This window comes from Bacteroidota bacterium (assembly GCA_018692315.1).
Classification (GTDB): Bacteria; Bacteroidota; Bacteroidia; order Bacteroidales; family JABHKC01; genus JABHKC01.
On sequence record JABHKC010000248.1, the window covers coordinates 1 to 57,671 of the forward strand.

General features: G+C 32.2%; 38 protein-coding genes and 1 tRNA gene (1 of these 39 running past the window's edge). 23 read left to right on the forward strand and 16 right to left on the reverse strand.

The window, feature by feature from the left end:
• The 6 genes from HN894_17950 to HN894_17975 all read left to right on the forward strand — a co-directional run.
• On the forward strand, positions 1-886 hold an 886-nt coding region (locus tag HN894_17950), incomplete at its 5' end, for a hypothetical protein (protein MBT7145210.1).
• A 59-nt stretch (positions 887-945) separates the two neighbouring features.
• Positions 946-1,842, forward strand: a complete 897-nt coding sequence (locus tag HN894_17955) for a PorP/SprF family type IX secretion system membrane protein (GenBank protein ID MBT7145211.1) — start codon at positions 946-948, stop codon at positions 1,840-1,842.
• A 19-nt stretch (positions 1,843-1,861) separates the two neighbouring features.
• The gene (locus HN894_17960) at positions 1,862-4,042 is read left to right on the forward strand and encodes an OmpA family protein (GenBank protein ID MBT7145212.1); all 2,181 of its coding nucleotides are present in this window, start codon (positions 1,862-1,864) and stop codon (positions 4,040-4,042) included.
• 206 nt (positions 4,043-4,248) lie between these two features.
• Positions 4,249-5,043: a thymidylate synthase gene (locus tag HN894_17965; GenBank protein MBT7145213.1), complete on the forward strand. Its 795-nt coding sequence runs from the start codon at positions 4,249-4,251 to the stop codon at positions 5,041-5,043.
• 61 nt (positions 5,044-5,104) lie between these two features.
• Positions 5,105-5,608, forward strand: coding sequence for a dihydrofolate reductase (locus HN894_17970; protein MBT7145214.1), 504 nt, complete (start codon positions 5,105-5,107; stop codon positions 5,606-5,608).
• Positions 5,609-5,688: 80 nt separating this feature from the next.
• Positions 5,689-8,190 carry a carboxypeptidase-like regulatory domain-containing protein gene (locus HN894_17975; protein MBT7145215.1) on the forward strand — a complete coding sequence of 834 codons (2,502 nt, stop codon included), beginning with the start codon at positions 5,689-5,691 and terminating at the stop codon, positions 8,188-8,190.
• 75 nt (positions 8,191-8,265) lie between these two features.
• On the opposite strand, the gene HN894_17980 is transcribed toward HN894_17975, so the two are convergent.
• The 4 genes from HN894_17980 to HN894_17995 form a co-directional block, all read right to left on the reverse strand.
• The gene (locus HN894_17980; protein ID MBT7145216.1) at positions 8,266-9,402 is read right to left on the reverse strand and encodes a methionine aminotransferase; all 1,137 of its coding nucleotides are present in this window, start codon (positions 9,400-9,402) and stop codon (positions 8,266-8,268) included.
• 137 nt (positions 9,403-9,539) lie between these two features.
• Positions 9,540-10,607 carry a hypothetical protein gene (locus HN894_17985; GenBank protein MBT7145217.1) on the reverse strand — a complete coding sequence of 356 codons (1,068 nt, stop codon included), beginning with the start codon at positions 10,605-10,607 and terminating at the stop codon, positions 9,540-9,542.
• Positions 10,597-12,039, reverse strand: a complete 1,443-nt coding sequence (locus tag HN894_17990) for an MBOAT family protein (protein MBT7145218.1) — start codon at positions 12,037-12,039, stop codon at positions 10,597-10,599. Before HN894_17990 ends, HN894_17985 begins: the two co-directional genes overlap by 11 nt.
• A gap of 4 nt (positions 12,040-12,043) precedes the next feature.
• Positions 12,044-12,313: a hypothetical protein gene (locus tag HN894_17995; protein MBT7145219.1), complete on the reverse strand. Its 270-nt coding sequence runs from the start codon at positions 12,311-12,313 to the stop codon at positions 12,044-12,046.
• Between the two features lie 338 nt (positions 12,314-12,651).
• On the opposite strand from HN894_17995, the gene HN894_18000 reads away from it, so the two are divergent.
• The 3 genes from HN894_18000 (at position 12,652) to rnc (ending at position 15,011) form a co-directional block, all read left to right on the forward strand.
• Positions 12,652-12,888 (forward strand): acyl carrier protein, encoded by a 237-nt coding sequence (locus HN894_18000; protein MBT7145220.1) that lies wholly within the window; start codon positions 12,652-12,654, stop codon positions 12,886-12,888.
• Between the two features lie 23 nt (positions 12,889-12,911).
• A complete protein-coding gene (gene fabF, locus HN894_18005; protein MBT7145221.1) occupies positions 12,912-14,165 on the forward strand; it encodes a beta-ketoacyl-ACP synthase II in 1,254 nt (417 codons plus the stop codon).
• Positions 14,166-14,273: 108 nt separating this feature from the next.
• Positions 14,274-15,011 (forward strand): ribonuclease III, encoded by a 738-nt coding sequence (gene rnc / locus HN894_18010; GenBank protein MBT7145222.1) that lies wholly within the window; start codon positions 14,274-14,276, stop codon positions 15,009-15,011.
• An 82-nt stretch (positions 15,012-15,093) separates the two neighbouring features.
• Here the strand turns inward: rnc and HN894_18015 are convergent, their stop codons facing one another.
• Together HN894_18015 and HN894_18020 are read right to left on the reverse strand one after the other, a co-directional pair.
• On the reverse strand, positions 15,094-16,731 hold the full coding sequence (locus tag HN894_18015) for a T9SS type B sorting domain-containing protein (protein ID MBT7145223.1): 1,638 nt from the start codon (positions 16,729-16,731) through the stop codon (positions 15,094-15,096).
• Positions 16,732-17,142: 411 nt separating this feature from the next.
• A complete protein-coding gene (locus HN894_18020; GenBank protein ID MBT7145224.1) occupies positions 17,143-18,429 on the reverse strand; it encodes an insulinase family protein in 1,287 nt (428 codons plus the stop codon).
• A gap of 81 nt (positions 18,430-18,510) precedes the next feature.
• Here HN894_18020 and HN894_18025 point away from each other — a divergent pair, with 81 nt between their 5' ends.
• Positions 18,511-20,961 (forward strand): hypothetical protein, encoded by a 2,451-nt coding sequence (locus tag HN894_18025; GenBank protein MBT7145225.1) that lies wholly within the window; start codon positions 18,511-18,513, stop codon positions 20,959-20,961.
• A gap of 43 nt (positions 20,962-21,004) precedes the next feature.
• Here HN894_18025 and HN894_18030 read toward each other — a convergent pair whose 3' ends face one another.
• On the reverse strand, positions 21,005-21,511 hold the full coding sequence (locus HN894_18030; GenBank protein MBT7145226.1) for a redoxin domain-containing protein: 507 nt from the start codon (positions 21,509-21,511) through the stop codon (positions 21,005-21,007).
• Positions 21,512-21,678: 167 nt separating this feature from the next.
• Complete coding sequence (gene trxA / locus HN894_18035; GenBank protein ID MBT7145227.1) at positions 21,679-22,053, reverse strand: thioredoxin; 375 nt, start codon at positions 22,051-22,053, stop codon at positions 21,679-21,681.
• Between the two features lie 153 nt (positions 22,054-22,206).
• On the opposite strand from trxA, the gene HN894_18040 reads away from it, so the two are divergent.
• Positions 22,207-23,619, forward strand: a complete 1,413-nt coding sequence (locus HN894_18040; protein ID MBT7145228.1) for an HD domain-containing protein — start codon at positions 22,207-22,209, stop codon at positions 23,617-23,619.
• Between the two features lie 378 nt (positions 23,620-23,997).
• Positions 23,998-24,978, forward strand: coding sequence for a DUF4837 family protein (locus HN894_18045; protein ID MBT7145229.1), 981 nt, complete (start codon positions 23,998-24,000; stop codon positions 24,976-24,978).
• A 30-nt stretch (positions 24,979-25,008) separates the two neighbouring features.
• On the opposite strand, the gene HN894_18050 is transcribed toward HN894_18045, so the two are convergent.
• Positions 25,009-27,567 (reverse strand): adenosylcobalamin-dependent ribonucleoside-diphosphate reductase, encoded by a 2,559-nt coding sequence (locus tag HN894_18050; protein ID MBT7145230.1) that lies wholly within the window; start codon positions 27,565-27,567, stop codon positions 25,009-25,011.
• A gap of 419 nt (positions 27,568-27,986) precedes the next feature.
• Here HN894_18050 and HN894_18055 point away from each other — a divergent pair, with 419 nt between their 5' ends.
• The 4 genes from HN894_18055 (at position 27,987) to HN894_18070 (ending at position 31,191) form a co-directional block, all read left to right on the forward strand.
• Complete coding sequence (locus HN894_18055) at positions 27,987-28,598, forward strand: riboflavin synthase (protein MBT7145231.1); 612 nt, start codon at positions 27,987-27,989, stop codon at positions 28,596-28,598.
• Between the two features lie 122 nt (positions 28,599-28,720).
• Positions 28,721-30,325 carry a S41 family peptidase gene (locus HN894_18060; protein ID MBT7145232.1) on the forward strand — a complete coding sequence of 535 codons (1,605 nt, stop codon included), beginning with the start codon at positions 28,721-28,723 and terminating at the stop codon, positions 30,323-30,325.
• Positions 30,326-30,374: 49 nt separating this feature from the next.
• Positions 30,375-31,004 carry a carbonic anhydrase gene (locus HN894_18065; GenBank protein MBT7145233.1) on the forward strand — a complete coding sequence of 210 codons (630 nt, stop codon included), beginning with the start codon at positions 30,375-30,377 and terminating at the stop codon, positions 31,002-31,004.
• Positions 31,005-31,107: 103 nt separating this feature from the next.
• Positions 31,108-31,191, forward strand: a tRNA-Leu gene (locus HN894_18070).
• Positions 31,192-31,787: 596 nt separating this feature from the next.
• Here HN894_18070 and HN894_18075 read toward each other — a convergent pair.
• From HN894_18075 to HN894_18095, 5 genes are all read right to left on the reverse strand, one after another.
• Positions 31,788-34,364 (reverse strand): carboxypeptidase regulatory-like domain-containing protein, encoded by a 2,577-nt coding sequence (locus HN894_18075; GenBank protein MBT7145234.1) that lies wholly within the window; start codon positions 34,362-34,364, stop codon positions 31,788-31,790.
• A 180-nt stretch (positions 34,365-34,544) separates the two neighbouring features.
• Positions 34,545-35,051 (reverse strand): TPM domain-containing protein, encoded by a 507-nt coding sequence (locus HN894_18080; protein ID MBT7145235.1) that lies wholly within the window; start codon positions 35,049-35,051, stop codon positions 34,545-34,547.
• An 82-nt stretch (positions 35,052-35,133) separates the two neighbouring features.
• Entirely contained in the window at positions 35,134-36,426 is a 1,293-nt protein-coding gene (locus HN894_18085) for a TolC family protein (GenBank protein ID MBT7145236.1), read from the reverse strand.
• 55 nt (positions 36,427-36,481) lie between these two features.
• The gene (locus HN894_18090) at positions 36,482-39,685 is read right to left on the reverse strand and encodes an efflux RND transporter permease subunit (GenBank protein MBT7145237.1); all 3,204 of its coding nucleotides are present in this window, start codon (positions 39,683-39,685) and stop codon (positions 36,482-36,484) included.
• A gap of 10 nt (positions 39,686-39,695) precedes the next feature.
• The gene (locus tag HN894_18095; GenBank protein ID MBT7145238.1) at positions 39,696-40,811 is read right to left on the reverse strand and encodes an efflux RND transporter periplasmic adaptor subunit; all 1,116 of its coding nucleotides are present in this window, start codon (positions 40,809-40,811) and stop codon (positions 39,696-39,698) included.
• Positions 40,812-41,049: 238 nt separating this feature from the next.
• Here HN894_18095 and HN894_18100 point away from each other — a divergent pair, with 238 nt between their 5' ends.
• From HN894_18100 to HN894_18125, 6 genes are all read left to right on the forward strand, one after another.
• Positions 41,050-42,087: a histidine kinase gene (locus HN894_18100; protein ID MBT7145239.1), complete on the forward strand. Its 1,038-nt coding sequence runs from the start codon at positions 41,050-41,052 to the stop codon at positions 42,085-42,087.
• Positions 42,062-42,790: a response regulator transcription factor gene (locus tag HN894_18105; GenBank protein MBT7145240.1), complete on the forward strand. Its 729-nt coding sequence runs from the start codon at positions 42,062-42,064 to the stop codon at positions 42,788-42,790. Before HN894_18100 ends, HN894_18105 begins: the two co-directional genes overlap by 26 nt.
• A 403-nt stretch (positions 42,791-43,193) precedes the next feature.
• A complete protein-coding gene (locus HN894_18110; GenBank protein MBT7145241.1) occupies positions 43,194-45,101 on the forward strand; it encodes a 1-deoxy-D-xylulose-5-phosphate synthase in 1,908 nt (635 codons plus the stop codon).
• Positions 45,102-45,257: 156 nt separating this feature from the next.
• Entirely contained in the window at positions 45,258-46,091 is an 834-nt protein-coding gene (gene modA, locus HN894_18115; protein ID MBT7145242.1) for a molybdate ABC transporter substrate-binding protein, read from the forward strand.
• 36 nt (positions 46,092-46,127) lie between these two features.
• On the forward strand, positions 46,128-49,250 hold the full coding sequence (locus HN894_18120) for a response regulator (GenBank protein MBT7145243.1): 3,123 nt from the start codon (positions 46,128-46,130) through the stop codon (positions 49,248-49,250).
• A 37-nt stretch (positions 49,251-49,287) separates the two neighbouring features.
• Positions 49,288-51,486: a response regulator gene (locus HN894_18125; GenBank protein ID MBT7145244.1), complete on the forward strand. Its 2,199-nt coding sequence runs from the start codon at positions 49,288-49,290 to the stop codon at positions 51,484-51,486.
• Positions 51,487-51,618: 132 nt separating this feature from the next.
• Here the strand turns inward: HN894_18125 and HN894_18130 are convergent, their stop codons facing one another.
• Both HN894_18130 and yidD read right to left on the reverse strand, forming a co-directional pair.
• Entirely contained in the window at positions 51,619-54,921 is a 3,303-nt protein-coding gene (locus HN894_18130; GenBank protein MBT7145245.1) for a hypothetical protein, read from the reverse strand.
• Positions 54,922-55,059: 138 nt separating this feature from the next.
• Positions 55,060-55,296: a membrane protein insertion efficiency factor YidD gene (gene yidD, locus HN894_18135; GenBank protein MBT7145246.1), complete on the reverse strand. Its 237-nt coding sequence runs from the start codon at positions 55,294-55,296 to the stop codon at positions 55,060-55,062.
• Between the two features lie 279 nt (positions 55,297-55,575).
• Between yidD and glgP the strand changes: the two genes are divergently transcribed.
• Positions 55,576-57,671 carry the start of an alpha-glucan family phosphorylase gene (gene glgP, locus HN894_18140; protein ID MBT7145247.1) on the forward strand. The gene runs 2,167 nt beyond the window's last position, so the window shows 2,096 of its 4,263 coding nt (coding positions 1-2,096); it begins with the start codon at positions 55,576-55,578; its stop codon lies beyond the right edge, outside the window.

A 57,671-nucleotide genomic window follows, 5' to 3' on the forward strand; every position in this document is an offset into this window, starting at 1 on the left:
AACCATTTTTGATCCGGAATTTGATTCATATTCCATTTCGTTTTTCCCTCCCCCAACACTTGGAATTATTGTAGCAAATTTAGTTTCTGTTGGCCTGGATTCTTGTTTTATTTATTATCCGGATTCCAATGCATTTGGACAAGATATAATAAATATAATTATTTGTGATACTACTGGATTATGTGATACAACAGTGATATATGTTGATATTTTAGCTATTAATGATAAACCAATAGCTCTGCCAATAGAAAAACAAACCGAAATGAATACGAAGCTAACTTTTTCTATAATGCCATACGTGATTGACGAAGAGGATATTAAAAATTTAAATATTACCTTAGGGGATGATTTAAGTTTAGTGTCATTAGGTACTTTTGGTACAGTTGATGAAAACCTTGATGTAACTTTTACCCCCGATTTGGATATGGTAGGACAAGTAAATATAACTTATTCTGCTTGCGATAACGATCCATTTGCACAAAAATGCGATAATAGTACTATTACAATTGACCTAGGATCTGGCGTAGATTTATTAACAATTCCAAATGGTATATCGCCAAACGGAGATGGATTGAATGACCTATTTGTAATAAAAAATTTAGTTGAAGATGGAGCAAACAATCCAAAGTATATAGATGGAATTTATGGCAATTATTTGACAATTTTTAATAGATGGGGAAATATTGTATATGAGTTAGAAAACTATCCTCCAGATTTAGATGTAAGCCAATATTGGGGAGGTCAATATATAGAAGCAAGCATTAAGGATAAAGCTAATAAAACAATAGTTCCTGAAGGAACATATTTTTATATAATTACGTTCTATACAGATGCAAATAAACAATCTAACAGAACAATAACAGGATATTTAATACTAAAATACTGATGCAAAAACAAATTCATATAAATTTTTTTACTAAATTTTCCATACTGATTAGCATTTGTTTGTTATTATTTTGTAGTAACGATTCAGTAGCACAAAATTTTTACCGCTATTCAAATCCCGAAGCAAATGAATTATCTATTAATCCTGCTTATACAGGAATTGGGAAAGGAACACTAATAAAATTTGTTAGTAGAAGACAATGGCTTAATATCGAAGGTGCACCTAAAAGTAGCATTTTTTCTTACGATACTCCTATGAAAAATAGTGGCTGGAGTGTTATGCTCATTAGTGATAATATATCAATTAAAAAAGACCTTGGAATATATGGAAGCTTTGCTCATCATTTGAAGTATAAGTTTACAAATATTTCATTCGGTGCACAATTGGGAGTATTAAACAAAAATGTTCAAATGTCTAATCTAACTTTATTAAGTGAGATTGATCCTACATTTAATAATGGTTTAGATGTAAATGCCTATGCCTTCAATGTTGGTGTAGGTTTACTCCTTCATAATGAATATTATCATTTAGGACTTTCTATACCTCGATTTTTGGGAAATGAATATCCAGGTATTGAAGATAATGGAATGTTTGCACTTTACATCAAAACTTTACACTACCATTTTACTGCTGGAGCAAAAATCAAGTATAAAGACAAATTTTCCATAAATCCTACACTTATCTACAGAAATATTCAAGGAACTCCAAAACATTGGTCTATGCTTACAAATGCCTATTTTAAAGGTGGTTTTAATCTTGGAATAGGAATACATTCGTTCGATTCATTTATTTTTATGGCTGGCTATACATATAAGAAAGTACTGAATATTAATGGAGCTTGGGATGTAACTTTTTCAAGGATAAGTCCAAGTTCTACTCCTTTTTCTTTTGAATTAGTATTAAGTTATTTAATAATTTCGAAACAAGAGCGTTTCGTTTCTCCAAGATATTTCTAATAAAAATTTTAAATAAAAAATGAAAATAATTAGATATATAATAATAGTACTTTTAATCATAAGCGGATCCTATTTTTCCTTCGGACAAAAAAGACAATTAAAAAAAGCAAACTATTTTTATAGCAATTATGAATATACAAAAGCTATAAAGTTCTACAAAGACTATGTTTCACAAAAGCACGACATAAAAGCTATTATCAATCTTGCAAATTGTTATAGGCTAACCGGCAATACTATTGAAGCAGAACGACTATACGATATAGTTGTCAAATCAAAAGAAGCTCTACCATTACACTTATTCTATTTTGCAGAAGTTTTAAAGAAAAATGAAAAATATATAGATGCGAAAAACAGATATCTTGAATATTATGCAGCAGTTCCTGAAGATAAAAATGTTAAAGAATTAATAAAATCATGCGAGATATTTGAAGAATATATTACTGACACAGCAATGTATAAAATATATAATCTGAACATAAATACACCACAGTCAGATTTTGCTCCAGCCTTTTATAACAAAGGTTTGGTTTATGTTTCGTCCAGACTTCAAGACAATCAATCAGAAAAAAACTATGGTTGGTTAGATGAACCATTCCTTGACATATTTTATTCAAAAAGTGGATTTAAGGATAAGTATAGAGAACCTGTTAGTTTGGCTATTGGTTCTGTAAATGCAAGATTTCATGAAGGTCCTGTTGCATTCACCAACAACGAAGAAACTATTTATTTTACAAGAAGCAGTTATATGAATGACAAAACACATTCGAGCATATCTGGTGAAAATACTCTAAACATTTATAAAGGATCCAAGAAGGACAACATTTGGACAGATATCCAAATATTTGAATTTAATAGCGATGAAAGCAATATTGGCCATCCTGCCTTATCAAAAGATGGCAAAAAAATATATTTTATATCAGATATGCCAGGCGGATTTGGCGGAACAGATATTTATGTGAGCCAAAAACTCGGTTTTATATGGACAAAACCTGTAAACCTTGGTAGCGAAATAAACACTGCTGGCAATGAGATGTTCCCATTTATTCATAATGAAGGTAGCTTATATTTTTCATCAGACGGTCATGGAGGATTAGGAGGATTAGATATTTTTGTTTCAAGTTTTAATGGATTTAAATGGGAGCCACCAAGAAACATGCGAACCCCATTTAATTCTTCGAAGGACGATTTTTCATACATTATAAACTCTGATAACAATGAAGGTTTTTTTGCATCTAACAGAGATGGAGGAAAGGGAGGAGATGATATTTACCATTTTATTAGAAATACCGATGCCTTAAATATTTTACGCGGAATTGTAGTTAATGCAGCCAATGGACAACCAATCAATGATGTAAAAGTTATATTGAAAGATTTTGTTACATCAGACAAATTAAATAAATCTGATGTAGATGGAAAGTTTAATTTTTTAATTGAACCGAATACCGATTATAAAATAATAGTTTCAAAGGATGGATATAATACAAAAACTGTTGTACACTATTCCGATGAAAACAAAAATATTAAAGAACCATTTTATCAAATTGAATTAGAGTCAGCTATTTGGCTAAACTTAGAAGGAAAAGTTTCTAATTATGAATCCAAAAAACCTATTGGACAAGTTACCATCCAATTAGAAAATAAAACTTATGGTATAACAAGCGAAATGGTAACAGGCAACGACGGCGAATTTGAATTTGGTTTAGACCCCGAATCACAATATGTAATAGTTCTACTTAAAGATGGCTATTTTACCGAACGAGAAAATCTTTCGACAATGGGAAAAATGGAATCAGAAATTTTCCGCTTCGATTTATTTCTCGGATTGCGACCCATTGACATGGAATCAACCATGGAGTTAAAGAATATATTTTATTCGCTGAATAGTTGGGAGTTAAATAGTAGCTCTAAAACAGAATGCGAAATACTTGTTGAATTATTAAGCAACAATCCAACTATATCTATAGAGCTCCAATCACACACTGATTCAAGAGGGAGCGATTCTTTTAATAAAGAACTATCTCAAAAAAGAGCCCAATCTGTAGTAGATTATGTAGTATCAAGAGGAATTGCAAGAAGCAGATTAGTACCAAAAGGTTATGGAGAAACTCGCTTAAGAAACCATTGTTCGAATGACATATTATGCCCTGATAAACTTCACCAACAAAACAGAAGAACAGAATTTGTAATAATTGGGCAATAATATTATTAAATCATTTTTTCATATTCTTAGAACTTTTGAAATAATAAGCTTATTTCAAAATTAAGATATCTTATTCATAAGTTTAATATCCAATATTTTCTGAGCACAATATCAGGCTTTTAGTGTCCAAAAATTAAATTGTACAAAACTAATATTTAGTTATAGTTTTGTACAAAAAATGAATATAATTTTTGATACAAATTTGAATGAAACAATATATAGATTTATTAAAGCATGTTTTAGACAAAGGAATAAATAAGGGAGACCGAACCGGTACAGGTACAAAAAGCGTTTTTGGATACCAAATGCGTTTTGATTTGCAAAAAGGCTTTCCACTTCTTACCACAAAAAAATTACACTTACGCTCTATTATTTACGAATTATTGTGGTTTTTTTCAGGAAATACAAATATTAAATATCTGAATGACAATAAAGTAAAAATTTGGAACGAGTGGGCAGATAATAATGGAGATTTAGGAAAAATTTATGGCTACCAGTGGCGTTCATGGTCTTGCCCCGAAAATAAACATATCGACCAAATTTCAAATTTGATTGAAGAACTTAAAAGTAATCCAAATTCAAGAAGACATATTGTGAGTGCCTGGAATGTAGGCGATTTGGATAATATGGCTTTACCTCCGTGTCATATCATTTTTCAATTTTATGTTGCCAACAATAAATTGTCGTGCCAACTCTATCAGCGAAGTGCCGATATTTTTTTAGGTGTTCCATTCAATGTAGCGTCTTATGCTATGCTCACTATGATGATTGCGCAAGTTTGCAACTACGAATTGGGCGAGTTTATTCATACTTTTGGCGATGCCCACATTTATCTCAATCATCTTGAACAAGCAAAGATGCAAATTTCAAGATCTCCACGACATCTACCTTCAATGAAAATAAACAAAAAGGTAAATAATATTTTTGAATTTAAATACGAAGATTTTAATTTAGAAAATTACGATCCTCATCCTCACATAAGAGCTGATATTTCAATTTGATTCGAAATGAGAAAACGTCAATTGAAACAACACAATTTTCAAAACTTCAAATTCCCAACTTATGAAAAATATATCAATTATAGTAGCTGCCGCAGAAAACAATGCAATTGGAAAAGACAATAAATTGCTATGTTATATTTTCGACGACTTGAAAAGATTCAAGCAATTAACCACAGGGCACAAAATTCTTATGGGAAAAAAAACCTATGAATCCTTACCAAAAGGTGCTCTGCCAAATCGTACGAACATTGTTATTACAGACTCTGCAAATGAAAAAATTGAAGGTTGCGTAATGGCATATTCCATTACAGAAGCCATTGAGCTTTGCGATGACACGAAAGAAAATTTTATTATCGGTGGTGGCTCAATATATTCTCAATTTATGGAACATGCCAATAAATTGTATATCACCAGAATCCATAAGTCCTTTGATGCAGATACTTTTTTCCCGGAAATAAATCATAATGATTGGAATCTTTGCTCGACAGAAAGCTATGAAGCAAGTGAAAAAAACGAATGCGATTATTCTTATCTCATTTATGAAAGAAAAAATAAGATGATATAATCTTTGCACGAATCTAAATATTTGCAAAAACTCAGGGAAGGTAAATCAAATTTTGATTGCTCAATTTCAAAATTTTAGACATGAAATATATCACAAATCTAAGTTGCCGTTTTAACCAAATTTCAATTCTGTTTTGCCTTATAATAATTCTAAGCATTTTCTCACTGCAGGGACAGACCGGAATATTAAAAGGAAAAATTACAAACCAAAACAAGGAAGTATTATCTTATGCCAGCGTTTTTATTAAGAAAATTGGTGTAGGTTCAGTTTCAAGTATTGATGGGAATTATGCAATAAAAATTCCGTATGGGGAAAACGAAATTGAGTTTAGTATTCTTGGCTATAAAAGGCAGCGCATTTTCATAGAAATTGAAAAAGATACAAGCATATTAAATATTTCATTAGATAAAGAAACTTATATTTTGCCAGAAATTGTTGTTGGACTTAATGAAGATCCAGCCTTTGAAATGATTCGGCAAGCTATAAAAGCTCGCGAAAAAAATTTATTAGCTAGTGGAACCTTCGAAGCCAATATCTACTCAAAAGGAATTTACAAACTCGAACATGTTTCAGACAGTGCATTAGGAAAAGCTCTATTCGACAGCACACATACAAAAGAAGAGGCACTTGGGATAATTTATCTTTCTGAGGCAGAATCGAAATTCAGTTTGAAATACCCAAATAAAATCAAAGAAGAAATTGTTTCCTCGAAAGTGAGTGGCGACAGCAAAGGCTTTAGTTTCAATTTCAGCTCGTTCATAAATATCAATTTGTACAGAAACTTGGTTGTAATACCATTCGACATGTCTTATCGAGGTTTTGTTTCGCCTATTTCAAGTAGTGCTATGATGTATTATCGCTATCGCTTGGTAGGTTCGTTTATCGATGGAGATTTTTTAGTACATAAAATTGAGTTACGCCCGAAACGCAAAATTGACAGAATATTTCATGGCTATTTTTATCTCGTAGAAGGATTGTGGTGTATTCATAGTGCCGACTTAATAATTACTGAAGATGCAGAAATTGATTTTATTGACAGTATAAGAATAAATCAGGAATTTCATGCAGCAAACGACAGCATGTGGGCACTTCAAACTCAAAACTACAATTTCGATTTTTCGTTCAATTTGTTTGGAATAGAAGCAGAATTTAATGGTCATTATTTGACAATTTTTAATGAATACAATTGGGAACCTAATTTTGGTAAGAATTTTTTCGACGACGAACTTTTGAAAATTGATTTTGAATCTAATAAAAAGGACTCTTCATATTGGGATAAAAACCGTCCTGTTCCGCTCAGCGAAGAAGAAATAGAAAATTACATTGAATTTGACAGTGTAGAGCAACGAATAAGTTCAAAAGAGTATCTGGATTCGATAGACATGAAAAACAATAAATTCAAAATTTGGAATTATTTAAGAAAAAAATATACATATCGAGATAGATATCATAAATGGAAATTAGCTATAGGAAGTCCAATTCAGGATGTTGCATTTAATACAGTTCAGGGAGTAAGGTTAAAAATCCCGTTAAATTTCAAACAGGAATTTGAGAAAGAAGAATTTTATAAGCATGATTTTGATTTTTCTTATGGATTCTCAAATAAATTGTTCGGTTTTAATAGCTTTTCGGAATATTTTTACGAACGAAACTCTTTTGCAAAATTGAAGCTAAATTTTGGAATTTCGCATATACAATTCGATAATTCGGAGCCTATTTCTCCAACTCTAAATGCTTTGTATTCTCTTTTTGCTGAACAAAATTTTATGAAACTTTACAGAAAGAAGTATATAAATATTGGCCACGAATCGGAGATAATTAATGGATTTTTCTTGTCGGGAAATATAGAATTTTCCGATAGAAAAGCTTTGGAAAATACAAACAGTTTTACATTTCGAAATGTGCCCGACCGAAGCTATACTCAAAATGCTCCATGGGAAGATGTTTATTTTGATGCCGATTTTATTAATCATCAAGCATTTCTAATAAATATTAGTGCAAATTATACAATTAAACAAAAATTTGCAAGCCTGCCTTACAAAACCCGCTTAGGATCACGCTTTCCGCCAATCGGAATTTCATACACAAAAGCTTTTTCAGGCTTTTTGGGTAGCGATGCTAATTTCGATTTTATAAAGATCTATTCCAACTATTCAAAAATGTTTGGATTGTTTGGGCAAAGTCGGATAAGAATTACATATGGAAAGTTCCTGAATAGTGAAAAATTATATTTCAGCGATTATTTTCACTTTAGAGGCAACAAAACCATTTTTCATATGGAAGGAAAAAACTCTTTCCATTTGCTTGATTATTATAAATATAGCACAAATAATGAATACATTGAAGCCCACTATCAACATCATTTCAATGGATTTATTATTAACAAAATTCCTTGGGTCAGAAAAAGTAAATTCAGGATGCTTGCGGGTGCTCATTATCTTTATGAAAACATTGATACACAATATTTAGAACTAAATATCGGTATCAAAAACATTTTCAAATTCGGGCGTATTGATTTTGTAGCTGCTTTTGAACACAACAAAATTCTTTCAACCGGAATTACACTTGGATTTGGAATGTAGATTATTATTATAAAAGCTACTGCAATTTATGCTTTAGTTGATTTTCGTGAAATCCTCAAATCCAGAAAAGAAAATTTATATTCGACAAAGTTTCTCAGCTGCTCTTTCCATTGTTTCGTTCGACTTGGCAAAGCAAAATCGTAAAACTTTATTATCAAGATTTTCGCGATAGAAAACCGATATCGGAATAGAGGCGATGCCTATTTCTTTGGTCAGTCTTTCGGCAAATTTAGTGTCTTTTTCGTCAGTGATGTCTTTATAACCAAGAAGTTGGAAATATGTGCCATTCGATGGAAGTATTTCAAATCTCGAATTTTTCAAAAGTTTAATAAAATAATCTCTTTTCTTTTGATAGAAATTATTCAATTCTAAATACTCATTCTTATTGTCGAGAAATTCGGCTATAGCAAGTTGTATTGGGGTATTTGCTGCAAAAACTACAAATTGATGAATTTTTCTGAATTCCTTCATCAATCTTTCAGGGGCTACACAATAACCTAATTTCCAGCCTGTTGTGTGAAATGTTTTTCCGAACGATGATATGGCAAGACTACGCTCTGCAAGTTTTGGATATTTCGTTATGCTCAAATGTTCAATATTATCGAAAATAATATGTTCGTAAACCTCGTCGCTTAAAATAATTATATTGCTCCCTTGAGTAATTTTCTGCAACATTTTCATGTCTTCATCAGAAACGACACTACCGGTAGGATTATGAGGAGAATTAATAATTATCATTCGAGTTCGTGAAGTTATCATTTTCTGAACTTCGTCCCAATCGATATGAAAATCGGGATATTTTAGCTGAACAAAAACCGGTTGCCCACCATTTAGTTTTATTGCTGGAACATAACTGTCATAAGCCGGTTCAAAAACAATTACTTCGTCTCCTTCATTGACAAAGGCTGTTATTGCAGTGAAAAGAGCCTGTGTAGCTCCGGCAGTTATTGTGATTTCATTTGCAGGATTATATTTTGCCTGATATAAAAATTCAGTTTTTTCAGCAATTTTTTCACGAAGCTTCATTACTCCTTCCATAGGTGCATACTGATTGAAACCATCTCTCATATATTTGTTTACCAGATGAATAAGTTCAGATGAACAATTAAAATCGGGAAACCCTTGTGAAAGATTTATCGCATTATAATCGTTTGCCATTTTTGACATTATAGCGAAAATGCTTGTTCCAACATTTGCAAGTTTGCTTGACATTTATTATTAGTTTAAAATTTGGTCGGCAAAAGTAGTAAATTTTCAATATCAAATTTAAAATTTATAAAATTATGGAGTTTGAAAATTTAAATATATATGAGATGAAATTCTGTAATAAATAACTGATTGTTTGGATATTAATCAGAATAGCTTCTCCTTCCACTTTTTATTCTATAAAATTTTTGAGCTAACAATTTTGAAAATTCCCTTGCGCCGGCATCGTTCAAATGAATGAAATCGAAGGAATTACTTATGTAATATAAGGAAGGATATTTTTCTGCTCTTGCCAATTCTATACGGTTGTCATTTTCTATTTGCATGAACAAAGGAAATAATTCAAGATATTCCTCATTTTGCAGTCGGGGGGGCAAAACAAATATCAATTGTATTCCTTGTTTGTCCGATTTTTTAATGAGCTGGTTGATCTTTTCCAGAAAAACAGGATTGTATTCAGTATCCAACTCAAATGTTTCGAAAAATCGCTTGTTTGTTTTTCTATTGACAAACATCTGGTCGGAGTTTTTTAGAAATTTTCTTCTAATTGTACTAAACCTGTTTTTCCCTTTGGCAAGTTTGTCATACGATTGATAGCCGTCGTTTTCAGCAAGGCTACTATCATATTCTTTTGAATAATACCTTATAATATCTTTCACAAAATCTATTGAGAAAAGCTTTTCGGCAAAACTTATTAAATGATTATTCAAAGCATTATCTTTCTCCGCTTCCGACAAACTCGAATTATAAATACTTTTTAAGGTAAACCATAAATAGCCGGGCGAATACCAATACTTAATTCTGGTGGTGTGCATGTATTTTTCGTCTATTTGAATGATTGGCGAAAGGCAGAGAAAAACATATTCTACGCCAGGCAAACCTTCATCAAGCATTTTTTCATACAAGAAGAATTCCTCGGGCGGTACTAAAAGGTCAACACCAAAATTGTACGAATTCATCGTAATCCCGGCTGATTGGCACAGCTCATCGAAAACCTCCGGAACAAACCCTCGTGCTATATTGCTTGCACCGAAAAACAACATATTATGAGTTTCCGAATTCGATTTAATGTATTCGTACTTCGGCTGAAAACGAGTATTTCCCCAATAAAATGGAACTATGAACAAATACATCGTATAGTTTACTATTAAGAAAACTAAAAGTAGTAAAACTACCTTAAACCATATTTTTATTGATTTTTTAAAATTCAAAATATATAAATTCTTTTTCACCAAAAACTCCAAAATTGAATATTATGAAAATCATTATTACATAAATAGACCATCTGATAATTTGAGGTTTTTGTTTGATAAAATGTATTAGATTGTATTTGCTATGCAGAAATTCTGTAACAAACAGAAAAATAACCACAGCAAAACTTAATTGTAGATTTATTGATTTGGAAAAGTCGTTCACAAAGGAACTAATGTTGAATTCAGAAAAAGCACTATTTATTAAAATCATACTGTCATTCAGGTTTTTAGCACCAAAAAATAAAGTTGCAAAACTTACCATAAGCAAAACTGTTGCGATGGAAAGAATCCTAAACAGTCCGGGTACTTTCACTAATCCTACAAGTTTAAAAAGTTTCTGTCTGGTAGAATTTGTCCAAATTTCGAGCAATTGATAAAAACCATGAAGTGCCCCCCATATCACGAAAGTCCAATTTGCACCATGCCACAATCCGCTGATTAAGAATACAATAAAAATATTATAGTGCCAACGCCATTTCACAACACGACTTCCACCGAGCGGAATGTATAGATAATCTGTAAACCATTTAGTTAGCGAAATATGCCATCTTTTCCAAAAATCGTGGAATGATGTGGCAAATAGTGGAAGGTTGAAATTTTTAATTAAGTCGAATCCTAAGGCTCTTGCTGTTCCTCTTGCAATATCTGTATATCCCGAAAGGTCGGCATAGACCTGAATATGCAAAAATACCGAAGCTATCAAAACATGCAATCCTTGATATTCACCGGCATTTGTAAAAACATCTCCAACATACACTCCAAGACGGTCGGCAATTACAAGCTTTTTGAGAAATCCCCAAAGTACCAATCTCAATCCGCTCACTACCTGCGAATTGCTGAACGAAACAATTTTTGAAAACTGAGGTAAAAGTCTGGTTGAACGTTCGATAGGACCGGCAACAAGTTGCGGAAAGAAAGAAACATAAAGTGCAAATCTTCCGAAATGTCGTTCGGGTTTTGTGCGTCCACGATATACATCGATAGAGTAGCTCAAGGTTTGAAAGGTATAAAACGAAATTCCTACAGGCAGCAGAACATTAAATGCCGGAACGTCATAGAAAAGATTGTAATAATTGAATACTTCTCTGAAACTATCATTTAAAAAATTGAAATATTTGAAGCCGAAAAGCAAGCCCAGATTCACAAAAAGACTCAGTAATAGAAATGCTTTTTTTTGTTTTTTTGTTTTGCTTTTGTGCATATGTATTGCTGCAAAATAATCGACAACTGTGGATGCAACTATTAATAAAATGTATTCTACACGCCAACACATATAAAAATAATAGCTTGCAGCTAACAGCAACAACCAACGGAATTTGTGTGGCATAGAGTAGTACGCAATAAATACTAAAGGGAAAAATATTATAAATTCTATTGAATTGAATAACATTTAACTAATTTAAATTTTCTTTAATATTATCCAAAATTTCAGACATTTGCCAAATATAGTTCTCATTTATAGGGAAATCAGTAGAATCGTACGGTGAGATGTTGTTGGCTAAGCTTCTATCAAAAGTTTTTTGGTCGAAATAATTGTATGGATCGAATGAAACCCCTTTCTTGTTTGCAAAACATTTTGTTTGAGAAAAACTTACATTGCTTATTCCTAAAAGTTGAAACAAGAATGCAAATATTAATGCACTAAGTTTATATCTATACTTCAATTGTCTAAAGGTTTTGTTTCCAATACGCAGCAAAAGTATTATTTATAAAATTCTATGCAAACTAAATTTTATTTTGTTGTCTAAACTAATAAATACAAAGCATTTATGATATTTTTTCAATCCTCTGATACATAAATAGTATGATAATTAGGTATTTATTTTAATATTTCAGTACTGAAATGAAAATCCATTGTTTCGTATAATGCTGTAATTTAGAAGATTAATTGTTCTTTTAATATTATTTATTAATTATTTACATAGTTTATTTTGATAATTTTAGCATAATTCATTTCTTTGCAACGAAAAATATTTTTTATAGAAATTTAAAATTAAAAATTATGTCAGACATTGCATCAAGAGTAAAAGCTTTAATAGTTGATAAATTAGGAGTAGATGAAAATGAAGTTATAGAAGAAGCTTCTTTTACAAACGATTTAGGTGCAGACTCACTTGATACTGTTGAGTTAATTATGGAATTTGAAAAAGAATTTGATATTACTATCCCAGACGATAAATCGGAAGGAATTGCAACTGTTGGTAATGCCATCAAATTCATTGAAGAAAATTCAAAATAGGAAAATAAATAATTATTGAGGATATGGAATTAAAACGAGTAGTAATAACAGGTTTAGGTGCATTATCAGCTTTAGGAAATAGCACTCAGGACTATTGGGATAGTCTGGCAAAAGGTGTCAGTGGTGCAGGACATATTACTCGTTTTGATGCCTCAAAATTCAAGACACAATTTGCTTGCGAAGTAAAAAATTTCGATCCAAAGGAATGGTTCGATAGAAAGCAATTAAAGAAACTTGATCTTTATTCGCAATTTGCATTGGTTGCCGCTGACGAAGCTGTCAAAGATGCAAATTTTGATTTCGATAAGTTAGATTTTGACCGAATGGGAGTAATTTGGGCTTCCGGTATAGGTGGAGTTGAAACTTTTTTTAAAGAAGTAGAAAGTTTCGTCAAAGGAAATGGAACACCAAGATTTAGTCCCTTTTTTATTCCCAAAATGATAGCAGATATTGCATCAGGACATATTTCGATGAAATATAATTTTAGAGGTCCGAATTTTACAACAGTTTCAGCATGCGCCTCTTCATCAAATGCCATTATTGATGCCTTCAATTTAATCAGATTAGGTAAAGTAGATGCTTTTATTACCGGAGGATCCGAAGCGGCTATAAATGAAGTTGGAATGGGTGGTTTTAATGCCATGCACGCAATTTCTACAAGAAATGATGATTTTAAAACAGCATCGCGTCCCTTTGATAAAACCCGAGATGGATTTGTGATGGGCGAAGGAGGAGCTAGTTTAATTCTCGAAGAGCATGAACATGCGAAAAAAAGAGGAGCAAAAATTTATGCAGAGATGGTCGGAGGTGGAATGTCTGCCGATGCACATCATTTGACAGCTCCACATCCTGAAGGATTAGGTGCAAAAATGGTTATGAAAAATGCTATAGAAGATGCCGGAATTTCTCCTCAAGACATTGATTATATTAATGTTCACGGAACTGCAACTCCATTAGGAGATATTGCTGAAACCCTGGCTATTAAATCAGTTTTTGAAGATTATGCTTATAAACTTAGCATCAGTTCTACAAAATCGATGACAGGGCACTTGCTCGGTGCTGCCGGTGCTATTGAAGCCTTAGCAGGATTAATGGCAATAAATCGTGATATTATTCCACCAACAATAAATTTCACAACTGAAGATCCAGAAATTGACTATAAACTTGACCTTACACTAAACGAAGCAAAAGAAAGAAAAGTGAATTATATAATGAGCAATACTTTTGGTTTTGGTGGTCATAATGCTTCAGTTATATTTAAGAAATATAAAAAGTAATTTAATAACTTGATTGTATTGAAAGTAAGAAATTTCAATATGTAATAACCTATTCTAAAAGCTTTGTGAAATTTACTCACAGAGCTTTTAGTGTTTATAACAAAAAATATGAACAAATTCCAATTTGTTTATTTCATTCACAATATGATTTCAGCAATTGAATTGCTGTTTAATCCAAAAAAGAGTATATATAAATCTCTAAGGAAAATTATAGGATTCTATCCTTCAAATATTGCAATTTATGAAATTGCTTTCCTACATAGGTCAGCTTCGATAAAAGGCAAAAACGGAATTTTTATTAATAATGAAAGGCTTGAATATCTTGGAGATGCTGTTTTAGATGCTGTTATTGCAGAGTATTTGTTTTTTCGTTTCCCGGATGCCGATGAAGGTTTTTTAACTCAGATGAGATCGAAAATTGTAAAAAGAGAATTTCTTAATGAATTAGCAATTGAATTAGGATTAGACAAATACGTTGTCTCCCATCTGAAATCAGAAAATAAAAATAAAAATATTTATGGTGATGCTTTGGAAGCATTTATTGGGGCTGTATTTATCGATAAAGGATATGAAAAATCAAAAAGATTTTTGTTGTTCAATGTAATTAATAAATATATTGATATAAACAAGCTAACTCAGATTGACACAAATTATAAAAGTCAACTTATTGAGTGGGCTCAAAAATTCAAAAAAGAAATATCCTTCGAAACCGATATAGATGTCAGGCACCCAAACTTATTCATTTCTTACGTCTTAATTGATAGAGAAGTTGTAAGTTCGGGTATGGGACCTTCAAAAAAAGAAGCTGAACAAGGTGCTGCAAAACTGGCATTGAATAATGTTTGATTTTGAAATATTATTACCAGAAGCAAAAACTTGATAAAGAATAAATTATTGGCTGAAAATTCTTAACGAAACTGACAATTGGTTACCGTATTAGCGTAACATGTCCGCCTTTTTCAAAAGCCTTATTGTCAAATGCTGAAGTGTATTTTATAAAATAAATATATGTGCCTCTCGGTGCCATTTCATTATTTATAGTTCCATCCCAGCCTTCGAATGTATTTTTTGTTTGAAAAATTAACTCTCCCCAACGATTGTATATTTCGAACGAATAATTGTTCAAATCTGTGAATAATACGCGAGGTAGAAATATATCGTTTAATCCATCATAGTCAGGAGTAAAGGCGTTTGGAACTGATATCCTTGATTGCAAAGTAGCACATGACCAATTTGAACTACTCTCTCCCTGAAATTCAATATTCTCGCCATTGGCATAAACTGTGTGTAGGTTTTCAACAGCTTTAACTTGGTAACAAAATTTTCCTGATTGCTCAGGATATCTCCAATACGACTGTATGTTTTCAATATCTAGAAGCCCACCATCAGGTATGTTCGGATAATTATAAATAATATTTTCGACTTTATCGATAAACGAAACATCGCCATCATAAAAATAGTCGTATATGTCGATAACTTGACCATTTTTAACAATATCTACAATTGTATCTAAATATTCGCCATCTATGGTTCTAATTATTTCATACTCTTTGGTTTGACCTATCCAATCTTCAACGCTATTCCAGTCTAAATCGACTGAAAGGTCAATATTCGATGTAGTATTTAGAACTATATTGTTTACGATATTTGATTCCTCTATTTCTACATTACAAGTGTTTATTGCAATTAGTTTATAGTAGTATATTTCAGATTCGGTATTTATGTAATCTGTATGCGATAGGCGATTAAATACAGTACCATCAAAAGGAAATACCTTTATTGTATCATAAAAACCATGAAAACTATTTGAGCGAGCCAGACAATGCTTAATAATATCTGCATTTAAATCAATATAGAATGACAGTTTTACTATGTTATTCCCAGAAACTGTTGCATACTCTGCATTCAAAACTTCCGGAGGTCTTGGCATATCTGTATAAATCTCTATGATGTTAGATTTTGAAGTTTTTGATTGGTCATCATTGATTGCCCGAACAAAATATTTGTAAGTTATTGAAGGATCTAAATGAGAATGAATAAACGAAGTTTGCGTACCTTCAATTAAACTTAATAAAGTATATGGAGCCGAACCTCTTTTTACAAAAATCTGATATTCTTTAACTCCATTGTCCCAATTTATATATTCATTCCACGACAATCTGGTTTTGGCATAACAAGGTTCAAAATAGTATTGTAAAAACATTGTATTATGTGGGGCACTCATTTCTGCAACATTATCAGAATTATCGAAAGGAGCAACAAAATATGTTTCAGATTGAGTGTCGGTGCTTGGTGCTGGTGGTTTAGTCCAGTTGTGCAACAAAGTTATTGTTGAACCATTCGGAATAGTATCTATTGGCACTTTTGCAGCATCAATAAGCAAATATATATAATATCCGTCAACATCTAAAGATGTACACATTTCCCAGCTAATTCTCACCATATCTGTTGTAAGTACGCTTACAGAATCAATTTCAACAGGCTCGGGAGGTGTTGTATCTTGCGAAAAACTTATATTAAAAGCAAAATATATTACAAGTAGTATTAATAAAAATTTTTTTAGCATCTTATAATATCAAATTAATATTCAGTTGCTTATACTAAATAAAACCAAAAAAAAACTAAATTATTTTACAATATTTTTTTCAAAACAAAAAAACAAATTTAATAAAATATTCTAACTGAAATATTTTCGATAAAAACTTTTTGGCTTTCGTAGTTTAATCTATTAGAAGCAACTATCATATTCTAAAGTTTAATACTTTCGCACTTAGGCTTTGCTACGAAATAAATTGACCAAAACCAGCGAAGTTATTTTGTGCGATAACAAGGCAAAAAACACAGGCATAGCCATAGCTACGGCGAGTATTTTTAACGAAGTTTGCGTGCAAAAGAGCAAGCTTGAATGGTCAAGTTATTTCTTAGCAATGCCTTTGAGTGAAACTTCTAACATCTTATCCTAAAATTTGCAAAAATCTCAATAACGATTACCAACAATCACCTCATACATTTTATCTGCAACAAGATATTTTGTAGCAATTTTATTAAGTTCTAATGGTGTGATAGATTTTATTTGTTCAACATATTTCTCGTAATAATTGCTATTTAGTTTAAAATCAAGTATTAACCTATAGCTGTCTGCCAAGGCAAAAGCACCATCGAAATTACGCATCAAATCGCCGAGGATATAGTTTTTTACAGTGTCAAGTTCGTTTGGCTTAACCAAATCTTGCTTCAGTTTTTCAATCTCAAAATATATTTCGTTTACAGCCTTCTTGCAATATTCAGTAGCAGTTTCGGCAACAATTACAAAAAATCCAGAATTTTGTAATGGAACTAAAACAGAGCCAATTCCATATGTATATCCCTTTTCTTCGCGAATATTTTTCATCAGTCTCGATCCAAAATATCCACCAAAAAGTACATTCAAAATTTTCATAGATTGAAAATCTATATGTTGTTCGTTAATGCACAATTTCCCAATGCGAATGGCAGATTGAATTGAATTTTCTTTTAGGACGAAATGTTTTTTTTCGAGCGATGAATTTATTGAAACGTTCTTTTCTACCGGCATTACGGTTTTGTCCCACGAACTCTGCCCAAACAATTTGTTAAGCAGAGATAAAATATTTTTATCGAATTTGCCGGAAATAATAATATCACAATTTTTAGAATTATAATGTTGTCCGTAAAATTCACGAATTTGTTGTAGTTCCAAATTGTCAAAATCTTCAACAACAGTTTTTCTACCGTATGGACAATTTTCGCTGAAAATTACTTCCTGAAATTTTTTATGAGCCAGACTTTTAGCCTTTGAGTTTTCTACAATAAAAGATTGCTTTCGTTTTTTTAGATAAATTTCAAATTCATTTGCTGGAAAAATTGGATTCAAAATAATATCAGCAAAAATATTTAGAGTTTCCTCCATGTATTTTGATAAGGAATATAAAGTAACTATAGCTTTGTCGTGCTCAACATTATAGGTCAAATAGGCACCATAGTAATCAAGTTTTTCGGCGATTTGAAAAGAACTTAAATTTTTAGTGCCTTCATTTAGCATTGAAATTGTAGCTGACGAAACCAAATTTTTTTCTTGATACCAAACTCCTGCATTAAAAATAAAATCTATCTTAATAACATCTTGAATGCCAGCATTGAAAGCATACAATGGAATGTTGTTGTCTAATGTAATTCTGTCTGGTTTAATAAAATTGATTTTGTTGTTGGTAGCAATTGGAACTTGCTTTTTTCTGTTCAACTTCATATGGTTCTGTCTAATATTATTGAAATATATTCATGTTTGTACAATAAAATTTAGAACAAATCTACAAAAGTTTCGTTTCCAATGAAATTGAAATTAGTATTTTCGTATATGGCTGTAAAACAAACGAATATAATTATTTTCATTGTGCTAATGATTATTTCTTCATTCAGTAATCTATTTTGCCAAAATTCGGTTCAAGGAAAAATTGTCGATTTAGATACAGAAGAAACTTTGGCATTCGTAAATATCATTGCAAACAATAATCCGCAATTTGGCACAAGTTCTGATATTGATGGATTATTTTCGATTTCTCTGAAAGAAAAAATAGATACCATCACTTTAAGTTATGTTGGATACAAAAAACTAACAATTGATTTAAAAAATAAAAATCTGAAGAAACTTCTAGTTTTTAAATTAGAGAAAAGTAATTTTCAGATTGATGAAATTGTGGTGAAAGCCGGTGAGAATCCTGCGAATAGGATTATCAGAAATGCTATAAAAAACAGAAAACTAAACAATCCTGAAAATATTTCTTCTTTTAAATATTCATCCTACAATAAAACCACTTTCGATTTTGTTGTGAATGATGCAAAGCAAAATGATAGCTTGAAGATAAATCTTAATAAATTTCTACGAGGTGGCTATTTTTTGATAATGGAATCTGTTTCAGAAAGAAAATATTTAAAACCTGACAGAAACGAAGAAATTATCACCGGAACAAAAGTCTCAGGATTTAAACATCCGAGTTTTGCTACTCTCGCAACCGATTTTCAGCCATTTTCATTTTACAAAAGTTTAATAGAAATTTTAGATATTAGTTATTTAAATCCAATTTCTGTTGGAAGTCTAAAAAAATACTATTTTTCTATTGAAGATACTCTTATTCAGAATATTGACACTTGTTTTGTTATTTCTTTCAAACCACTTCCAAATAAAAATTTTGAAGCTCTAACCGGATTATTATATGTCAATTCGAAAAAATTTGCAATTCAGAATATCAAAGCAGAGCCATTCGAAAAGGGGCTAATTAATATTAAAATTCAGCAAAAATATAAGCTAATTGATGGCGAATATTGGTTTCCCGAGCAGTTAAATTTTGATATGCTAATAAAAAACTATCCAAGCAAAAAAGTTGGAACCATGGCACGAGGAAAAAGTTATATCAAAAATGTAGAGCTTTTTGCGGAAATTCAACTTAAAAATTTATCTGTGGAATCGCTTAGTTTGCACGAAAAGGCAAATCAAAGGGATACTATCTTTTGGAATAATCATAGGGTTTTTCCTTTAAATGAGCGTGAGCTAATTACTTATCATACAATCGATAGTGTTGGAAAAGAAAACAAATTTGATGCAATGTTGGCTTTCATTGAGAAAATTTCATTCAATAAAATTCCGATTTCACTTATTGATATTGATATTCAAAAAACATTTGTTTACAATAAATTCGAGGGCTACAGATTAGGAATTGGAGCTTATACCAATGAAAAACTATTTAATAATTTTTCGATCGGAGGATTTTTTGGTTATGGAACCAAAGACCATCAATGGAAATATGGAGGAGAATTAATTTGGAACATCGACAGAAAAAATGAATTTGAGTTTCGTGCAAAATACGAAAATACATTATCAGAGTCTGGCGAATTGGGTTATAAATATTATAACTCATTGTATTATAATGTTCGCGATTATCTTTCTGTGAAAATGGATAGAAAAATTCAAGAAAGTATTTCGCTGAGTTTTAGGGCACTAAGATTTGCTAAAATTCGCATTTCATTTGGAATAAAAGAATTTCAACCGCAATATGACTATGGATTTGGAATTGACTCAAATTCTTACTTAAGCAATTATAATATAAGCGATTTGACAATTAATTTGCGATATGCTTTCAGAGAAAAAATTGTAAATTCTTTTAAGCAAAGGATTAGTATGGGGACAAAATTTCCAATATTATATCTGACATATACTAAAGGGATTAAAGATGTTTTAAGAAGTGAATTCGATTACAATAAATTGGAAATTGCAATCGAAAAAACTATTGTTTCAAAAAACATTGGAAAAACATATTTGAGATTTGAAAGTGGATTCATCGACAGAACCATACCATTTGGTTTGCTCTTTTCGGCTGAAGGTAGTTTCAGTAAAGATCTTCCTGTTTTGGTCAAAAATTCATTCCAAACTATTAGACCAAACGAGTTTTTATCCGACAAATATTTGAATTTTTACTTTTCTCACAATTTTGGCTCTTTATTGTTCAAAACCAGCAATTTCAAGCCGCAACTTTCGCTACACCAAAATTATGGATTAGGATATTTGTCGAATCCCGAATTTCATAGTCTTGTTGAGTTCGATACAAAAGAAAATGGATATTTCGAATCGGGAATCCAAATTGATAATTTGATAAAACTCAATTATTTCGACATCGCATATTTGGGTTTCGGAGCCGCTGTCTTTTATCGTTACGGATATTACTCGTTCGACAAAATAGCAGACAATTTTGCTTTCAAGCTTTCAATTACATTATCTACAAACTAAGTTCATTGAACTATGCTGAAGAGTTTTAAAAGACAATTCGATATTATAAATTTACCTTCAAGAAGTCAATAATTATCTCATCGAATTTTTCGCGAGACATTAGCCCCTTTGCCATCTGCGGTTTTCCTTTGGCAGGAATGAATAAAAATGCCGGAATACTTGAAGTTTGAAATACGCTTGCCAATTCTTTTTCGTGCTGAACATCAACTTTATACACTTTTAGTTTGCCATCGTAGTCTTTATTTATTTGAGCAAGGGTAGGAGCAACCATTTTGCATGGCTTACACCAATCTGCATAAAAATCAATTATTGCAGGAACTTCTCCTTTGTAGATCCATTCCTCGTTTTTTTCATAATCGAAAACTTTCTCTTTGAAAGTTTTGCTTGTTAGATGTTCAATTTTTGTTTCGGTATTTGTTTCCTTTTTGGCTTTAATTGCTGTTTCTGTTTGTGCTATTTTTTTTGTTTGCACTTTTTCATCGCTGTTTGTTTGCGAGCAAGCTGATAACCAAAATGTTGCAATCAATATGATAATTATTGTCTTTTTCATGTTATTAAATTTACAATGTTATAAAATGTGCGTGTAGCTAAAAAAAGGAAATCAGAAATTAATAGATAGAATTTTGTATGCATTTTCCTGATTTCCATAAGTACCTTCTGATACTTGCAAAATTAGTTCAGGCTAATATTTGTAAATCATTTCTACAAATCCAATTACTAATTTAGACTTGGCTCAATAACTTTCAAAACTTCAGCAAAAGCTTTTTTGAATGAATCTTTTGGTAATGCTCCCTGTGCCATTTGAGGCTGGCCTTCTTTTGGCACAAAAAGAATTGAAGGAATACTTTGAATCCCAAACATCCCGGCTAATTCTCTTTCTACTTCAGTATTCACCTTAAATATATTAAGCGTTGTTCCATATTCTTCTTGTAATTCTTCGAGAACAGGAGCTACCATTTTGCAAGGTCCACACCAATCTGCGTAAAAATCAATTACACAAGGGACTTCGCCTTCAAATTTCCAATCTTTATTTTCTTCAAAATTAAATACCTTTTCTTTAAATGTTTCTTTTGTTAAATGTTCTAATGCCATCGTTTTATTTATTAAAATTACAAATTCATTATTTAAAATCTTGCTGCCTTAATCAAAACAAATACCAAAGTATAAAATCGTGAGTTTCTTCAGTATTTTTTCAATTTATTGTAATTTTGTCATCTTTATAACAACATATTGTCATATGTACATATGAAGAAGTATTTAAATGATAATGTTTTTACAATTTTGGCAGAAATTGTAAAAACAAACAAAATAGAGGCCTATGTAATAGGTGGATTTGTTCGGGATATTTTCCTTAAAAGAAAGTCGAAAGACATTGATATTGTTACGGTTGGGAGCGGAATAGAACTGGCTAAAAAGTTAGCAAAAAAGCTTGGAATCTCAAATGTCAATATCTTTAAAAATTATGGAACAGCAATGATATCGATGGAGAATTACGATATAGAATTTGTTGGAGCCAGGAAAGAATCCTATAATTTCGAATCGCGAAATCCGAAAGTAGAAATTGGAACTCTCGAAGACGACCAAAACAGGAGAGATTTCACTATCAACGCTTTAGCTATTAGTTTGAATCCTGGAACTTTTGGAAAGTTAATTGATCCTTTTGCGGGTGTTGCCGATATTGAAAAGAAAATTATTAGAACACCTTTGCAGCCGGCATCTACTTTTTCCGATGATCCTTTACGAATGATGCGTGCAATAAGATTTGCTACGCAACTCAAATTTTCTATTGAAGAAGAAACTTTTAAAGGCATTGCCGAAAATGCTGAACGAATTAAAATTGTTTCCTTCGAAAGAATTATTGATGAGCTAAACAAGATTATTCTGTCAGAAAAACCTTCAATAGGTTTCAGACTTCTTGATGAATCGGGATTATTAAAAATAGTTTTTCCGGAAATGGAAAAATTGAAAGGTGTTGAAGAAAAAAATGGGAAAAAGCATAAAGATAATTTTCTTCATACAATACAAGTTTTAGACAGAATTAGCCAAAATTCAAATAATTTGTGGCTACGATGGTCAGCAATTTTGCACGATATTGCTAAACCTCAGACAAAACAATTTGTAGAACATCAGGGTTGGACATTTCATGCGCACGATTTTATTGGTTCTAAAATGGTAGCTCAAATTTTCAAAAGCTTGAAACTTCCACTTAATGAAAAAATGAAATATGTTAAAAAATTAGTTTTGTTGCATCTGCGTCCAATTGCGCTGGTAGAAGATGTTGTAACGGATTCTGCCATTCGCCGGCTTTTGTTCGATGCTGGCAACGACATTGACGATCTGATGACACTTTGTGAAGCAGATATAACTTCTAAAAACGATAGTAAGGTAAAAAAATATTTGCAGAATTTTAATCATGTCAGAAAAAAGCTTAAAGAAATTGAGGAGAAGGATGCAATCCGTAATTTTCAACCTCCAATTAGTGGCGAGGATATTATAAGAGCTTTTGATTTGAAACCTTCGCGAGAAATTGGGATTATAAAAAATTCTATAAAGGATGCTATTCTTGATGGAATTATTCAAAACAACTTTAACGAAGCCTACAATTTTATGCTGGAAAAAGGGAATGAATTAGGTTTAAAAGAAAAAATGGAGAACTAAAGTTCTCCATTTAAAACTATGAAAAAAATCTACCAAAAATTTTTCTGTTTTATCTACCTTTTTTTACCAGATATATTAACGAGTAGATTCTTATTTGTTGCAGGATTTTCAACAAAACTCATAATATTATTGACAAACGTAATAAATAGTGTGACAAACAGATTGATTCTGGTTTTTGAATTTCTACTATTTATTAAAACTATATGAAATGACTGACAGAATATGGTTTTTGAATGATTAACATTTTATTTAACTTAAAGCTGATTTTAGAATTCACTATTGAAAGTGATATTTATTTTGCCTATAATTTCTGGTATCTAATTCGCATTTTTCCAATAAACCAAAAAATAATTCGTTGTAACGAAAAAATAATTTAATATGAAAAAAATACAAATTGCTTTAATATTTGTTTTTGTAATCTTGACATCCTGCCAAAACCAAAGCAAATCGTTGATGTCGAGTGTTACTGGAAAAGCCGGCGAGGTTGTTTTAATAATTGCCAAGGGTAGCTGGGAGTCGGAAATAGGCGAAAAGTATAGAAATATTCTACAGCAAGAACAAGTTGGTTTGCCTCAGGATGAACCGATGTTCGATTTAGTTCAGATTACACCGGCTTCATTTTCAAAAATATTTCAAACTCATAGAAATATTATTTTTTCGAATATTTCAAATGATATTAGCGAAGCAAAAATCAGTATTAAAAATGATGTCTGGGCTTACCCTCAAATTGTAATAAAAATTGAGGCTCCCGATGAAATCTCCTTAATGAAACTGTTGAAAGAATATGAAAAGACAATTACGGATCGTGTACTACAAGCTGAGCGCCAAAGAATTATTCATAATTATAGAAAATATGAAGAACAAGGAATAAGTTCACGCTTAAAAAAACGACATAATATATCTCTCACAATTCCAAAAGGTTATGAATTTGATGTTGATACTGCAAATTTTGCATGGATAACCCACGAAACTTCTGACATCAGTCAGGGAATATTGATTTATTCATACAAGTATGAAGAGGAAAATAATTTTTCATTAAATTTTCTATTGAATAAAAGAGATGAGTTTTGTAAAAAGTTTGTGCCGGGACCGAGCAAAAATTCATATATGACAACAGATCGAATCTTTTCCAATAATTTTGAGGAAAAAACTGTGAATGAAAATTATGTTGCCGAAATTCGTGGCTTGTGGCGAGTCGAGAATGATTTTATGGGCGGTCCATTTATTAGTTTTTCCACTCTTGATAAAAAACGAAATAGAGTAATCACAATCGATGCCTATGTGTATGCTCCAAAGTTTAATAAACGTAATTATCTTCGTCAGTTGGAAGGTATTTTATATTCTCTGAAAATATTATAAATTCTATGGGGCAAGAAAATTGTTAATAATTTACCCACACTTAGACGTACCACAAGCTGTGCAAATTAGGCAACCCTCCTGATATCTAAGAAATTCGGAACCACAGTTTTCGCATTTTGTTCCTTTTTTTGGTACAATTCCATTTGGGATATATTTTTTCAGGGCTCGTTCGACTCCATTTTTCCATGTATTTATCGACTGGCTGTCTAATTCAAGCGAAGATATAAGATCTACCACATGCTGAATTTGCATACCATGTCGAAGAACACTTGAAATTAATTTTGCATAATTCCAATATTCCTGATTAAACATATGCGACAAACCTCCGAGTGTGTTTTCATAGCCAAATTTGTCAGTATATTTGAAATCATATCTGGATTTTCCTTTTATAGCATTTTTGATTTTAATGATTTTTCCTTTTGTAACACTTTTTGGAATCAGCAAAGAATCTTCATTTGACAAACCAGTGAAAATTTCGTAGGGTTTTTCATCAATTAGTCCGACAAATGCGACCCAGCTTTCTTTATTATTTTTAAATCTAATAACTTCGGCTTCGAGTTCTTTTGGCCGTCTTGTGTATTCAAATTTTTCTTCGGTCTTTTTTTCTTTAGAAATTAGTATTCCATCTCTCGAACCTTCCCGATAAACAGTTATTCCTTTGCAACCGCATTTCCATGCTGTTTCAAAAACATTGGCAATAACTTCTTTGCTTGTTTCCTTAGGTAAATTCACAGTTACACTTATCGAATGGTCAACCCATTTTTGAATTCCTCCTTGCATTTTCACTTTATTCACCCAATCAATATCTTGCGATGAAGACTTATAGTATGGCGATTTTTCAATAATGGTGTTTAATTCATCGTCAGGCAAATTCATGACTTTATCAATTTCATAATTCTTTACCTCTAACCATTTTACAAATTTATGATGAAATACATTGTATTCTTCCCAGCTATCTCCCTTTTCATCAGTAAAAATAATATTTACATTTTGATCGTTTGGATTTACTTTCCTCCTTCTTTTATAAGATGGTTGAAATATTGGTTCTATTCCTGAAGTAGTTTGCGTCATTATGCTTGTAGTACCTGTTGGTGCAATAGTTAGCAGAGCAATATTTCTACGTCCAAATTGCAGCATGTCTTCATATAATTGATTGTCTGCCTCTTTCAGTCTGTTAATGAAAGGATTGTTTTTTTCTTTCTCACTATTGAATATTGCAAATGCACCTCTGTCTTTTGCCAAATTTACCGATGACCTGTAAGCTTCCATAGCTAAAGTTTTTTGAACTTCGATTGCAAAATCGATAGAATTTTCGCTACCGTACTGAAGCCCTAATGCTGCTAACATATCGCCCTCGGCTGTAATGCCTATACCCATTCTCCGTCCTTTTACAGCTTTTTCTCTTATGTTTTCCCAGAGTTTTCTTTCAGTTCGTTTTATTTCGTCGTCTTCAGTATCACCATTAATTTTATCTAAAATAGCATCAATTTTTTCTAATTCCAGATCGATAATATCGTCCATTATTCTTTGCGAATAAGTAATATGATCTTTGAATAATTGAAAATTAAATTTGGCATCTTTTGTAAAAGGATTATCGACATAGCTATATAAATTTAAGGCCAGAAGTCGGCAACTATCGTAAGGACATAGCGGGATTTCACCGCAAGGATTCGTCGAAACTGTTTTGTATCCTTCATCGGAATAACAATCTGGAATTGACTCCTTAATTATTGTATCCCAAAACAAAATTCCTGGTTCGGCCGATTGCCATGCATTCTGAATAATCTTATCCCAAAGTTTTTTTGCTTCGATGGTTTTTGTATGGCTGGGATTTTTTGCATCAACCGGATATTGCAGCTTATAATTTGTATTGTTCAATGCCGCTTCAATGAATTCATCGTTTAGTTTTACTGAAATATTTGCACCGGTAACTTTATTCTTTTCAATCTTTGCATCAATAAAATCTTCTACGTCAGGGTGTTTCACTGATACACTTAGCATAAGTGCTCCGCGTCTTCCGTCCTGGGCAACTTCTCTGGTCGAATTTGAATATCGTTCCATGAATGGAACAATGCCTGTAGAAGTTAAAGCACTGTTTAATACTGTGCTTCCGTTTGGCCTGATATGTGACAAATCGTGGCCTACTCCACCTCTGCGTTTCATCAATTGTACTTGTTCCTGGTCGATTTTTAAAATTCCGCCGTAGGAATCGGCAGGATTACAATCGCCAATCACAAAACAATTCGACAATGAAGCTATTTGGTTCTTGTTGCCAATCCCTGTCATGGGTCCACCTTGCGGAACTATATATTTAAAGTTTTTCAGGACTGCATATATATTTTCTTCTGATAATGGAAATGGGTACTTTTTCTCAATTCTGTATATTTCTTTTGCGAGACGTTTGTGCATATCGTCCGGATTACTTTCAAATATATTCCCGGCTGAGTCTTTTAGAGCATATTTATTTACCCAGACTTTGGCTGCTAACTCATCGCCTTTAAAATATTTTAATGACTCATTGTATGCCTCATCGAAAGTATAAGTTTTCATTTTAGTATTTTTCTCATTTATCAGTTCTTCTATAAACATTGGTGCAAGTAATTTTCAAATTAACAATATATTTATCTTGAAATTAAAGTATGAAATTTGAGCTGAGGTAATAAATCTATTAAGATTTACCCAAAATTCTAATCTGCTGAAAGTTATAGCTTTCTACGATATACAACTTAACATTCCATTTTTATGCGAAAGTAATGAGATATAAAATAAAATACTTAATTATTTATTAACAATAATAGCTTAATTAATTATTAAACAAAGTTTTAAATAGTTGATTATTTATTTTTTCTCTCTAAAGTGTTGAAAATTAGTCGGCAAATTCTAATACGTTGAAAATAAGGGCGATTTACAGCATTTCATTTTTCAATTTGGCAATTCAATTTCAGTGAGTTTGCTAAATAAAATATTTACTTTTGTAAAATTATAATTATCAAAAAAATAGATTAGATATGTTTTCAGGAATAGTAGAAGAAGCAGCCAAAGTTGTAGAAATAAAAAAAGATAAAGAAAACTTGCATATTACTATGGAGTGCTCTTTTGTTGATGATCTAAAAATTGATCAAAGCATTTCTCACAATGGAGTTTGTTTAACAGTTGTAAAAAGGAACGATAAAACCTACACGGTTACAGCCATTCAAGAGACTTTAATAAAATCGAATCTCGGACTTTTAAAAATTGGCGACAAAGTAAATCTCGAACGAAGTATGAAAATTGAGAGTTTGCTCGATGGTCATCTTGTTCAAGGTCATGTTGATCAAACTGCCGTATGTAAAAAAGTTGAGGAAGCCGATGGAAGTTGGTATTTTACCTTCGAATATGATTCTAATTTGGGAAATATTACTGTAGAAAAAGGTTCAATATCAGTAAACGGTGTTAGTCTAACTGTTGTAAATTCTAAAGAAAAAACCTTTCAGGTAGCAATAATTCCATTTACATACGATGTAACCAATTTTCATCAATTTCAAGTAGGAACGGTTGTCAATTTAGAATTTGATGTAATAGGAAAATATATTGCAAAAATCGTTAAACAACAATTGGAAGGATACAATTTAAAATCCTGAGTAAAAGCCTTTGGTAGGTAAATTTTGTTATTAGTTAGAAATAGTCGATAATTTACAAAGTATTTTCTATCAAAAGTTTTTGTTAATTTTTTTCTAAGTTTGCCGACTTTTAAAAACAATATATGGACAGTACAAACAAAAAATGGGTAATAATAATGCCTATTATTCTTGCATTAGTTTTAATAATAGGAATATTGTTAGGAAGTAAATTGCAAAACAATAATTACGATAAAAAGTTTTTTATACATCCCGAGCCAAATAAATTCAATACCATTTTGAACTATATTGAAGAAGAGTATGTCGATTCAGTTTCGAAATCGGAATTAGTAGAAAAAATAATCCCGGATATGCTTGCAGAATTAGACCCACATTCGATTTATATTCCTGCAAGAGATTTGAAAAGAACAAACGAACCATTAGAAGGGAATTTCGATGGAATTGGGATTCAATTTAATATTCAGAGAGATACAGTTTTTGTGGTTAATCCTATTCCGAAAGGGCCATCCGAAAAGGTTGGAATTTTGGCAGGCGACCGAATTGTTTATGTTGACGACTCGTTGATAGCTGGTACAGGAATTACCAACAATTCTGTTATGAAAATGCTTAGAGGCAAACAGGGAACAAAAGTTAAATTAGGTATAAAAAGAAAGCAAAACAAAGAAGTCATAAATTTCGTTGTAACACGCGACAAAATTCCACTTTACAGCGTTGATGTTGCATATATGGTTTCTGAGGATATCGGATACATAAAAATCAGTAAATTTTCAAGAACTACATTCGATGAGTTTATTAGTGCTATAGAGGAATTGCAAAGCGCGGGATTAAAAAAACTAATACTTGATTTGCGAAACAATAGCGGAGGGTATATGAATGCAGCAATTAATATTGCCGATCAATTTCTAAATTCTAATAAACTAATTGTTTATACTCAAGGAAAAGCAAGGCCAAAAAATAAATCATTTTCTACATCCTCCGGACTTTGTTTAAATACTGAATTGACAATACTGATTGATGAATTTTCGGCTTCTGCAAGCGAAATTCTGGCAGGTGCAATTCAAGACAACGATAGAGGAACTATTATTGGTCGCAGGTCTTATGGTAAAGGATTGGTTCAGGAACAAACTATTTTTCATGATGGTTCGGCACTACGTCTCACAATTGCACGATATTACACCCCAACAGGCAGGTGTATTCAAAAATCTTACGAAAATGGAAATTCCGATTATTATCATGATATAAATAATAGGTACGATAATGGTGAATTTTCGCAAGCCGATAGTATTCAATTGCCCGATTCTTTGAAATATTATACTCCGAAAGGAAAAGTTGTGTATGGTGGCGGAGGTATTATGCCAGATAATTTTGTCTCAATGGATACAATTAGATTATCACCATATTTTACCAAACTAATTAACAAAGGTTTAATGTATCAATTTGCATTTAAATATGTTGACGATAACAGGCATGTACTTTCGGAATTATCAGGTTTGTCGGATTTGATTTTCCATCTCGAAAAAGAAAATATCTTCCAAATATTTCTTGCTTTTGCTAAAGAAAAATCAGTTTCGGGCACCAAAAAAGATATTAAAATGTCAGAAAAATTGATCAATACAAGAATCTCTGCCTTTATTGCCAGAAATATTTTTAATGATATAGGTTTCTATCCGATTATTAATGAAGAAGACAAAACTGTTCTTAAAGCCGTGGAAATATTGAAAGCAGAATAATTTTTAAATTTTCAAATACAAGTTTTCAGGTTTAATAATATAAGTCAAAATGAATTACCTAAGTTTGTTCAAAAATAATGAAGATTGGATTAATGAGAAATTGCAATTAGACTCGGACTATTTCAAAAAATTATCCAAAGGTCAAAATCCGGAATTTTTATATATTGGTTGTTCAGATAGCAGAGTTTCACCTGAAGAATTCGCTGGATTGAAGCCCGGCGACACATTTGTTCATCGTAATATTGCCAATTTGGTTGTAAGCATAGACTTAAACCAAATGGCTGTGATAAATTATGCAATAAATCGATTGAAAATAAAACATATAATCGTTTGTGGGCACTACGGATGTGGAGGAGTAAAAGCTGCAATGGAAGCCAGCGATTTAGAAAAATTAAATCCTTGGTTGCAAAATGTCAAAGATGTTTATCGTTTGCATACCAGGGAATTAACCGAAATTTCAAATAGTGAGGAAAGATATAAAAGACTTGTAGAATTAAATGTTGAAGAACAGTGTATTAATCTGTTAAAAACTCATGTAGTTCAAAAAGAATTTGAACTAAGAAATATCCAAATTCATGCTTGGGTTTTCGATATTCAATCAGGAAAAATAATTGATTTAAATATTGATTTTGAACAAAAGCTAAAACCCCTAAAAGAAATTTATAGCTTTAGAAACTAAAGACCTTGCAAAGTAAAATTCACACATCATCAGCCAGAAATAAATGAAATATTTTTTTGTAGCCTAATTTCAAATATATATATTTGCATCGCAAAATTTAATAGCCCAGGTGGCGGAATTGGTAGACGCGCTGGTCTCAAACACCAGTGAACGCAAGTTCGTGCCGGTTCGACCCCGGCCCTGGGTACAAATAAAAAGAGCAACCTGATGGTTGCTTTTTTTGCACCAAGTAAATTCATAAACTATTGCAACAGTTTATAGTCTCTATTCAAGAATTATAGATTCTTATTATATTGTTAGTTGTAAAGATTTTAGCGAATGATTTGAGGAACATCGTTCAAAAAAATATCAAAACTGTTTTTCGGTTAAAGTCGACGATTGGATTCTTTTTTATAAGAATGATGGTTTGGATTATTCGCAAGCCAGGAGTATTGAGGTTCACATAAAAAAATGAAAAGTAAGAAATACATTTATAATCTTAAGAAATATCCCGAGATTTCGAATAAACTTATTCAGAAGTATAGAAAAGATGGCGGTCCCAATAGCTATCGGGATGGTAGACGCGATGGTCTCAAACACCAGTGAATGCAAGCTCCTGCCGGTTCGATAATAAATGAATTTCTGGTCTATCGGAACGACCCAGACTCTGGGTACTCATAGTTAAAAACCTCTGAATGAGAGGCATTTTGTCTAATCAGACAATTCTATTGTTTTCTTAACTTGCTAAATTGTATTGAAAATTGGAATTCTTTCTATCAATATAATTAGACAAGTTGGGAAATTTTACATATTTTTCGTTACAGTAACCCCTTTTCTCTCAATAAACGGAACTCCCAATTTGACACCGGTATATTTGTGTGTCTTACCAATAAAACCTACAAAAGCTTCCAAGTTAAACAAATTGAATATTTTATTAAGACCATACCCTACCTCATAATAGGGCATTCTATCTACTGTATGAAGACTGCTGAAGTATAGATTTTCGTTCATTAACCTTCTATTCAAGACCGGTAATCGTTTAAGTAATATTCGAAAATTCGTAAGTTTAATATGTGTCTCTACATATTTATCTATGGTACTGTATTCATAATATTCAAGTAAACGAAATATATTTCCAGGTGAAGTACCCATAACAAAAGGCGTATTAGTACCGAAACGTTTATAATCGGCAAAGTACACCTTATTTATATTTATGAAATTTCCTCCAATTAATTCATAGTGCAGAAGACCGATTTTTCGAATTTGAATGTTTTGTAAAATGGATGTTTCAATCCTGTCGAAGTTAACATTACTGCAAAAAATATTTTTTACTCCCTTATAATAATTAAGAGTAAAGGTAGGGTAGTTTGAATGTAAATAAATTTTAGTACCCTTTTCAACCTTGTAGTAGTATTCCGGCGTATACCTAAGTCGCAACCTGATGTTAAACCCATTGTGATCTCCAACAGGAGAATCCTCTATGGTAGCTATTGAAGAAGTATCTGATGTATAATAATCAATATATATCTTGGCCAGATCCATTATTTTTTTTCGTTTAGCATACTCAAGATTAATCAAAAAATCTAAACCATTAATAAGATCGATTCTATGTGCAATTTCGATATAATCCTTTTGATATGCTTTAAGATAATCCTCATTTAGAAATACTGTAGTTATTAGATTTAGATTCTTAGGAATTCCTGTACTCGAATCAAAATCAGAAGTTATTGTGCCACCTGACATGAATAAATTCCCTCGCTTTAGACCATTGTACCTGAACTTCACTCCGATATCATGAGTCATTTGCTGCCTTCCAAATGAGTAATCAATATCATAGTTTATTTGAAAGTGTTTTCCATTCATCTTGTAATATGAATATGTAAACTCATTACCATATTTAATTTTCTCAGTTGTATTGTAGTCGATATGTATTGGATCAAAGATACCACCATATAGAAACTGATGTTTCTCTTTATCAAAACTAAAATTACCGCCAACTAATACTTTACTCCATCTGAATGTCTTTGTTTTCCTTTTAAGTCGATTGCTTTCCTCTGCATCAATTCTAGTATTTAATAATCCTTTCTTGTGAATTCTAATCTCATGGTCGGTCAAACCCATTGGTCTAATAGAATTCCAGTATTTATAGGTTCTTATTTTGGCACTATCATTAGTATGTTTAAATTGTTCAATTTCTAACTTTTTTTTATTATTTGATTGTTCGACAGATGCCCTGATAAGTTTTGAAAGTTTCTTTGATTCCGATTTTGCCAAAATATTTTTCTGAAGAAATTGATGAATTTCAGAGAATTCAATTCCTTTATCTAGATCGGTGTTTTCTTTCTTGATAAAATTGAAATTTCTATCAGGATTAATCATCAGATTGGATTTGACTTTTATCTGATATTCGAAGAATGCAACCGAACAAGTATGAGAAAGCTTTTTGCCTATTTTTTGATTTTCAAAACTATAATTATGACTTATAGGCATCCATACTTCATTTTTAACCGGGGCATAAATTTGATTTATAGTAATTGTTCGAGAGTTTTGCTGTATCTGAAGTTCGACACCATACAAACACCACAACCCATCTACTATATATAGGAATCCGGAATAAAGATTACAACCTTCTTGATATGGAATTACTTTAATTTTATACACCAAATATCTCCTATCTAAGAATGAAGATATATGTTGAAATTTATAGTACGTATTTGCATCTCGATTTAAAGGTGAGATTGCTCCATGAATTTCTTTGTAGAGTGGAGTTGTAATATAATCCAGAGGTAAGCGGTCATTTTTTTCCTCAGAACCAAGAAACGATATAGTATTTTGGGCTACTGTTTCAGGAAGTTCACAATGAAAGTCAATAATTTTCTCATATACAAAGTGATTTGTTTTTTTCCCCCTTGACTTTCTAATGAAACTCGATTCGGAAGTTTCATTGCCATTTACCTTGAGATAGATCTTACAATCAAATTCAGCAAGCTGGTTTATATAGTAAGAACCCATGGCGATAGCTTTCTGGATAATTGTATATCCTGCTTCTTGATTACCCTCATTTGATCTTTCATAATGAAAACTATATTCTCGCTTGCACAGAACAATATCTACGTGTTTCGGATTTTCTAAACATTCCAATTCCAACTCTTTTGTTATATATCCATAACAATGAATTGTGAAATTATACTTTCCTGGTTTGAGTTTTAGTTGATAATCACCTTCACTATTTGTCATGTTGCATAATGAAGAATCCGCACAATACAAAGCAGCATTTGAAATTGGTCGTCCTTGTTGATCAGTTATTTTTCCTTCAACTATTTGACAATGGCATCTAAAGGCAGTTATTAAAATCAGGAAAACAAGCAGATATATTCTCATAACCTGAAATGCAATTTTTCCATACAATATGAGATTTATGAAAATAAATAATCCTTTTTAATCGATAGATTCAAAACCAAATGAGAATAATATTCAAACCAAGTATTAATGTTATTTGTAATCTGGTGGATAGTTTTTATTTAATGAAAAAGGTCAATTGATAAATGACTGATAACATAGCTATTTTTCCAATTCTTTTATTATTTCGACGAGTCCATTTTTTATTCCTTTGTGGATATCCCGACTTCTAAACTCAGGTAGAATTATTTCGTTAATTATTTTTTTCTTTTCTTCATCGGTTAATATACCTTTTAGCCCTGAACCTATATAAATCTCTATTTTCCTAAGCTTCCTGCCAAACACTATGATAACTCCATTGTCAAAATTCCTATTATTCTTATTCCAGAAGTTTGCCAGTTCTTTGGCATAATCGTCCAAAGAATCAAAAGGTTTGAATGACTTGGTTGAAACAATTGCTATTTCATTTGTTGTCTTTTGCTTGTGCTTATTTATCAAGATCTTGAGCTCTTCGACCTCTCCTTTATCAAAAATTTCTTCATAATCATTTACGCATCCAGAATATTTCGGAATCTTATGATTATTTGATTTTTCATTCTGTGCAATCATTTTCTGAGAGAATGCTATTCCAACTAGCAGGATTGCCAAAATTGATATTCTTTTCATCATCTTTATTATTTAATTAGTACATAATTCATTTTGTAATCTTTCTTATTTAAAGGGTATTATTTGGACTGTTCATTATCTGAGTTTATAACTTCTCGATAATACCTCCTGTTAATTGTAGCAGGCTATTGTGACTTTCCAATACATTGTAAATTGCATTGTGATAATTCCAAACCGACATCATGTAGGCAAGCTGCACATCTCGAAAGTTAAAGGAATTTATTACTCCTGATTCATATTTCTGTGTAGAGATATTCAAGTTTAATTCTGTAGCCTTAACAGTCTCTGAAGCTACTAACAGTAACTCTTTCCTCACCTCATATATTTCAAATTCCTGGGCAAGCTGGTTTTTCAGTTCATCCTCCATTTGTTTTGTTTCCACAAAGCATATTTCTTCTTCAATTTTAGCGGTTTGCAATGCCTTCTTTCGCTGGCCTCCATTAAATAATGTATATGAGATTCCTGCTGAAAGACCAGCAGATATTCCATTTAAATCCTGATTCAAATTTGTATTAGTAGAATACTCGGTAACACTGTTGCTGTAAGCTGTATTTACACCTGCTGTTATGCTTGGGTAAAAAGAAATTTTTGCTGATTTTACATCCAATTTAGCAATTTTGAGATTGATGTATTGATTTCGTAAGTTTGAGTTATTAGAAATTAACTTTGTCATCAAAACATCCTTTTCAAATGGGAATATATCAGCAGAAAACTCCTCGATAAAAATGTATTTGTCTTCCAGTGGAGAGGCCATAATAAAATTCATTTGTCGAATGGAATTGTTATAATTTGATTTTGCTGATAGGTAATTGGATTTATCTTCAAGCCAGGCATTTTGGGATTGCAATAAATCATAGCTTTTCGAAGTTCCAATTTCTTTTTTCAAATTTTCTTTGTTTAGGCGGTCTTCGGAGAGTTTCATATTTTCCTTCGCCGATTTCATGTTTTCCAACATTAGCAATACCCGATAATAGGCCAGGCTCACGCTTACAATGGTATTCTCGGTAATTAATGCCAAAGTTGTTTCAGACAAGTTTTGAATTTCGTTAAATCTTGATTTTTGAATTCGGGCACCATAGCCTCTAAAAACAACCCAGTCTAATTTTAATGTCGCATTTTGCAAGGAAGTTTGAGAATCGTCATCTTCATAATAATTCCAAGATTCGGAAGCGCTACCTTGAAAAGAAACAGTTGGCAGTGCACCCGCATTTCCCCAGGTATTATTAAGTTTACTAATATCAACAGACTTCTTTTGAATCTGAATGCCAAAATTATGTTCCAAGGCTGTTGCGATTGCTTTTGTTAATGATAGCGTATCGGATTGCGGAAATGCAGTTGTCGATATTAATACAAATAGTATTAGAATTATTTTCTTCATAGTAGATACCTTTGTTTGAATGTTATTCTTCGATAGATAGAGACTTTTTAAACTGCTATACTTCAAAGTCCTTGCCCATCGCTTTATTAAGTTTCTCTTCGATTTGATGGTTGATTACTGCCACCTCAACCATTTCAGGAGTTATATCTTTATTACCCATAAGTCTTTTTACTCCAATCTGGAGGTTGTTAGCAATAAGTGTTACAACCGGAAGAATTATCAGGATGAAAATTGTACCAAACAAAATCCCATAAGCAAGAGCAATAGCCATTGGAATTAGAAGCTGCGCATCAGGACTATTGGATAAAATGAGAGGCATTAGCCCTGCTGTGGTTGTTACCGATGTCAGGAATATGGGGCGGAATCGTTGTTTGCCGGCTTCAAGTACAGCATCCATCACCTTCTGTCCTTTTATCAAGCTTTGATTGTATTTGGATAGAAACACAATAGCGTCGTTAATAATGGTTCCTGATAACCCAATAAACCCCCATAGACTCATCATCGAAACCGGATGACCATGAATGGCATGCCCCCAAACTGCCCCCACAACACCTAAAGGAATCATAATTAAAACCAATAAACCCTGAATAAAGGATTTAAAGTAAATCATGATAATTAAAACGATAATAAGAAAGGCGATACTAAAATAGGTAATCATACTACCCATTTGCTCGGCACTATCTTTTTGCTGTCCTTGTATTTCGAAATTTACCTGTGGGAAACTATTTTTCAACTTTGGAATAATAACATCTTCAACTTCATTTAAAATAGGTGTTACATTTTCGCTCTGGTCTCGCATGTAAGCATCAACCCTAATTTCTCGCCGCCCGTTGTAGCGGTTAATGGTATTCAAGCTACGGTCGAATGTTACCTTTGCTATACTTTCTAGAGGGTAAGAGCCCTGCTGGTTCGAAATCAACATTTTCTCAAGTTGCCCAATTGTTTCCCGATTATTTTTTGGGTAACGAACATAAAGCCATATTTCATCTTTGCCTTCCTGCATTCGTTGGGCAAGCCCCCCATAAAATCCATTCCGGACCTGTTGCATTACCGATGAATTAGTAAATCCTTTAATATATGCCTCTGGTTTTAAAGTAATTCTTACCTCCTGGCCCCCCAGCTGACTGTTATTTGTAATATTATAAAGTGAAGAAATTTTCCCTAATTCCGATTCGAATGCAACCTTTGTATTTTCGAGTTCATCTGGATCGTAACCCAAAAGACTATATGAAACCGGTGCACCGAATCTGTTCGATGCCCCAACAGCATATTTATAGGCTTCAGGTATATTATTTGTTTTTTCAATAATGCGTTGTTTCAAGATGTCATCATTAATACTTGCTTCTTTCATAGGATTGAGAAAAACACTAATCATACCCGAATTTGTTCCATTTTCTGTTCCGCTAAACGAATTTCCCATAGTAACATCAGTAGATGCGATGTACGACATGGTATCGCCATATTCCTCGGCCAACTCATTGTTAGCTTCCCAAATTTGCTGCTCGATAAAGAAGAGTTTCTCTTTGGTCAACTCTTCGTTGGCACCAGGTTTTAAAGCTAAATCCACATTAAACATTTCAATGGGTTGCCCCGGAAAAAAAACAAAAGAGATTTTCCCACTCATAAATAAACCTACTGTTATTATTATTGATGCTGTAACTACTGAAAGGCTGATGGCTTTATTTCGTACCAGAATGTTTACAAAGGGCAGATAGAGTTTATCGCGAAGTTTAAGAATCAATTTTTCAGTTACATTCCTGATTTTACCATAAATCGACTTTTTTTTGAGTGGTTGTAAAACCTTCGGGCTAGCAAGGTGACCAGGTAATACAAAAATGGCTTCCACCAAAGAAAAGATCAGAATAGCAATAACCACGAACGCCATTTCGTACATCATTTTTAATTGTCCTTCAACAAAAAACAGTGGCGTAAATGCAATCATGGTGGTTAGTACTGATGTGAAAACGGCAGGCAATACTTCCATTGTGCCGTCAATGGCAGCCCTTCTGGGCGATTTTCCTTTTTCGTAGTGGGTGAAAATATTTTCGCCTATAACTACTCCATCGTCAACCAAAATTCCGATAATAAGAATCATTCCAAAAAGGGAAATCAGGTTCAGTGTAACTCCTGAAAGACTTGCACAAATAAACATTCCTAGAAATGAAGCGGGGATTCCCCAGGCCACCCAAATAGATAAGCGGAAGTTCAGGAATAAAGATAGCATTAGTATAATGAGTAGGATTCCTAACAAGCCACTGTTTAATAGTGTTGATAACTGGCTATTTATATTTTCAAGAAAATCGTGTGAAGCAGTAAGTGAAGTATTTTCGTGAGTTGCGTTGTACGTGTTTATATATTCATGAACATATTCTGAGATTTGCTCCAGATCTTCGTTAGCTAATTTTTGTATCTGAATAGAAGCACACTGTCGCCCGTTAACATAACTACTGTTTGGTGTTTCCTCAAAAGTCAGTCTTACATCGGCAATGTCGCCAATGGTAAGTAGCTTCCCTGATTGATTTGCACCAACAATAATTTTTTTTATTTCTTTGGGTTGAACTGTACGTTGACGGCAAACAATTTTAATCTCTTCGCGTTGACTACGGATTGTGCCACCATGAATATCGAGGTTGTTGGATGAGATAGCATTTTTTATTGTACTTAAATCGAGATTGTATCTGCGTAACTGATCGTCGTCTATTTCAACTACCAGCTCCATGTTTTTTGGTATCCCTGAAATGGTAATTTGTGAAATAAACCCTGTTGCATTAAAATCGTCTTCAATACGATTGGCCTCTTTATTTAGTTCATGCAAATCGTCGTTTTCTGAAATCAGGTTCAGAAAAACAGCCAGATCTTTCCTTCTCAATTTGGCTACAACCGGTTTTTCTGCATCGGCAGGAAAGTTTGAGATTCCGTCAACAGCATTTTTCACATCGCTTAACAATTCGTCCATGTCGTAATTGCTGTTTGCGTCAATTGTAACCTGAGCTATGTTTTCCATCGATTTCGATGAAAACTCCTTTATGCCAGGAATGCCTCTAATTGCATTTTCGATTAGTGTGGCAACCCCTTCTTCCATCTCTTTTGGTGTAGCGCCAGGATAACTAACACTGACCTGTAAGGTGGTAGATTCAACTATCGGGAAAGTTGCCTTTCGCATATTCATTATTGATACACCACCAATAAGCAGGAGTATCACAATAAACATTTTCCCGTAAAAGGGGAATTTTACAAATGCGGATAATACTTTTTGCATGACGATGGTTTTAGTTTATCAATTTTACTTCCTGTCCGTTTTGAACATTTACAAGTGACTCAACTACAACAGTATCACCTTCATTCAGCCCTTTTACACACGACTCATCTTCTAATTGCTGAATGATTTCTACAGCTTGCTTTTTAAGTTTATTGTCGACTACTATAAATACAGTTCCATCAGGCATCACAGCCTCACGTGGCAAAGAGGTGCCCAATTGAATCGTTGTGGTATTAAAACTTACCGAAACCAATTCGCCTTCAAATAATTCGTGTTTACTTTCCGGTGTGTAGGAGATATAGATATTTACCGACTGTGTTGACTCTTCAACAAATCCGGCAATCCGCGATAGTGTTCCTATATATTCCTTTTCGTTTGAAATTATCCTGAATTTCTGGCCGTGTTTTACTCTTTTCGCATCTTTAACTGAAATTGGAACAATTACTTCCAGCTTATCGTTGCGAACAATTATGGCAATTTCAACACCATTTGATGCAAGTGCTCCAACCTCTTTGTTAACGACTTTGTAATATCCGGAAAATGGAGCCCATATTTGATATTTATCCAGAGTAATCTCTTGTTTTTGAATGTTATAGTATTCAGACAAAACACCATTAGATGCCATAAACACCTTTTCGCTTTCGCTTTTAATTTCTGGCAATTTTGGTAATTTATTGTTAATGTTTACGATCTGAAAATAGGTATTCCACTTATTGTAACTTTCCGAAAAGTCTATGTTGATATCAGGTAGTGTAAGCGAAAGTGTCCGCAGAAAATTGCTTCTTGAGGCTTTCAAAGAGGCTTCGGTATCTTCACCAAAAATTTCCACTAGTAGCTGTCCTTTTGTAAATGATTGTCCTTCTTTAAGTGGAACACTGCCTTGCATAATCCGACCATTAACTTCAGCCGCGAGTGAAACATTTTCAGCAGAATTCACCCGACCTGGATATTTTATGTCAGAACTAATTTGCTGGTTTGTAACAACTTTAGATTTTACTGCAATTGAATTTTGAACAACCAAATCTTTTTTTGCCTCGGGCTTGTTTCTTAAAAACATCATAGAAGCCACTACCGCTATTATCAATATTAGCAGACTTAAAACTGTAGTTATTATTTTCTGTTTCATTCAATAGTCTTTTTTTGTAAAAAATCAAGTGCAAAATTAATTACGGATGAGTTGAGAAACCATATTTATTGAACCAACTGCTGGTATTTTTGAACGAATGGCGGTTTTGAGGGTAAAAGGGATTGGAGATTCATATTATTCGACAAATCTTTCAGTTAGTGAACAGGAATCTAAATTTGGTTAATTATATTTGAAGTTTGTTGAATTTGGCTTTACTTTTACGCCCAAAGCTTTTGAAATGGATAAAAGATTTATTGGATGGCATATCATATTTTGGACTTTAATAATCGGAATTACCCTAGGAGTGGCATCGGTACTATTGCCTATTGGGAATGCCATTCTCTTTACTGTAGTCAGTTGCGTGTTTTATGCAATCGTATTTTATGTGAATACTTTGGTTTTGTTTCCTAAGTTTTATGTTACTACTCAATCAACTAAATATTTTATTTTTGTTTTTTTCTTACTATTATTAGCGACTTTCTTTTTGGTGTTGATTGAGCAGATTTTAATTGAACCAGCTTCAATTTCTATTAGACATAGCGCCAACCCTAAAGTAATGATGACGGCAAGAGGCTTTCTTTGGTTATTACTTATGATTGTTGTTGGTACAGTTTATTTAATTCAGAAGCGATTGAAAGAGCAATCATTGTCTCACAAAGAAATCCAGGAGATTAAACTCAAAACAGAATTAAAGCTTTTACGCTCGCAAATAAATCCTCATTTTCTTTTCAATGCGCTTAATAATATCTATGCCTTATGTTATATGAAATCTGATAGGGCTCCTATGAGTATATTGAAATTATCCAATATGCTACGATATGTGATTGATGATTGTGCGTCTGAAAATGTTCCTATTAAATCTGAAATTGAATACATTAAAAACTATATTGATTTCCAAAAAATGAAATCGGCCGAAGAAATGAACGTACACTTCAATTATGGGGAACTCAACCCTACTATTCAAATTGCACCAATGTTGTTCATCCCCTTTGTTGAAAATAGTTTTAAATATAGTATGATTGAAGAGTTTCAAAATGCAAAAATCGAAATTGAACTGCTTTCTGAAGCAGATGGGAAGCTAAAGTTTTTAATTACAAATACTATCCCACCTGTGTCAAAGGTAAAACCTGGTGTGGGAACTGGAATAAGTAATGTAAAACAAAGGTTGAAAATAATATATCCTGAGAAACATCAACTCATTATTAGTGAATCTGAAAACAATTATCAAGTAACTCTAACCATTGATACCAATGATATTAAGATGCATAGTAATTGATGATGAACTCCTAGCACGGCAGTATGTTGTGGATTACATTCACAAACTTCCATACCTGGATTTAGTCGGTGACTATAATTCACCTTTAAAGGCAATTGATTTGATTAAATCAGGAAAGATTGATTTAATGTATCTGGATATTCAAATGCCGGAAATGTCAGGTCTTGATTTTATTAGGACCCTAGTAAATCCTCCTTATGTAATTATAACTTCTGCTTTCAAGGAGTTTGCGATTGATGGTTATGAGCTTAATGTATGTGATTATTTACTTAAGCCATTCTCATTTGAACGTTTCGTTTCTGCCACAAATAAAGTACTTGCGTTAAAGGAGACCTCTTTTCATGATAGTAAACCTCAGAGTAATTTGCAATCAGAAACCACACTTCATGATGATTATCTGGTAATAAGAGCAGACCGCAAGCATTACAAAATAAATTATGATGATTTAGTTTACGTTGAAGGTCAAAAGGCATATGTAACTTTTCACACAATAAACAAACGTATTACTGCTCTGGTCTCACTTAAAGAACTTGAAGAAAAGCTGCCAAGTACAAACTTTATCAGAATACATAAATCATATATTGTTTCAATAAAAAAGATTGATACCCTGGAGGGAAACTTAATTGAAATTGTTGGGACTAAGTTGCCAGTCGGTAAAAATTACCGAAAGGATATAGCTAATTTATTTGATTTGGATGGTTGAATCGTTGTGGCATAAAAGAAAGACACCATTAATGAAGAATTGAAATCAATTGTAAAAAGAATATTTAAATAATATTACAAGCTGAGAAATGAGTCTTATTATTAATCCAGTGGTTGGAATCGTACCTTAGATTAGAGTAAGGTTAAGTAGTAATTAAAATTATATTTGAAACACTTAAAGATTTAAAAAAGTATCCACAAATTCCGATAATATATGCAGATATTTTTTGTAAAAATTGATATTTATAAGTTTCAAGTGTGGGATAAATTACTTATTCACTTGCTTTAAAATTTATGTTTGAAAGTTAAAGATTATACCCACCCAAATAAAAATATTTCTTTTTTTTATCTACAACGACTAATATTATTAGTTTTGTAGCGATGTTTGAAGTTTATATAAGTATATGGCAGCAATAGCTGGAGATTTGTTAGAAAAAATAGTCTTACCTTCTGATTTAAGGCTACTTGAAAAAAGCGAATTATTGCAAGTTTGTAAAGAATTACGCCAATTTATCATTGATGAGGTGTCAAATAATCCTGGTCATTTTGGTGCAAGTCTCGGAGTTGTTGAATTGACTGTTGCTCTACATTATGTGTTTAACACTCCATACGACCAGATTGTATGGGATGTTGGCCATCAAGCATATGGGCATAAAATTTTAACTGGTAGAAGAGAACTTTTTCATACAAATCGCAAATATAAAGGTATTAGCGGTTTCCCGAATATTAGCGAAAGCGAATACGATTCGTTCGGAGTAGGTCATTCTTCAACATCTATTTCTGCAGCTTTAGGAATGGCAATTGCAGCAAAACTTAATAAAGAAGATAAGCAAGTTGTTGCAGTTATTGGCGATGGATCAATGACAGCTGGTCTGGCTTTCGAGGGATTAAATAATGCTGGTATTGAAAAATCGAATATTCTTATAATCCTGAACGACAACAAAATGGCAATTGACCCAAATGCCGGAGCCTTAAAGGATTATTTGTTAGATATTACCACATCTTCGACCTACAACAAATTCAGAAACGAGGTATGGAATCTTCTTGGGAAATTGAATAAATTGGGTCCCGATACTAGATCTTTAGTTCAAAAAATAGAAGGAGGATTGAAATCGATGCTGCTAAAGCAAAGTAATTTATTCGAAGCATTTCATTTCAGATATTTTGGACCAGTCGATGGGCATGATATTAACTCTTTAGTAAATGTTCTAAAAGATTTAAAGAAAATAAAAGGCCCAAAACTTCTTCATATTCAAACAACAAAAGGAAAAGGCTTTGAATTGGCAGAACTACATCAAACAAAATGGCATCATGCACCAGGGAAATTTAATATCAAAACAGGAGAATTAATTGAGAATTCATCTTCTGAAAATGTTGCACCAAAATATCAAGATGTTTTTGGACATACATTGGTAGAACTTGCCGAAAAAAATGAAAAAATTGTTGGAATTACCCCAGCAATGCCATCGGGATGCTCAATGAATATTATGATGAAAAAAATGCCAGACAGAGCATTTGATGTAGGCATAGCAGAACAACATGCTGTAACATTCTCGGCAGGATTGTCAATACAAAACTTACTCCCATTTTGCAATATATATTCAAGTTTTATGCAAAGAGCCTACGATCAGGTAATCCACGATGTAGCATTGCAAAATTTGAATGTGGTATTTTGCCTCGATAGGGCTGGGCTGGTTGGCTCTGATGGAGCAACTCATCATGGTGCATACGATTTGGCGTATATGCGACTCATACCAAATTTAACAATAGCATCGCCTTTGAATGAAACTGAATTGAGAAACTTAATGTTTACAGCTCAATTAGAAAACAAAGGACCATTTGTGATAAGGTATCCGCGCGGAAATGGCGAAAATCCAGATTGGCAAAAATCCTTCAAGGAAATTCCTGTTGGCAAAGGGCAGCAGATAAAAAATGGAAACGACATAGCAATTTTAACTATCGGTCCTGTTGGAAATATGGCTGTTCAAGCAAGCGAAAGTTCTTTATTAGAAAATATTTCAGTTGCTGTTTTCGACATGCGTTTTGTAAAACCAATAGATACAAAATTACTACATCAGATTTTTTCTAAATTTGACAAAATAATTACAATCGAAGATGGGACAATAATTGGTGGATTCGGAAGTGCAATTCTTGAATTTAAGAATAAATATAATTATTCTTCAGAAATTAAAATTCTTGGCATCCCTGATAATTTTATTGAGCACGGTACGCAAAAAGAATTATACAAAGAATGCAAGTTCGATGAAGCAAGTATTATTAATACCATTAGGCATTTCGCAATTTCCAAATAGTATTTCTCTAAAAATCATTTATTCTTAAATTGGTTGTTAGAATTTGTATATAAATAAAATCATTAGCAGTCCCTCGCTTTTTATAAATTCTAATATTTTTCTTTAAAAATAATATTATCTTAGCATTTGATTATTTTAACGAAAATTGAGATTATAATGAACATTTCTTACTCTTCAATAGTTAAAAAATTTGATAAAAAAGAAAAACTAATCAAATACTTCTTTCTTATAGCTATTTTTGCATGTACAGCCTGCCAGTCGGGCAACAATGAAACAAAAAAACTTGAACAAAAAGAACTATTGATTTATTGTGGTATTACCATGATAAAACCTATGACAGAGATTAAAGAAATAATTGAAGTTCAGGAAAACTGTAAAATAGTAATTACAAAAGGAGGATCGGGAAATCTGCTAAAAGCAATAATTCACAATAAAAATGGAGATTTATTCCTTCCAGGTTCCGATGCCTATTATACCAAAATTGAAAAAGAATCTCCCGGAATCATAGACGATACTGTTTTTGTTGGTTATAATAAAGCAGCAATAATGATTCAAAAAGATAATCCTCTAAATATTAGTAACGACTTAAGTAATTTGACAGATAAAAAATATTCTGTTGTGATTGGAAATCCGGAGAGTGGTAGCATAGGAAAAGAAACAAAAAAAATATTGGATAGAAAGGGAATTTTCGAGCAAGTAGAAAACAACGCTCTAAAGCTGACTACCGACTCAAAAGACCTTGTAAGGGTTTTAATTGAAAATGAAGCAGATATTGTAATCAATTGGTTTGCAACTTCTACATGGGACGAAAACAAAAATTATATTGATGTTTTACCAATTGAAAAGCAATTTGCTAAGAAGAAAAAATTAGTCATCGGTCTTTTAAAAACTTCGGAATATCCTGAAATTGCGAAAAAATTTATGTTATTTGCCGCATCAGAGCAAGGGAAAGAAATATTTAGGAAATATGGCCTATATAACGTAAAATAATTTCATCAATTAAATGTCAAATTAAATAAAAAAATTGTGCAGAAATTATTCAAAAATAGTGAAATTCATGGCTCAATAATTTACAAGGTGTATTTTCTATTAATTATATTTATTTTTGCCTTGGTTTTTGTTTCTTTCATCGACTCTTATATTGAAAAAAACTACCTGTCGAAATACAATAAAACTGTTATCAATCAGCAAGAAAAATACAAATTAGGAAATCTCTTGCAAAAAAGTATTTTGATGGTGAACATGGAATTTAATAATTTTTCAACAATTAGCCGTCAAAAACAAATTGAAAATACCAACAGACAACTTAATAAATTATTTGCTTCGATTGAAGAAATTATTTCGGTACTAAACAAAGGTGGAACAATTGTAAATCAGCTGGATGTGAATTTCTATGCTGTCGATAAAATTGCAGAAGAAATACATTATATTAGAGATTTAAAAAGCGAATTAGTCATTGAAGTTCTTGAAATAAGCCCAAAAACCCAGGAAATTAAAGAGTTGTCGAAAAAAATAACATTTCTATTAAATAAGAAATTTGAAAAAGACGAAATTGATCTTATATACGATTCTGAAATAAACTACAAACTTAAGCAAGCAGAAACTTTATTTAAGCGTATTAAAGAAAATGGGAACAAAATACATTTTGACATTAAGAATAAACTCTTTAGAACCGAAATAAGTGTCGATTACAAAATCAAAAAAATCAAAAATTACAAGATTTATGTAATAATATTAATTGGCATGATTGTATTAATCACTTCACTAATCATTGTTTCACAAATTAGAAAAATAATTCAAATCAACTCTTTTGCACAAGAAAGCAATAAAAAACTATCGGAAGCCGTAGAACAAAGTCCTGTATCCATCAGAATCACAAATATTCAAGGAAAAATTGAATATATTAACAATTTTTTTTCAGAGATATCCGGATATTCAAAAGAGGAATTATATGAAGACAATCCGGCAATTTTGAAGTCAGGGAATAACAATTTTGATAAAACCATTTGGCAAACCTTGTCGGAAGGGAAAACGTGGAGAGGCGAAGTTTGCAACATTCGTAAAAACAAAACCGAATATTGGGAGGAAGCTGTTATTTCTCCAATCGTAAATGCAGAAGGAATAATTACTCATTTCATTGAAGTAAAAGAAGATATTACAGAAAAGCGGAAGCTCATAAAATCGATTAAAGAGTCAAACGAAACAATGAAAACTATTCTCGACAATTTACCTGTAGGAATAGTCTTGATAAAACAGAAGAGAATAATTCAATTAAATAATGCAGCTGCAAAAATTATGAATTTCGATACAAATGAAGAAGCACATGAGTTTATGTTTTCTAAAATTTGTCATAATAATTTTTGTACGGCAAAAGAAAATGAATTTCCAATATACGATTTGAATAGAAGGTCTTTCTATCGTGAAGAGAAGATTATGCTTGGGAAAAATGGAGCTAGGGTACCAATTCTTAAAAGCGTAATACCAATAAGAATAAATGGAGAAGATGTCCTATTAGAGGCTTTTATGGACATTAGCGACCAGAAAAATGCACAAATAAGAGAAATAGAAGCAAACAGAGCTAAGTCGGAATTTCTGGCAAATATGAGCCACGAAATTCGTACACCAATGAACGGAATAATTGGAGCGTCAGAAATACTTCGAAATTCAGATTTGAATGACGATCAAAAAAACATGACAGATATAGTTCAGCGTTCGAGCGAATCTCTACTAAATTTGATAAATGACATTCTCGATTTCTCGAAAATTGAAGCCGGAAAACTTGAAATAGAAAATTTGTCTTTCAATTTCAAAATTTCAATGGAGAGTTTAATAGACCAATTTTCGATAGAAGCGAACAGGAAAAAAATTGAACTTATAAATATCATTTCAAGCAAAATACCGACATATCTTATTGGAGATGAAAATAGAATTTTGCAAATTCTAACTAATCTAGTCGGGAATTCATTAAAATTTACTAAAGAGGGTCAGGTAATTCTCAGAATTGAAAAAGGAGAAGAAATCTCGGAAAATTCAATTTTACTACATTTTTCTATTGAAGACACAGGCATAGGTATTCCGAGAGAAAAACTTGAAAAAATATTTGAATCATTCACTCAAGTAGATGGCTCAACAAGCAGAAAATACGGAGGAACAGGACTTGGTACAACCATCTCAAAAATGCTGGTCAATTTAATGGATGGCAAAATTTGGGTAGAAAGTCCTAATCCTTTAATCAAAATGCAAAGTGATAATCCCGGAACAATTTTTCATTTCACGCTCCCCTTAGAAATTGACAGTAATTCAATTGATATAAGCGAAGATACGGATATAGATTTAAGTAAAAAAAGGGTGATAATTGTAGATGATAATCCTGTAAATTTATATGTTGTCAATGAATTTGTGAAAAAGTGGCATATAAAAGCCGATTTGGTTGATAATCCCAACGATGCTATCCAACAAATAGCAAATAATTACAATAAAAATAACCCGTATGACATACTCCTTTTAGATTTTAATATGCCAATGATGAACGGTTTTATTCTGATAGAAAAAATCAAAACTCTTGGTGTGCATCATGGTTTGAAAATCGTAATTCTATCCTCTGATTCAATAAATGTAACAAAAGCAAAATGTCTTGAATTCGGAGCGGCAGATTGTTTGTTCAAACCTATAAAGCAATCGGCACTTTTTGAATCGATATTGAAACTTTATTCGGAGGGGAAAAATTCTGATAATAAGCCAAGCGAAGATAGATTGCCAAGTTTCATAAAAGGATTGAAGATATTAGTTGCAGAGGACGATCATATAAATCAAAATGTGATTGAAAAAATATTCAAACTAATGTCTTGCGAGATAAAAATTGTTGAAAACGGGCAACAAGCATTCGAAAAAATTGTGAATGAAAAGTTCGACATTGTATTCATGGATATTCAAATGCCAATATTAGATGGTATAGAAGCAACAAAAAAACTTAGAAAAATTAGAAATGATACAACCATAATTGCATTAACAGCCAATGCAATGAAAGGTGTTAAAGAATCTTGTATTCAAGCCGGAATGAATGACTATATTGTTAAACCTGTAAAAAGAGAAGATATTATTTGGATTATAGAAAAATGGGCTTTCAAAGATAAAACTCAAGCAATATAACAATAATTTGAAATTTGTATAGACTAAAACTTTAGTAATGAAGAAACATCAAGTTAATTTTGAGGAAAATTCATTGGTTTCATGTATTTCTCAAATAATTTTATTTTTCATATTATATATAACTCCATCATATAAAGAAAATCATCCATCAGAACATTTTTTGACAATAATAACATTTTTGTCAATTATTGGGTTTCGTATTTTTCTAATATTCATTGCAAAAAATACTATAAAGTATGAAAAACTAACAATTTTTGCAATATTACTTTCCTCGTTTTTTTGGTCTATTCTTTTTTTATTAGAACTTCTTTATGCAAGTGAACTGTCTCCAAAAATCTTCATGCTCCCAATACTTATTGTTGGTACTGGGGCTGCCGGTGCTTTCAGCATGTATAAAAGATTATCTTTAGTTATCTTAAATCTAACATTCCTAATAATACCTTCTATAATATATTCGTATTTTTTTTTCCCTGATTTTCCGATAATAATTTCTATTTCATTTCTGCTATTTTTTGCATTTATGGCTATCTATGCAAAAAAATATAATAGTACTTGGAATTTATTTCTTGAAGAGAAAAAGCTTAGCGAAGATAGAGCAAACAAACTAAGACAAAACAAAATTGAGCTTGAAGAAAATAATAAAACTTTAGGCAAAGCTCTTTCTGCTGCTAAGTTAGGAATGAAAACTAAAAGCGAATTTCTTGCCAAAATGAGCCATGAAATTAGGACTCCAATGAACGGAATTATAGGAGCTACAGAAATTCTCATTCACTCGAAACTTGATGATGAACAAAAAAATATGCTCTCAATTATCAATCGTTCAGGAAATTCACTATTAACTTTAATAAATGACATTTTAGATTTCTCAAAAATTGAAGCAGGAAAACTCGAAATCGAAAATTTCACTTTCAATCTTAGAGAGCTATTAGACAGTATTATCGACCAGTTCGCAATAAAAATAAATGAAAAAAAATTAGAATTAATCAGTCATATTTCAAGTGAAGTCCCGCAATTCATAATTGGCGACGAATCAAGATTAATGCAAATATTATTAAACCTTATCAGCAATGCCATAAAATTCACCCAAGAAGGTGATGTATTCATAAGAATTGAGCTTGAAAATATCCATATAAATACTGCATCTGTGCATTTTTTAATAGCCGATAGCGGCATAGGAATTCCAAAAGAAAAACTCGATTTAATTTTTGAATCTTTCACTCAGGCTGATGGTTCAACGAGCAGAAAATATGGAGGAACGGGATTAGGAACAACAATCTCTAAAATGCTGGTTGAATTAATGAATGGAAATATTTGGGTCGAAAGCCCAAATCCAAAATATGCCGAAAATGCAGATTATCCCGGATCGGTATTTCATTTTATCATTCCTTTCGGAATTAATTTCAGCGAAGACCACAATAAACAAATTTTACCTATTGATATTAGCAACAAAAAAGTAATTCTTGTTGATGATAATGAAACTAATTTATTTGTTTTGAGGGAAATATTAAAAACCTGGAATCTGAAATCTACTTGTTTTGAAGATCCAGAAGAAGCATTAGTTGAAATTGAAAAAGAAGAAAATAAAGGGAAGGGCTACGAACTGATGTTTTTAGATTATAATATGCCAAAAATAAATGGTTTTCAGTTGATTGAAAAACTAAAAACTAAAAATTTACACAAAACTTTAGACATTGTAATGCTTTCGTCCGACAATGTTTCGGTCAGCAAATCGAAATGTCATGAACTTAAGATATTTGAATGCACTTATAAACCAATTAAGCAATCTCGAATCTTTGAAATTTTAAAAAATCTTTATTGCACAACTGAAATTGTAAAGCCAATTGTAGTTGATGAAAACGTTGTTCCTTTAGCGATTAGAAAACCATTAAATATTTTGCTTGCGGAAGATAATCTTATCAACCAAAAAATTGCGGAAAAAATATTCGCCCGTTTAGATTATTCAATCACAATTGTTTCTAATGGCTTGGAAGCAGTCGAGAAAATGGAAGAAAACAATTATGATGTAATTTTTATGGACGTTCAAATGCCGGTAATGTCCGGAATTGATGCTACAAAAGAATTACGGCAAAAAAAATATGAAACAATTATAGTGGCACTCACTGCTAATGCAATGAAAGGAGATAGAGAAAAATGTATTGCTGCCGGAATGAACGATTATATTGTAAAACCGTTTAAAACAGAAAATATTGAAGTAATCGTAAACAAATGGTTTTAAGAATTATTTCAATTTTTTGATATTACTCCCAAGCTTTTTCCAGACAAAAGAATCATTTATCGATCGTTCCTCAAACAATTAATGATTTGAGTTTCAGTAAATTTGCAAGAAATTCGAAAGGCCTGCTTAGTCCTAATTTGCAGGATAGTATAAAGTATCCGCCAAATTCATTTTGACTTGATAGCCTTCTCCTGTGTTCATGTTCCCAATAAGATTGACACCATATTGAGGATAATAAACTTGTCCCAAACCATTTTTTACAATTTCAATATTTAAGTCAATTGAACTAAGCATAGTAGAAATCGGAGCGGAATTGTTTCGAAGATAACCCAAATAGCTCCAGCCAAGTGGTATATTTATGGCTGTGTTTTCAGGAATAGCAGCATTTCCTTCAATTTCAATAATCTGAGATGAATTTGTTTTAATCTGATATCCCTCGCCAAGAATAAGATTTCCTATTAGGTTTACACCAAATTGTGGATAATAAACACTACCCAAACCATTTTTTACTATAACAACTTCTGAAACAATAGAACTAAAAATCGATTCAACATCAGAATAGAAGGGTTCAATATAAGTAGAAAAAATGCTCCAACCGGACACTAAATTTATAGTTTGAATATCTGAACTGCTTGCAATTAGAGAGCTTAGTCCGCTAATTCCATTTATTGCATATGTGTTAGTATTCAAATATCCGGAAGTAAAATATGAAGCCTCTGCAAGGTATTCTTCACCCTCAGAAACATCAAATAATTTCCATTTAAAAATTTCGCCATTTACAAAACCATCATTGCCGAGATATTCGCCCCAAGCGGTGATCGCATCAGTTGAGCCTTGCCAAATATAATAACCTCCACAAGCTATAGTTCCGAGCGAATCAAAAAATACTCCAATATAATCTCCATTTGAAATTTGAACGCCATCTATAGTAATTGGAATTGTGTTTTGAATCAGAATAGTGTGATTGTTACCGGTATTCGAATATGTCCAATTAGGAGAATATGTAGTAACAGTAAGCGAAGCAAGAGCACTAATTCCATTTATTTGAAAAGTATTAGTATTTGGAAATCCTGTAGTTTGATAACTTGCTTCTGCAATATATTCTGTAGAAGTAGATTCGTCCCATATTTTCCAAACAAATTCTTCGCCTGCAATAAATCCATCGTTTCCCAGATATTCGCCCCAGGCAGTAATTGCATCGTTTGCTCCAGCCCACATCAAATATCCGGCACAAGCCAAATTGCCAAGCGAATCGTAAAACACTCCAATATAATCTCCAGCATCAACCGGAATATTGTTTATTGAAATTTCTATGGTATTAGCGAGCAAAATTGTATGATTGCTTCCTGTATTAGTGAATGTCCAAAGTGGAGAATTCAAAATGTTTTGTCCTTCGGGAACAACAACAGTTACTGTTTCGATACACAAATTATAATCTGAAACTGTAACAGTATAGCTTCCTGCCGAAATATTTTCTATATTTTGGGATGTTTCGCCATTCGACCACAAAAATGTAAATGGGAAAAAACCGCCGGAAACACTTATATCAATTCCGCCATCGTTTCCTCCAAAATTTGTAATTTCATTTACATTAAACGTCAAACTCAATTCTAATGGTTGAGAAATTGCAATATTTTCTGATACAGAAATAGAATTATTATCAGTAACTGTAATGAAATAATTTCCGGCAACCAGATTTGAAATATCTTCTAAGCCAGATGAAAAGCCATTGGGACCACTCCATTGGTATGAAAACGGTGGAATCCCACCAACTACAATTAAATCTATGGCTCCATCGGCGTTTCCAAAACAAGAAACTTGCGATGATGAATATGTTATTATAGGAGCATTATTTATTACGTTTATATTGTAATCTTCTACTTCGCCATAGCTTGTTGATCCACAAGCAGAAAAGGTTCCGGTATATGAGATTCTAACTCTCATTTTTGTATTTCCTAAAATAGCATCAGTCGGTACAGAAATGCTTCCGCTAAAAGAAGTAAATCCACCGGATATTGTGATTGTTTCGTTCGTATCATCAAAATCGTAATCCTGATTCCAATCTATCCAAACACCACATTGGTCACCAGAATATGGACTTCCGTTTGTAATAGTTATAGCGTAAGAATTATTTATTTCTAAATCGGTCGAAATAGTCGAAAAATCTGTGTAACCACCAGTACCACAAGCCGAAGAATTGCTGATAGTATTCAAATTCACATTGCTAATATATTCATCGCACTGCAAGCTTCCGGAAACACAATATGGCGAGTTCGAAGGAGTAATTCCAATTATTGCACCCTGATCAAAAGTAAAATTATAAGAACTGGGACTTAAACTCGACAAGTAGAAATATCCATCGTAAGATCCGCTCCAGCCAAAATTGAAATGAAAATATTCTGTTCCCTGATAGCCATCGCAAACAAAGGCATGTCCTGCTGTATTTCCAGAATCTTCGCCTCTGTAATAAACTGGTCTTGAGGCATCTAATTCGGCAACAATAGCAGTTTTCCAATCTGCGTCAGTATAATTACTTTTCATTATCATTTGTGCAGATGAGGAATAATTAAAATAATTTACAAAAGCTCCAACAGCGCTAAGCGAAGGAGCACCGGAGCCATCAGTCCCAAAATCCATATCCACTGAAACAGCACAATCGTAGAGCAGATTGGCAATCGCCGAATTGCTGGAATTAATGCTATTTGGCATTGCCGCCCAATTGTAGCTTGAATTTGCAAAATTAACTGACTGTAAGCCATAGTCGGCGTGTGTGTATGAATAAGAACCTGTTCCTTGTGCCGGGTGTGCATGATATTTCATTATTTGCCCCATAGTTGTAGCAACACAACCCGCAAAAACATGACCACATGCATACCATGGAGCTACTGCATCTGTCGGGCAGCTTTCGTTGTAGTAGCAATCCTGATTCCATGTTGTGCTAAGCAGTGGCGAAACCGCAGTTGTGCTTTTTGCAATTCCTCCATTTCTTGTTGAATATTCTTGCCAGGCTTCGGTAATTTCTTGCGGAACAACTGTAATTTTTTCTTTTATGAAAACTATTTGTTTTTTGTAACTGTCAATAATCCAGCCGAATGCCGGAGGAGGATTGTTATTTTCGTATTTGCCTTTTGCAGAATAACCTAAAATTGGTATGGTTTTATCTTCGGCAGAAACTATGACAAATCCATCGTTTTCGAAATTGAAAATATAAATTAAAGTTTGCTGGATTTTATGGTTTTGTGAATTCGATTTTAATATAAATTCATTTTTTATGGAAACGGTTGCAGCTTTGTCAGAATTACATTCCAGCTTGTTTTGATAGTGAAAGTTTTTGGCTACCTCTCTCGCTTTGTTAATATTAACTTCTTTTGCAATTGCTTTTGAAGCAAAAAATATAAGTGTTATTGATATAAAATAAATATATAATCTGTTCATATTTCAATTTTAAATTAGAATTGAATTACGCAATATTAGTTGAAAAGTTAGTAAATATAACTTTTTGTATAATATTTAACTTTTTACCCTATTTGAATAAATCAAAATCAATCAATCTTCAATTTTTAATGAAAATTTCTATGGCACCGCATCATGCCCATGTCCACCCCAAGGATTGCAGGAAACTATTCTTTTTAATGCAAGCCAGCCTCCTTTAAAAGGACCATGTTTTTTTATTGCTTGAATACTGTATGTTGAACAAGTTGGCGTATATCGGCAAGCAGCTGGAGTAATAGGAGAAATAAAATATTGATAAAATTTTACTAATCCTATAAAAAACTTACTTAATATCAATTTTATAAACCTTAAAATCATATTTTATCAACTTACGAAAAAAGAAATTTGTGCAAAGTTGTTCGTTTCTATTTTAGCAAACAAAAATATTTCTCAATTTTAGCAAATGTTATTTTGAAACAAATTGCAACTATTCAAAAATCTGCTCGATATTTATCAGGACAATTTTCAATAACAAAAAGTTTATATCTTTGCCGCCTGAAATTTTTTGGTGGTAATTAGATTTACTACAAGCCATTCGTTGAATGGTTTTTTTTTGTAAAAAAATACAATGATTTGTAAAAAAATAAATATCATTAAATGATAATAAATAATAAAATGAATGTTTCGATAGAACCTGATTATATTTTTGAAACAAGCTGGGAGGTTTGCAACAAAATTGGAGGAATCCATACAGTATTATCAACAAAAGCAAAAACTATTAAAAACAAATTTGAAGATAAATATATCGTAATTGGTCCTGATATTTGGAGAGAAACATCTGAAAATCCGGAATTTAGCGAAGAATATGCTTTATTTTCTGATTGGAAAGAACAAGCACTTTCCGAAGGTTTGAGAATTAAAATCGGACGTTGGAATATTGCAGGAAATCCGATTGCTATTCTTGTAGATTTTACAACTTTCATAAGTGAAAAAAACGAAATATTTAAATCATTTTGGGAAAAATATAATTTAGATTCAATTTCGGGCGGCTGGGATTATATAGAATCTGCCCTATTTGGCTATGCTAGTGCAAAAGTAATCGAAAGTTTTACGAACTATTATATCGATGCTTCTACAAAAATAATTGCTCATTTTCATGAATGGATGACTGGTACCGGTGTTTTATATTTAAAAGACAAATTGCCACAAATTGCCACGGTTTTTACAACTCATGCCACAGTAATAGGGCGTTCAATTGCAGGTAATGGTTTCCCTCTTTACGAGAACTTGAACCAACTTAATGGAGACCATAAAGCAAAAGAATTTAATATAATCTCTAAACAATCGCTGGAAAAAACTGCTGCAAAACTTGCAGATTCTTTCACTACTGTAAGCGATTTGACAGGAAAAGAATGTAAACAGTTTTTGGGTAGAAAAGTAGATATTGTTACACCAAATGGTTTTGAAGACGATTTTGTTCCTACGGCAGAAAATTTTGGACAAAAGAGAAATCAAGCTAAAGAAAAATTTGCTGAAGTGGCTTCGGCTGTTTTAAATGAAAATATTCCAGAAGATTCATTTTTTATTGGAATAAGCGGAAGATATGAATTTAAAAATAAAGGAATCGACCTTTTTATCAAAGCACTTGGTGAGATTAAAAAATCGAAAAACGTAAAAAGAAAAACTATTGCATTTGTTTTGATTCCTGCGAATCATTATGGTGCCGATAAGTTGTTGGTTCAAAAATTGGCAAATAAAAATACAGATATTCAAATTTCAGAAAATTATCTTACTCATAAACTTCACGACAAAGATTACGATCCGGTTTTACATGAAATTTCGAAATCACAAATTGATAATGGCGAAGATTCAAGCTTAAAAATAATTTTTGTTCCATCTTATTTAAATGGCTCCGATGGTATTTTTAATATGTCCTATTTTGATTTGTTGATAGGATTAGACTTAACAATTTTTCCATCCTACTACGAGCCTTGGGGCTATACACCTCTCGAAAGTCTTTGTTTTTCGGTGCCAACCATAACAACTACTCTTGCCGGTTTCGGACTTTGGGTAAACGATTATTATTCGGCGAAACATAGCGGAATTACTGTGATAAATCGTAATGATAGTAACGACAATGAAGTTGTAGAAAAAATTGCTGAAAAAATTCTTTATTTCAGAGATATATCAGACCAATCAAAAAAAGAAGCAAACATAAATGCCTTTGATGTTTCACGAATTGCCTTATGGAAAAATCTTATAAAATATTATTTTGAAGCCTATTCAGTTGCTTTAGAGAAAATTACAAGCAGAAAAGAAATGATTAAAATTGCAAGAAAAAATGATAGAATCACCGGATATGTAAAGCGTCATAAATCGAACAAGCCGGTTTGGAAAAAACTTATAGTAAAATCGCATATCCCGAAAAAGTTGGCAGAACTTTCAGAACTTTCTAAAAACCTATGGTGGTCTTGGGATTATGAAGCTCAAGAATTATTCGAATATATAGATGAGAAACTTTGGCAGAAATGCGAAAAAAATCCACTTATTTTGCTTGAAGAAATTCCTTATGAACGACTGAAGGAGCTTGAAAATGATGATGCTTTTATACTAAAATATGAATCAGTAATTTCGAGATTTACTGAATACTTAAACATAAAACCAAGCCCTGATAGCAAAAGAATTGCATATTTCAGTATGGAATATGGGCTTCACAATTCTTTGAAAATATTTTCGGGCGGACTCGGTATTTT

Coding starts and splice junctions, on each gene's coding strand:
- HN894_18075 (MBT7145234.1), bottom strand. CDS start 34,364: ATGAGAATATATCTGCTTGTTTTCCTGATTTTAATAACTGCCTTTAGA.
- HN894_17990 (MBT7145218.1), bottom strand. CDS start 12,039: ATGTTATTCAATTCAATAGAATTTATAATATTTTTCCCTTTAGTATTT.
- HN894_18020 (MBT7145224.1), bottom strand. CDS start 18,429: ATGAAGTTGAACAGAAAAAAGCAAGTTCCAATTGCTACCAACAACAAA.
- HN894_18030 (MBT7145226.1), bottom strand. CDS start 21,511: ATGAAAAAGACAATAATTATCATATTGATTGCAACATTTTGGTTATCA.
- HN894_17970 (MBT7145214.1), top strand. CDS start 5,105: ATGAAAAATATATCAATTATAGTAGCTGCCGCAGAAAACAATGCAATT.
- modA (MBT7145242.1), top strand. CDS start 45,258: ATGAACATTTCTTACTCTTCAATAGTTAAAAAATTTGATAAAAAAGAA.
- HN894_18085 (MBT7145236.1), bottom strand. CDS start 36,426: ATGAAGAAAATAATTCTAATACTATTTGTATTAATATCGACAACTGCA.
- HN894_18000 (MBT7145220.1), top strand. CDS start 12,652: ATGTCAGACATTGCATCAAGAGTAAAAGCTTTAATAGTTGATAAATTA.
- HN894_18110 (MBT7145241.1), top strand. CDS start 43,194: ATGGCAGCAATAGCTGGAGATTTGTTAGAAAAAATAGTCTTACCTTCT.
- HN894_17965 (MBT7145213.1), top strand. CDS start 4,249: ATGAAACAATATATAGATTTATTAAAGCATGTTTTAGACAAAGGAATA.
- HN894_18090 (MBT7145237.1), bottom strand. CDS start 39,685: ATGCAAAAAGTATTATCCGCATTTGTAAAATTCCCCTTTTACGGGAAA.
- fabF (MBT7145221.1), top strand. CDS start 12,912: ATGGAATTAAAACGAGTAGTAATAACAGGTTTAGGTGCATTATCAGCT.
- HN894_18045 (MBT7145229.1), top strand. CDS start 23,998: ATGAAAAAAATACAAATTGCTTTAATATTTGTTTTTGTAATCTTGACA.
- HN894_18060 (MBT7145232.1), top strand. CDS start 28,721: ATGGACAGTACAAACAAAAAATGGGTAATAATAATGCCTATTATTCTT.
- rnc (MBT7145222.1), top strand. CDS start 14,274: ATGAACAAATTCCAATTTGTTTATTTCATTCACAATATGATTTCAGCA.
- HN894_18065 (MBT7145233.1), top strand. CDS start 30,375: ATGAATTACCTAAGTTTGTTCAAAAATAATGAAGATTGGATTAATGAG.
- HN894_18025 (MBT7145225.1), top strand. CDS start 18,511: ATGAAATTGAAATTAGTATTTTCGTATATGGCTGTAAAACAAACGAAT.
- HN894_18130 (MBT7145245.1), bottom strand. CDS start 54,921: ATGAACAGATTATATATTTATTTTATATCAATAACACTTATATTTTTT.
- HN894_18100 (MBT7145239.1), top strand. CDS start 41,050: ATGGATAAAAGATTTATTGGATGGCATATCATATTTTGGACTTTAATA.
- HN894_18095 (MBT7145238.1), bottom strand. CDS start 40,811: ATGAAACAGAAAATAATAACTACAGTTTTAAGTCTGCTAATATTGATA.
- HN894_18125 (MBT7145244.1), top strand. CDS start 49,288: ATGAAGAAACATCAAGTTAATTTTGAGGAAAATTCATTGGTTTCATGT.
- HN894_18050 (MBT7145230.1), bottom strand. CDS start 27,567: ATGTTTATAGAAGAACTGATAAATGAGAAAAATACTAAAATGAAAACT.
- HN894_17980 (MBT7145216.1), bottom strand. CDS start 9,402: ATGTCAAGCAAACTTGCAAATGTTGGAACAAGCATTTTCGCTATAATG.
- HN894_17975 (MBT7145215.1), top strand. CDS start 5,689: ATGAAATATATCACAAATCTAAGTTGCCGTTTTAACCAAATTTCAATT.
- yidD (MBT7145246.1), bottom strand. CDS start 55,296: ATGATTTTAAGGTTTATAAAATTGATATTAAGTAAGTTTTTTATAGGA.
- HN894_18055 (MBT7145231.1), top strand. CDS start 27,987: ATGTTTTCAGGAATAGTAGAAGAAGCAGCCAAAGTTGTAGAAATAAAA.
- HN894_17960 (MBT7145212.1), top strand. CDS start 1,862: ATGAAAATAATTAGATATATAATAATAGTACTTTTAATCATAAGCGGA.
- HN894_18105 (MBT7145240.1), top strand. CDS start 42,062: ATGATATTAAGATGCATAGTAATTGATGATGAACTCCTAGCACGGCAG.
- HN894_18040 (MBT7145228.1), top strand. CDS start 22,207: ATGAAGAAGTATTTAAATGATAATGTTTTTACAATTTTGGCAGAAATT.
- trxA (MBT7145227.1), bottom strand. CDS start 22,053: ATGGCATTAGAACATTTAACAAAAGAAACATTTAAAGAAAAGGTATTT.
- HN894_18015 (MBT7145223.1), bottom strand. CDS start 16,731: ATGCTAAAAAAATTTTTATTAATACTACTTGTAATATATTTTGCTTTT.
- HN894_18080 (MBT7145235.1), bottom strand. CDS start 35,051: ATGATGAAAAGAATATCAATTTTGGCAATCCTGCTAGTTGGAATAGCA.